Raw genomic sequence first — 42,648 nt, 5'->3', positions numbered from 1 at the left:
CGGCGGTCGATGCCCGCCGCCCCCGTTCCCTTCGACATCGCGTCAGGGACCTCGACGCAGCTTCGAGGAACTTCGAGCTCTTCCTTCCCGCCCGGCGGTCGATGCCCGCCGCCCCCGTTCCCTTCGACATCGCGTCAGGGACCTCGACGCAGCTTCGAGGAACTTCGAGCTCTTCCTTCCCGCCCGGCGGTCGATGCCCGCCGCCCCCGTTCCCTTCGATATCGCGTCAGGGACCTCGAAGCAGCTTCGAGGAACTTCGAGCGCTTCCTTCCTGCCCGGCGGTCGATGCCCGCCGCCCCCGTTCCCTTCGATATCGCGTCAGGGACCTCGAAGCAGCTTCGAGGAACTTCGAGCGCTTCCTTCCCGCCCGGCGGTCGATGCCCGCCGCCCCCACTTCCCTTCGACATCGCGTCAGGGAGCTCGACGCAGCTTCGAGGAACTTCGAGCTCTTCCTTCCTGCCCGGCGGTCGATGCCCGCCGCCCCTTTCAGGCTCTCATCACCGAGGGCTGACCGGTGGCTTCCACTACCGAGCGCCAGAAATCGCCGTTCGGATCGACCTTCTTGCGGCCCCGGGTGACGACCTTCATTGGCAGGTGGACGAAGCGCTGGTGCCACCGAGCCACCACCATCCCGGTCTTGCCCGCCATCCCGGCATGCACCGCGTGGCGGGCCAGGTTGAGACAGAATACCCGGTCCTCCGGCGCCGCGGGACCACTGCGAATGGTGTAGCTCGGATCGATGTATTTCAGCGTCGCCTCCTTGCCCTGATTCTTGAAGTAGGCGTTGATGCGGTCCTTCAAAAACACGCCGATGTCCTCGTGGAGCTTGTTGCCCGAAGCATCGAGCCGGGCATCCGAGACCGGTATGAGGTCCTGACCCGCGCCCTCGGCGACCACGATCACCGCATGGCCGCGTTGTTCAAGCCGGCGGTCGAGCGCCGCCAGAAAGCCGTGCTCGCCATCGAGTTCGAACTCCACTTCGGGCACCAGCACGAAGTTCACCTCGCCGGTGGCCAGGGCCGAGGAGCAGGCGATGAAGCCCGAGTCGCGGCCCATCAGCTTCACCAGGCCGATCCCGTTCCGCGCCCCGCGCGCCTCGGCATGAGCCCCGGTGACCGCATGGCAGGCCGCGGCGAAGGCGGTCTGGTAGCCAAAGCTGCGGTCCATGAACATCAGGTCGTTGTCGATCGTCTTCGGCACGCCGATCACCGAGATCCCGTTGCCGCGCGACTGGCACTCCTCGTAGAGATCGGTCGCGCCGCGCTGCGAGCCATCCCCGCCGATCACAAACAGGATGTTCACGCCCAGCGCCTCGAGGCGGTTGACCATCACCTTGGTGTCCTTCCGCCCGCGCGAGGAACCAAGGAAAGTGCCGCCGAAGTAGGGCAGGTTCATCACCATTTCCGGCGTCAGCTCCAGCGGCCGATGACCAAAGGCGGGATCCAAGCCCTCGTAACCATACTGGATGCCCAAGATACGGCGGACACCGTAGGCATAGTAGGACTGCATCACGATGGTGCGGATCACGTCGTTCAGCCCCGGGCAAAGGCCGCCGCAGGTCACCACCGCCACGCAGGTCTGCGAGGGATTGAAAAAGATCTCCTTGCGCGGGCCCGCCAGCTCGATGGACGGCAGCGGCTCGCCGGCCGCGATCGCCTTTTCCACGATGGTGGTGTGGTCGCAGAGCAGAATGCGGTCGCCATCCGTGTGCCAACCGGTGCCCTCCGGGGAAAAGTTCCGCTGCCAGCCCGGGGAGGGAAAGCGCTTCTCGCCGAGGTTGTCGATCTGCAGTTCTTGGTGGGAAATGTTGTGGTAGCTCATGGGAAAATCGCCGTGTCGGTCACCGACGCTCGGACGCTAGCAGGCGTTCATCACATGGGAATCCCGCCGGTTGCGCAATGCCCCGCGGATTCTGATTTCATCCAACCCGCCCGCGGCGGCCATGGATTTCCCGATGGACGCCCGCCCGCGATGCCCGAAGTTGGGGGCGCGCCATGCCGGACAAGCCCCGCCCCCAGATCCCCGATCCTTCCACGGCAGACGTGCGGCGGCTCCCGGCCAGGAGGGCGAGCTTCGTCGAAACCTTCTCCGCCTTCGGCCACCGCAACTACCGCATTTTCTTCATCGGCCAGGTCATCTCGCTGATCGGGACCTGGCTCCAATCGACCGCCGAAGGCTGGCTGGTCTATCAGCTCAGCGGCTCCTCGGTCGCGCTGGGTTTCATCCGTTTTGCCAACATGCTGCCCTTCGCCCTGCTCGCCTTGTGGGGCGGCACGGTGGCCGACCGCCACCCGAAGCGCTCGATCCTGCTCTGCACGCAGGTGGCCTCGATGCTGCTCGCCCTCCTGCTCGCGCTGCTGGTGGGGATCGGGGTGATCCAGGTCTGGCACGTGGCGGCCATCGGTTTCCTGCTCGGCACCGTGAATGCCTTCGACGTCCCCGCCCGGCAGGCCTTCGTGGTCGATCTCGTCGGCCGCGACGATCTGGACAACGGCATCGCGCTGAACTCGTCGATGTTCAACCTCGCCCGCGTCGTCGGCCCGGCGGTCGCCGGCGTGCTGATCGGCATCCTGGGGATGGCCGGTTGTTTCCTGCTCAACGGCCTCTCCTACCTGGCGGTCATCGCCGGCTACGGCATGCTGCGGCTGCCGAAGATCGAGAAACGGCACGACCACCCGCCGTTCCGGAGCGCCATCCGCGAGGCCGGCGGCTACATCCTCGGCAATGGCCCGCTGCGCGGCATCATGATGCTGGTTTCCACCTTCAGCGTCTTCGGCATCAGTTTCATCGTGCTGATGCCCGTGTTCGCCAAGGACATCCTCGGCGGTGACGCCAAGACCTTCGGCATGCTGATGTCCTTCAATGGCGGCGGCGCCCTGATCGGCGGGCTGGCGCTGGCCACCTTCGGCAAGCGTTTCCCGCGCCGCAACATCCTCTACACCGGTCTCTTCGGCTGCTGCGCCTTCAACATCGCCTTCGCCCTCTCCCGCAGCATCTGGCTGTCGTGCCCGCTGCTGCTCTGCTCGGGCTTCTTCATGATCAACTTCCTCGCCACCGCCAACACCTCCACCCAGCTCCGCTCGCCGGACGCGCTGCGCGGTCGCATCATGGGCTTCTACTCGCTGGCCTTCCTCGGGCTCAGCTCGGTCGGCAGCCTGCTCACCGGCTTCCTCGCCAGCCACCTCGGTGCCACTCGGACCGTGATCCTCGGGGCCTCGGTCTGCGCCATCGTCGGCACCCTGCTGCTGCGCCGCATCATCCCCCTGCCCGCCGAGCCCGCGGTCGCGGAAAAGCCGGACTGATCCCGGCCGGTCAGGCTTTCCCGTCGAGATACTTCCACTCGCCCTGATGGCGGCGGAAACGCGAGACCTCGTGGAGTTCGAAGGGCTCGCCCTGCACGAAATACTTCGCCACGAACTCGACCTTGCCGGTCTTGTCCTCTCGTCCGCCCTTGGCCACCGCCACCACCTCGAGACCCGCCCAGTTTACCTGGTGGATCATTTTTTCGATCTCCTTCCGCAGCCCCGGCGTCCGCGTGTCGGGATGCGTCGTCTCAACCAGATAACCCGTTTCCCGGAAAAAGTAGGCGCTGTAGCGGGAGCGCATCAGCTGCTCGGCGGTCGATGCCTTGGCCTTCGAGTGGTGGTAGGGCATGCAGCAGGATTCATACGATCGACCGCTGCCGCACGGACACGCGCCCTCGTAGCGGGGCCGGTAGTGTTTTTTGTCGGGCTTGCTCATGCGGCGAGCATGCTTCGCCCGCCGCCGGCTGGCGACTCCCGTTTCAGCCCTCCCGTGCCTGCATGGCCAGCAGCAGCGCTCCGCGGATCCCCGCCTGCTGGCCGTGCCGGGGCGGCACGATGAAGGAGCCCTGCTCCAGCACCGGAAAATATCCCCCCGCCCGCTCGCGGACGATCTTCTCGATCCGCTCGTGGAAGCCCTCCGCCTGCGACACGCCGCCGCCGATCACGATCCGCTTCGGGGAAACGGTGGCCAGCAGGGTCAGGGCCGCCTCCGCCAGGTAATGGGTTTCGAAATCCCAGGCCTGGTGATTTTCCGGCAGGTCTTTCGCCTCCTTGCCCCAGCGCTTGCCGATTGCCGGCCCGCTGGCCAGCCCTTCGAGGCAGTCGCCATGAAACGGGCACACGCCCGCGAAGTCATCGCCCTCCGCACGCACCGGGCGCCAGTGACCGAATTCCGGATGCAGCGCCCCGTGAACGAGCCGGCCGCCCGAGAGCACACCTCCGCCGATGCCGGTGCCGATGGTGATGTAGACGACATCCGATAGCTTCCCCGCCTCGGCCAGCGCCGCGGCGTTCACATCCGTGTCCAGCCCGAAGGCCGCGTCAGGGAAGGCATCGAGGAGGGCCTGGCGGATTGAAAATCCCTCCCAGCCCGGCTTCGGCGTCGCCAACATGCTTCCGAAGTCCTCGCGCTCCGGATCCACGCTCACCGGGCCGAAGGCGGCCACGCCGATCGCCGACGGCTCGCCTTTTTCCCGGAACCACGCAATCGCCCGCTCGAAGGTCTCCGGACCGTCGGTCGTCTCAAAACGGTGCTCTTCCTTCACCTCGCCGGCTTCCGTGCCGACCGCCACCACCGTTTTGGTGCCGCCCATCTCAATGCCGCAGATCATGCTAACAACGAAACACGGGCTCCGCGCCTGCTCCAGCGACAATTTCGAGATGAGAACGGCCGGGCTTCCCGTGACCATGCCTGCCCCCTTCCCACCACCGGCGTTCATCGGCGGGAGAATCATCCGGAGCCCCTGCGCGTCTCCTGCCGGCAAGTGCGCATTCCGCATTCCGGGTTCGACATTGCCGGCCCCCGCCGCTACCTGACGCCCGTCATGCCAGTTGCAACTCCCGCGCAATACCGCGCCATGCTCGACGCCGCCCAGAAGGGTGGCTACGCCTACCCGGCCATCAACGTCACCTCGCTGCCGACCATCAACGGCGCGCTGCGTGCCTTCGCCGAGGCCAAGTCCGACGGCATCATCCAGGTCTCCACCGGGGGCGGCCAGTTCGCCTCCGGCACCTGCGTGGCCGACGCCGCCTTTGGCGCGATCGTGCTCGCCGAGGCCACCCACCGCCTGGCGGAAAAATACGACATCCTCGTCGCCCTCCACACCGACCACTGCCACCCGGAAAAGGTCGACTCTTTCCTCAAGCCCCTCCTCGAAGCCTCCCGCCAGCGCGTCGCCGAGGGCAAGGGCCCACTTTTCCAGAGCCACATGTTCGACGGCTCCGTGGTCCCGCTCGAGGAAAACCTGAAGATCTCCAAGGAACTGCTCAAGGAGTGCGCCGAGCTCGACATCATCCTTGAAGTCGAAGCCGGCTGCGTCGGCGGCGAGGAAGACGGCCACGACACCTCCGGCCTGCCCATCGACAAGCTCTACACCACCCCCGGCGACATGGTCGACGTCTACGAGGCGCTCAACCCGATCGGCCGCTTCCTTTTCGCGGCCACCTTCGGCAACGTCCACGGCGCCTACAAGCCCGGCTCGGTGAAGCTCAAGCCGACCATCCTCCGCGACGGCCAGAAGGCGGTGACCGACAAATACGGCGCCGAAGCCGAGATGGACCTCGTCTTCCACGGCGGCTCCGGCTCCGACCTCGCCGACATCCGCGAGACCCTCGACTACGGCGTGGTGAAGATGAACATCGACACCGACACCCAGTATGCCTTCACCCGTCCGATCGTCACTCACATCTGCGAGAACATCGAAAGCGTGCTCAAGATCGACGGCGAGGTCGGCAACAAGAAGCACTACGATCCCCGTAGTTACCTCAAGAAGGCCGAGATCTCGCTGGCCAACCGCCTGAAGGAAGCCGCCGACGACCTCCGCTCGACCGGCAACACCATCTTCGGCAAAGTTTGACCCACCATCGGAGCGCTGGCTTCAGCCGGCGCGCTCCCGTCCTCTTCAAAAGCCCGGCGCACCCCGCCGGGCTTTTTTTCGTGCAGGGGGCGGCGGGCATCGACCGCCGGGCTGGACGCAGGAGTCCGCTCGTTTGAAAAGATCCTTCGAGGTCCTCCGAGCTCGTTGCAGAGAGAGCCACGGGCTGCACGGACCTCGAAGCAGCTTGAAGAGCTTCCAGCTACCCCTCCTCCTGCCCGGCGGTCGATGCCCGCCGCCCCCGGTTGAGGCCCGCCGCCCTATGGCTCACGAAGTCTGCTTGTTCGCTTCGACGCTCGAATTCTCTCCAGCTCTCCATGGAAAACTCGCCCGATGCCGGGACCTCGAAGCGACTTCACCAACCCACCGCTACCCCTCCTCCTGCCCGGCGGTCGATGCCCGCCGCCCCCGGTTGATGCCCCCCGCTCCCTTTCTCATCCGGCTTTCCGCACCAACTGGTCCATGACTTCACGCCACGGGGCGGCGAGTTGGTCGGGCCAGCGGTTCCAGAGTTCCAGGTGGAGACGGCCGATGGCGTGCCGATCGGAAAGGAGGCTCATGCGCTCGGGCTCGCTGAGGCCGGCAGGGCCGGCTCCGAGCAGGTAGGGATCCATCGCCACATTGCCCGGATCGGCGGCGTCGCCGAGGAGGGCGAGGTGGGTGGCGTTCCACACGGGGTCGGCGAGCAGCGTTTCCAAGTCGTCGGTCGCAGCGACTTCGGAACTGTCAGCGGCCAACGCGGCCACGACCTCGCGCGGGGGCGAGATTTCCTCCGGGGTGAGGAAAAGGCGGCGCGCCGAGGGCCACGCGCGACTGCTGAAGACGGAGATGGCGACGCTGGTCATCAGCCCGAGCAAAATCGGCGAGGCAAGCACGGTGGCGGGCACGCCACCGACCCGCCAGGCAAGCACCGCCAAACCCAGTCCGAGCGCGACCTGCCAGGCGTGAGTCCGCAGCGCGAGCCGCCAGGGGGTGCCTTCCGCCCCGCGGTGCTGGGCATCCCAGCCGACGGTTTTTCCGAGCAGGTTCCACAGCACGAAGCGGGTGTGGAAGGCCATGTTGATGGGCGCAATGAGGGCCGAGCCGAGCGTTTCCAGAAAGGCTCCCAAGGCGGCGCGGCCGAGACCGCCGAAGGTGCGCCGGCGGGCGGGATCAAAGGCGAGGTCGAGCACGCACAGCATCTTCGGCAGAAACAACAACAGGGCGGTGAGGCCGAGAAGCTTCCAGGCGGGGGCGGCGTCGGTGACCTCGTTCTGCGCCATGACCGGGATCCCGAGCACGACCAGCATCAGCCACAGCGGCGAGGAGACATAGCCGAGGATGCCGTTGAGGAAATGCAGCTTGGTCCGCCAGCGGAAGCCGCGGACGCCGAGCAGGATCGAGTGCTGGAGGTTGCCCTGGCACCAGCGGCGGTCGCGCGCGGCGGCATCGATGAGCGACTGCGGGCCCTCCTCGTAGCTGCCCTCCAACTCCGGTGCGAGCCGTACTTCCCAACCGGCGGAGACCAGCAGGCCGGCCTCGACGAAGTCGTGCGACAAAATCGGCCCGCCAAAGGGCTGCCTGCCGGGCAGCTCGGGCAGCGCGCACTCGCGGACGAAAGGCTCGGTGCGGATGATGGCGTTGTGGCCCCAGAAGTTTCCCCCGCCCTGTTGCCAGAAGCCGAGCCCGTCCATGAACAGCGGACCATAAAGGCGGTTGGAAAACTGTTGGAGGCGGCCGTAAAGGCTCTCGGCCCCGACCAAGCGCGGCATGGTCTGGATCAGCGCGACGTTGGGCTCGGCGAGCATCCGCCGCCTCAGCTCGCAGAGCGTGGCGCCGGTCATGACGCTGTCGGCATCGAGCACCACCATGAACTCGTAGTCGCCACCACGCTCGCGGCAGAAGTCGGCGACGTTGCCGGCCTTCTTGCCGTGGTTGCGGGAGCGGTGACGGTAGAAAACCCGGCCCTGCAGGTTCTCCCGACTCACCCAGTCGAGCCATGCCCGCTCCTCGGCCAGCCAGGCGGACGAGCGGTTCGAATCGCTGAGAATATGGAGATCGAAATGGACGCCGTCCGTTTCCTCCATGACGGAGCGCAGGATGGACCGCAGGCCGCGGAACACGCGTCCGACCGGTTCGTTGTAGACCGGCATGAGGATGGCGACGCGGCCGTTGCCCGGCCCGAGCGCCTCGCCGGGAGCGTCGGGATTCCGCCAGCCGGTCCAGCGGATCCATGCCCCCACCGCCGCGTGGCTGAAGCCGAAGGCGAGATAGAGAAACAGCGCGGCAAAGACTCCGAAGAGCAACAGCTCGGCGGGCGTCCAGCCATCGCGGGAAAGCACCTCTCCGAACAAGCCCGCTCCGGTGAGGAAGAGGGCCAGCACGAGGCCGAAGAACAGGGCTGCCTTGAGGGGACTGCGGGTCATTGGTCCGGGATCACAGGCCCATCATGGTCATCCACGCGATGGCTCCGGCCAGGCTCGTGGCAAACAGCGGCAAGGCCACCCTTTCCCACGAGCGGCGGACGAGGCGGGGCGGCCGTTGCCAGGCAAACTCGAACGGCCGCGGCTTCATCATCGCCGGCATGCCGCCCGGCGCGAGGCGCTGGCGGGCCTCGCCGCACAGCGAGCGGGCGATGTTTTCCACGGAATCCGAGTCGCAACCGGCGAGCCGCCGGTAGACTTCGAGACTGGCTTCGGAATTCATACTTCGGGGTGCCATAGGTAACTCCAGGTTTCGGTGAGGGTGCGCCCTTCGGGCAGTAGTTTGAGAAAGCAGCGGAGCTCGACCGGATCGGTATTGTGGTCGTCGGTATCGAGCTTGAAGGCGACCCGCCAACCGCCGGTGTGTTCGTTCTTGAAACAGCGGTTCTCGGTGACGAAGCCGTTGGTGCTGGAGGTGATCTCGGCAAACACCTGGCTGTGGCGGTCCAGCCCCTGCAGCGTGGGTCCGTTGAAGTCGATCGCGAACCGGCGGGTGTCGTTGAAGAACGGATCGACGCCGACATAAGTGGCCACCGCGCGCTCGGGAGAGAGCGACTCCTCGAGGTGCATCTTCGACTTGAGGATGTACGAGTAGCGTAGTGGTTCGCCGTTTCCGACCGGCACCGGGCCCGAAGGCTCGAAAAAGGCGACGACGTTGTCGTAGCTCTCGTACTTGGTCGGCAGTTCCACCAGCCGCACCGCGCCGGGACCCATGCCCTCGCGCGCCTCGACCCAGTAGCTGGGGGTGAATTGGTAGGGGTTGTCGAGGTCCTGGTAGTTGCGGAACTCGCGGTCGCGCTGGAGCAGTCCGAAGCCGCGCGGCTCATCGACGGCGAAGGCCGAGTAGCGGATGATGGTCTGATTGACGAGCGGCCGCCAAATCAATTCACCGTTCGAGGCGGCGACCAGCAGGCCATCGGAATCGTGCACCTCCGGCCGCCAGTCGTGAAAGCAGCGCTCGCGGGAGTTCTCGCCGAACAGGAACATCGAGGTCAGCGGCGCCAGGCCGAGCGACTTCACCTCCTTGCGGAAGAACAACGAGGCGGTGACGTCCATTTCCGTGCTGACCCCCGGCACCAGCCGGAAGGCGAAGGCGCCGGTGACGCTGGGGCTGTCGAGCAGCGAGAAGAACCTCAGCTCGCGGTCGCCGGGGGCGGGCTTGACCAGCCAGTGCTCGACGAATTCGGGAAACTCCTCCAAGGCCTCGGGGTGGGCGACATTGAGCGCCAGCGCGCGGGCCGAGATGCCGTAGCGCTGGTCCTGGCCGAGGATGCGGAAATAGCTGGCACCGAGGAACGAGCCGATCTCGTCCCACTGGTCGGCGCCGCCATTGAGGGGAAACTGGATGCGGAAACCCGCGTATCCGGGCAACGATGACCAATCGACCTCATCCTCGAGGACCAGCGAGGTGTAGTCGAAACGCGCCGGGTCGAAGGGCAGAGGCTTTACCTGGGACAGATCGGACGAGACCTCATGGGCAATCACCGGCCGCTTGAACAAATAGCCGGGGTGGAACATTTCGACCCGGAACGGCGTTTCCCCGTCGTCCCACAGCCGGCCGTCGGGGCTGTGCTTGATGGCGCGGTATTGGTCGTAGGTGAGGTCGAGCAGCGGCTTGGGAAGCGCTTCTTCGAGTCGCGGCTGGGCATAGGGCTCGGCGGCCAGCTCCTTGGCACGCGCCTCCACGTCGGCGAGTCCAAATGCCGCCAAGTCGGTCGGAATCGATGCAAATAGCACCACTCCCCCCACTCCAGACGTTAGAAACCTGCGAAACACGCCACCATCTTGCAGGATTCATACCACGTGAAAGAAACGCCAGCCGCCCTTCGTAAGCGCGCGCTTTTCGATTGGCCCGTCCCGCCGGGCCTGCTTGGTTCCCTGCGATCCACCCCTATGTCCGACCCGAAGACGCACCAGGAGCATCCGCTCGCGAACATTTTCGTCAACGTCCTGATCCCCGTGATGGTGCTCAGCTACATGAGCAAGGACCCGGAGCTTCAGGAGCACCTGGGAAAAGCCGTCAAACCCTGGCACATCGGCCCGTTGAAGGCGATCATCGTCGCCCTGGCCCTGCCGCTTGGATATGGCATCTGGCACTTCGTGAAGACGCGGAAGTTCAACTTCTTTTCCGGCCTCGGGCTGTTTTCGGTGCTGCTCACCGGGGGCCTCACCCTCTACCTGTGGAACAAGGACGGCACGGTCAAGGAACACGCCGGCTTGCTGTTCGGGATCAAGGAGGCCGCCATTCCGCTCGCCCTCGGGATCGGGGTGCTGCTCTCGCGGCGCTCGACCACTCCGCTGCTCAACGTTTTCCTCTACAATGACTCGCTTTTCGACATCCCGAAGATCGAGAGGGCCGTGGAGGAACGCGACGCCACCGCCGGCTACCATCAGGTGAAAACCCAGGCCACGCTCCTGTTCGCCGCCTCGTTCTTCATCAGCTGCGTGCTGAATCTGGCGCTCGCCCAGTGGTTTTTCCGCGGCTTCGACCGCACCGCCAGCGATGCGCTGGAAACCTACAACGGCATCATCGGCAAGCTCACCGGCTGGGGCTTCGCCGTGATCGGCATCCCGCTGCTGGTGTTCCTGTTTTTCACCCTCCAGCGGCTGCTGAAGGGGCTGCGGGAAATCACCGGCCTCAAGGACGAGGAGCTGCTGCTCCCGCGCTGAGACCGGATTCCCTCAGTCGACCCGGTTGTTCACCCGGTGGGCCATTTCCATGTCGGACTCGGTCAGGCCGCCGACGTCGTGGGTGGTGAGGGTGAGCGTGACCTTCGAATACTGGATCAGGATATCCGGGTGGTGCTGGGCCTCCTCGGCGATGTCGGCCAGGTCGTTGACGAAATCGATCGCTTCGCTGAAGTCCTCGAACTCAATCGTGCGGACGATGGTTTTTCCTTCCAGCTCCCATTCGGGGAGTCGCTTCAAGGCGGCCTTCAGCTCTTCTTGTTCCAACAGGTCGGTCATGCCCTACGACACGAATCATGAATCGGAAGTTTGGCAAGTGGGTTTCGCGCGCATTTGCCCGCGGGTTGCGCAGCGGCCATGGCAGCCCTAACTTCGCGCCATGAATCGCCTGCTTTTCCTGCTGCCCCTGGCCCTGATGCTGGGGGCCTGTGTTCCCTCCACACCCGAGGCCCGGATCGCCGAAAACCCCGGCGCCTTCCAGTCGCTCAGCTCGAAGGACCAGGCGCTGGTCCGGCAGGGCCGGATCGAGGAGGGCATGCACCCCAAGGCCGTGCGGCTGGCCTGGGGAAATCCCGCCCGCGAGTATGAAGGCGAGGACAGCGGAAAAAACACCCGGGTGTGGGAATACGATCGTGACCGCCCCGTCTACACGACGAATTTCTACGGCGGCTACGGCTACGGCCGATATGGCGTGCGCCACTATGCCTTCGACCTGGGTCCGGAGATCGCCTACGTGCCCTATCGCGTGGCCACCGTGTGGTTCCGCAACGACCGGGTGACGAAATGGGAACGGGTGCGCTGAGCACCGCGTCCCCGGCTGGCACTTGATCTTCGGGTTCGCGATGACATCGTCGCGGCCCGACCATGCGACTGAGCGCCCTTCTTTTCCTCCCCGTCCTCATCCTCGCCTCCTGCGGCGGCCTGCCGCCGGGCTCCGGGCTCGATGCCTACCAGGCCTACGACCGCCCCGCCAAAACCGCGCACGATCCGTCGGCCGTGCGGGTGGAGGTGTCCACCTCCCGCCAGCGCGCCTATGTGATGGAAGGCGACGAACCCCTGCTTGTGATGCCGGTGGCGGTGGGCACGCCCGCCACGCCGACGCCGACCGGTCATTTCCGCATCACCACCAAGGAGGAACGGCGCCGCAGCACGACGGAGGGTTATGCCTCCTCCGGGGACCTGACGAAGAAAGTGACCCGCAGGAACGTGCCGGCCGGCTGGAAGTTCACTGGCCGCCCCCTGCCCTATTGGTGCGGCTTTGGCGATGGCTGCGGCTTCCACACCGGCTGGATCAAGCACACGCCCTGCACCGACGGCTGCATCCGCATGCACGAGAACGTCGCGCCGAAGTTCTTCAACCTCGTGCAGGTCGGCACCCCGGTGGACGTGGCGTTCTATCAACCGGAGGACCGGCTTTACGGAAACATTCCTCTGCCGCCGGATGCGGGCCCGCTGCCGGATTACGACACTTCCGTTTACACCAGCGATGCCTACTTCGAGAGGCACCGCTAGGTCGGACGGCATTGCCAGGCCCTTGGGTCAGTCGCCCGACTTGAGCACCTTGATGAAGGCCTCCTGCGGAATGCTGACCTTGCCGAAAGCCTTCATCTTCTCCTTACCCTTCTTCTGCTTTTCGAGCAGCTTGCGCTTCCGGGTGATGTCGCCGCCGTAGCACTTGGCGGTCACGTTTTTCCGCATCGCGGAGATGCGCTCGGAAGCGATGATCTTGCCACCAATGCAGGCCTGGATGGCCACGACGAAAAGCTGCTGGGGAATCACGTCCTTGAGCTTCACGGCGAGGGCCCGGCCGTAGCTCTCAGCCTTGTCGCGGTGGACGATGGTCGAAAAAGCCTCGACCGGCTCACCGGCGATGAGCATGTCCATCTTGACCATCTTGGCCGGGCGGTAGCCGTGATGTTCGTAGTCCATCGAGCCGTAACCGCGGGTCATCGACTTCATGCGGTCGTTGAAATCGACCAGGATCTCCGAGAGCGGCACCTCGCAGGTGAGCATGACGCGGGTGTCGTCGATCGTTTCCGTGTGCGTGACCTCGCCGCGCTTCTCCATCACCAGCGCCATGATGTCGCCGATGTAGTCGCCGGGAATCATGATGTAGACCTGCACCATCGGCTCGCGGATCTCCTGGATTTCCTGCGGCTCGGGGAGGAAGGACGGGTTGTCGACAATGACCTCCTCGCCATCGGTCCGGGTCACCTGATAGATGACCGAGGGATAGGTCGAGATGACATCCATGTTGAACTCCCGCCGCAGCCGCTCCTGGATGATCTCCATGTGCAGCAGGCCGAGGAAGCCGCAGCGGAAACCGAAGCCGAGTGCGGTCGAACTCTCCGACATGTAGGAAAAGGCCGCGTCGTTGATCTGGAGCTTGGCCATCGCCGCCTTGAGGCCTTCGTAGTCGGAGCTGTCGACCGGATAGATCCCGGAAAAGACCATCGGTTGGATCTCCTTGTAGCCGGGCAGCGGGCTCGGGCACGGGTGGGTGGAGTCGGTGAGCGTGTCGCCGATCTTGGCCTCGTCGGCCGACTTCATGTTGGCGATCACGTAGCCCACGTCGCCCGCGATCAGCTCGTCGCGCGCGGTCATTTTCGGAGTGAAAACCCCGACTTCCTTCACCTCGTAGACTTTGTTGGTGGCGAAGAGCTTGATCTTCTGCCGCCTCTTGATGGTGCCGGAAAACACCCGGACGTAGGAGATCACGCCACGGTAGGCATCGTAGATCGAGTCGAAGACCGAGGCGCGCAGGAGCTTGTCCTCGTTCTCGACCGGTGGCGGGACGCGCGCGACCACGGCCTCGAGGATCTCCTCGATGCCGATGCCGTTTTTCGCCGAGGCGGGGATCGCGTCCTCGGCCGGGATGGCGAGGATGTCTTCGAGCTGGTGCTTGCACTTGTCGACGTCGGCCGCAGGCAGGTCGATCTTGTTGAGCACCGGGATGATGACCAGCTTCTGGTCCATCGCCAGGTGCAGGTTGGCCATCGTCTGGGCCTCCACGCCTTGGGCGGCATCGATCATCAGAATGGCGCCCTCGCAGGCGGCCAGCGAGCGGGCCACCTCGTAGGAGAAGTCCACGTGCCCCGGAGTATCGAGCAGGTTGAGGCGGTAGGTTTTCCCGTCCTTGGCCGTGTATTGCATCGCCACCGGGTGGCTTTTGATGGTGATGCCCTTCTCGCGCTCGAGGTCCATGGCATCGAGGAGCTGGTCCTGCTTTTCCCGCTCGGAAATCGTCTGGGTAAACTCCAGCAGGCGGTCCGACAAGGTCGTCTTGCCGTGATCGATGTGGGCGATGATCGAGAAGTTGCGTGTCAGTTCGGTGGCCATAGCGGTCGGCGGGCGCCCTGGGGGGACGGACGCCGCGGATAAGAACCATGGTTTACTCCGAAAGCACGGAAAAAGAAAGCCGGAGCCGGGCCGGCGGGGAGGAAATGCATAGCCCGGCATTGCCCCCCGCGGCCCGCTTCTGGTAGCCATCACGAGTGAGCGACCGCTATGAGATCGTCGACATCCTGAGCCAGGACGAGCACGGCGTGGTTTTCCAGGCGACCGACCGCGGAAGCGGCTCGACGGTGGTGCTGCGCCGCTTCTTTCCCTTCGGGGCCGGTGGGGGCGGATTGCATGGCGAGGAAAAGGCGGCCTACGAGGTCGCGCTCCGCCGCCTGGCCGGCGTCCACCACCCCGCCCTGCGGCGCGTTCTGGACGGCGGCACCGATCCCGTGGACGGCCTTCCTTTCCTGGTCACCGAGTGGCAGGAGGGCACGCCGCTCGCCCAGGTGCTCGACCAACTGGAGCACCCGGTGGCGACGGCGCGATTGGTGGCGGAGACCGCCCTCGATGCCAGCCTGATGCTCTCCGGGGTGTTTCAGGAAGAAGCGCTGTGGGTGGAATCGACCGCCGAATCCATCGTGCTGCCGCACGACGGCTCCATTCCCGGTGTGACCTTCTGGATCTGCCCGATCCGCTGGCTCGGCGATCCCGGCCAGCGCCAAGCCATGGGTCCGCTGCTCGATCTGATCGAGCGGGTCGCCGGCTGGCGCGGGCGGATCATTTCCGACACCGCGGGAAACGGCCTCGGCGGCTGGGTGAACACGCTGCGCCACAATCCCGGGGCCTGGACCGTCGCGCAGGCCCGCGAGGCGTTGGAGGTGAAGCCGGAGCCCGAGCCGGTCGCTGCCACCCCTCAGCCCGCGTTTGCCGGGCGCAAGGCGAGCAAGGTCGCCCGCCCGAAGGCCAACCCGTGGCCGTGGATCATCGCCATCCTCCTCGCCTCGGCCACCGGCACCTTGGTTTACCTGCAGAAACAGCGCTCCACCCGGCAAGCGGAGGTTTCCCCCCCGGCACCCGCCGCACCAGCGGCCCCGCCCGCCCCATCGACCGCTGCCAAGCCAGCCCCGAAGCCGCCACCGGCGGTCGAGGCCAGCCCACAGGATCCGGAGATCGATCGGATCAACGAACGCGCCAAGCAACTGTCCGAGAAGCAGTCCGACAGCCAGCTGTTCCTCCCCGGCACCGCCTACCCGGTGGAGGGCGAGGTCATCCGCACCGAATCCAGCAAGTCCGGCGCCACCGTCTATGCTCTCGTGCGGACCGGCAACGGGCATGAACGCTGGCTGGCCTTCCGGCGGTCCCAGGTTTCGAGCTTCGATCGGGACAGCATCGGCGATCTGCTTCACAAGAAAGTCCGGGCAACCGGTGAGTTCGGCACGGAAAGCTCGCGGCGCAGCCAGATCTTCTACGTGCGCCGGGAGTCCGACTTCGAAGAACTCGCCCCCTGACCGTGCTTTCCGCCGACACCCAGCTTGTCGAGGCGCGGCTGTTTGTGCCGAAGGAGGTGCTGTCGCTCGCCTCGGCCGGCATCCACCGTGTGCGCGATCTTCTCGACTGGCTCCCTCGCCGCTACGAGGACCGCCGCCGCTTCGACGCCTTCCCGGCCGAGCCCGGCGGCGCGCCTGTCTGCCTGCGGGGGACGGTCATCGACACCCGCAACCGCTTCGGCTCGCGCGTCCGCTTCTATGAGGCGGTGGTGGCCGATGCACGAGGCTCCGGCGTCGGTCCCGCCACGATCACCTGCCGCTGGTTCAACATGCCCTTCCTGGCCAAGGTGCTGGCCGCCGGACAGGAGATCGTGCTCCACGGCAAGCCGAAGGAATTTCAGGGCCGGATCTACATCGATCACCCGGAGTTCGAGGTCATCAACGACAGCTCCGGGCCTTCGATCCACCTCGAGCGGATCGCGCCCGTCTACCGCAACCTTTCCGGCATTTCCCAGCGCCGGCTACGGGAAATGCAGTACCAAGCCCTGGCGGAGGTGGAACCGGGATCGCTGGCCGCGCCTTTCGACGTCGATCCCACCTACCCGCGCGCCGACACCTACCGGGAGGTTCATTTCCCCGACGCTCTAGAGCAGGCCGAGGCTGCCCGGCGGCGCTTCGCGCTGGAGGAGTTTTTCGTGCTCCAGCTGAACGTCGTCTGGCGCCGCGCGCGCATCCGGCATGCGAACGGCCGGGTGCAGGGCAAGAACACCGGATTGCTGACGGCTTTTTATCACAGCCTGCCGTTCGACCTGACCGGTGCGCAGAAGCGCTCGATCAAGGAAATCCTCGGCGACCTGCGCGAGCCGCGCCCCATGAACCGGCTGCTGCAAGGCGATGTGGGGTCCGGGAAAACCTTCGTCGCCATGGCCGCCATGCTTCTGGCAGTCGATTCAGGCAGCCAGGCCGCCCTGATGGCACCCACCCAGATCCTCGCCGAGCAGCATTTCCTGACCTTCAAAAAGTGGCTCGAGCCCCTCGGCATCCGGGTCGCCCTGCGCACCGCCGACCGGCGGGAGAGCAGCCACCTGGAAATCGAGGGCGCACCCCAGATCCTGATCGGCACCCACGCGCTGCTGTTCGACGAAGCTCTTTTCTCCGATCTCGGCCTCGTGGTCATTGATGAGCAGCACAAGTTCGGCGTCATGCAGCGCGGCCGGCTCATCGAGCAGGGCATCCGGCCCGACGTGCTGGTCATGACCGCCACGCCGATTCCGCGGACCTTGACCATGACCATCTACGGCGACCTCGACGTGTCGATCCTCGACGAGCGTCCCGCCGGCCGCGGCAAGCTCGTCACCGCGCTGCGGATCAAACCGAAGCAGACCGACCTGACGCAATTCGTCAAAGACCAGCTCACCGCCGGCCGGCAGGCCTACCTCGTCTATCCGCTGGTCGAAGAGAGCGGGAAACTGAAGGCCGAGTCCGCCACCGCGGCTTGCGAAAAGTGGGTCAAGCGCCTGCCGGGTTTCGAGGTGGGGCTGCTGCACGGCAAGATGGACCCCGAGGAAAAAGAGCGCGTCATGCGGCGTTTCCGCGACCGGGAAATCCACGTTCTGGTCGCCACTTCGGTGATCGAAGTCGGGATCGATGTGCCCAACGCCAACCTGATGGTCATCCACCACGCCGAGCGCTTCGGTCTCGCCCAGCTCCACCAGCTGCGGGGCCGCATCGGCCGCGGGGAACACAAGAGCTACTGCATCCTGCTCACCGACGGCAAATCGCCCGACGCGATGGAGAAGCTCGGGGTCATGGCGAAAACCTCCGACGGCTTCGTGATCGCCGAGGAGGACCTCCGCCTGCGCGGGCCGGGCGATGTGCTGGGCACCATGCAGAGCGGGCTCGGCGACTTCCGCTTTCCCGATTTCCTGGCCGATACCGCCCTGCTCCGCGAGGCCCGCGCGCTGGCCGACCGGATCATTTCCGAGGACCCCGACCTGACAGGTTCGCACGTGGCGCTGGCCGGGCACATCGAGGACCGGCCGGACGCGCAGACGGTTTCCTGAAAAAAAACACCCGGCCGGATCGCTCCGGCCGGGTGCTTGAAATCGTTGCTGGTGGGATGATTACCAGCCGCCGTCGTCGTCAAAGCCGCCGCGCTTGCCACCGCCGCCACCACGACGTTCGCCGTAGCCGCCGCGACCTCCGCCACGCGGGCCGTCGTCGCCATAACCGCCACGACCGCCGCCGCCGCCACCACGGCGATCGCCGTAGCCACCGCGACCTCCGCCGCCGCCACCACCACCACCGCCGCGGCGGTCGCCATAGCCGCCCCGGCCTCCGCCACCGCCACCGCCGCCACCGCGACGCTCGCCACCGCCGAAGCCACCGCTCCGGGGTTCGCGGGCCTCGGCCGCATTGATGCGCAGGGCGCGGCCACCGAAGTCCTGCCCATTGAGGGCCTCGACGGCTTCATTCACCTTGGCCGCGTCGGCGAGCGTCACGAAGCCGAAGCCCCGGGGACGACCCGTCTCGCGGTCGGTGATCAGTTTGACACGCTCCACCGGTCCAAAAGCGGCGAAGAGCTCGGCCACTTCTTCTTCAGTGGCGGTGAAGGGCAGGTTGCCCACGTAGATGTCCATTGGTCGTTGGTCTGAAACGCGCCATGTGGAGAAAAACTTCTCCCCGGCACGGCGCGACCAGAAAGCAGCTTGGCCGGCCGCGCACACGCTCCGGTTATCCGCTCGCTACATCGCCCGTCACGGAGTGGCAAGCACGGAAACCGCGCACCTCTACTCCCTGCCGTAGCGGGTCGGCCCCTCGGAGGGACGTGGAATGCGCCTCATCTGCTCGAAATCCCCTTCCTCGCAGCACCGAACGAAACCTTCCGCATAACTTTTCAGTTTGTTCCACCGCTCGCGGATCGCCTTCGCCTCGTCCGCGGTGATCGAGTCGTCCGCGGCCGATTCGGCGATCCGCTGCAGCAGGCCGGAAAACTGACCGACGATCTCATTGGTCGCCGGCAGCACCTCATAGCCCTTTTCCCGGAAACTCCGCGGATTGTAGACGAAATAGCCGCCGTTTTCGTGGCACAGCCACTCGACGATCCCGGCGTCGCCGCTCAGCTCGACGATCTTCTGCAAGCGGTCCAGTGGGTTGCGGCTGCCCGATCCGTCCTCCGACTGCTTTTCCGCCCACTTGTAGACCAGTGAAAGGGAGACGCCCAGATCCGCGGCGATCGCCTTGGGACTGGTCTTCGCGAATGCCTTGCGCAGCACCTCATGGCTTTCCATGGCCCGCAGGCTAGCAGGTCGCCTCCCAGAGCAAAGCAATTCCAACCGTCGGATTGATCTCGGGAAACCCTGCGAACAACCCGAACGCCGAGCTCCGATCGTCCGCGAACCTTGACCGCCCGTCACAGAAGGCCGAGCCGCTCCGGCGTGGCCTCGCGCGGCCGCGCGGTCAGCAGCTCCGGCTCGCCCTCGGTCACCAGCACGGTGTGTTCGAAGTGGGCGGACATCCGGCGGTCACCGGTGATCACCGTCCACCCATCCTCCAGGATCCGCACCGAGGCGGTGCCGGCGTTCACCATCGGCTCGATCGCCAGCACCATGCCCGGCTCGAGGATCGGGGTTTTTCCCGTGGGCCGGTAGTTGGGAACCTGCGGCTCCTCGTGAAGCTCGCGGCCCACCCCGTGACCGACGAATTCCCGGACCACCGAAAAACCCCGCGGCCTCACGTGCGCCTCCACCGCCCCGCAGACGTCGGCCAGCCGATTGCCCGCGTGCACGTGGGAGATGGCTTCGAAGAGCGATTGCTCGGTCGCCATCAGGAGCTGCTTGGTCGCCTCATCGATCTCCCCCACCGGTACGGTGGTGGCGTTGTCACCGATCCAGCCGTCCTTCACGATGCCGACGTCGATCTTGATGATGTCGCCCATCTGCAGCACCCGTGGTCCGCCGATGCCGTGCACGACCTCCTCGTTCACCGAGAGACAGGTGTATCCGGGAAATCCTCGATAGCCGAGGAAGGCGCTCTTGCAGTTCCGCTCCTTCATGCGCGCGGCGGCCAGCTCGTCGATCGCGCGGGTGGTCATCCCCGGCTCCACGGCGGCGGCCATTTCACACAGGATCTCGCTGGCGATCGCACCAGCCACGCGCATGCGCTCGATCTCCTCCCCGGTCTTGATCCGGATTCGTTTACGCCTCTTGGCCATGGCTGCTCAATGAATCGATGTAGCGGGCCAGCCGATCGGCCACCGTGCCGATGTCATCCGTCGCGTCGCAACGGATCAGCTTTTCCCGCCGCGCGTATCTTTCGATGACCGGCAGGGCATGCAAGGCGAACTCGTCGAAACGACGCAGGAAATTCTCGCGGCCATCATCGGCCCGCGGTCCGGCCACGGCCCCACATTTCGGACAATGCCCGCCGTCGGTCTCGGATTTCTGACCCGACCACCGACATTGCGGGCACTCCACCCGGCGTTCAATCCGGCCGAGCAACTCGCTTTGAGGCACTTCCAAGGCCACCGCCGCATCCACCGACTGACCTCGCTCATCAAGCCATCGCCCGAGGAAGTCATCCTGGGCAGCGGTCCGGGGAAAACCGTCCAACACCCAGCCGGCGGACTCGTGGGATGCCAGCCACGGTTCCATGATGCGACACATCGTGTCGTCCGCCACGTAGCCGCCGCGGGCCAGCACCGGGCGGATCTCCTCGGCGATCGGGCCCTCGTTTTCCAGCTCCTCGCGCAGCAATGCGCCGGTGCTGAGATACGCCAGTCCCTCGCGCTCCGCGATCCTCCGCCCCTGCGTGCCTTTGCCGGACGCAGGGGGACCCAGGAGAACCAACCTCAGCGGCATCGCTTCAGGCACCCTTGGCGAACCAAGCCACCGCGCCGACGATCAGCAGCAGGCCGATGAAGGTCCACAGGAACACCAGCGCGGTGCTGGAACTCGTGGAGTTGCCGCCCTGCGACATCCGGTCGTAGCGGCCCTTCAGCTTGCCCTTGCGCAGGAAGCCATCGTAGTGGCGCTGCAGCAGGTGGGTTTCCACCTGGCGCATGGTGTCGAGGACCACGCCCACGAGAATCAGCAGCGAGGTGCCGCCGAAGAACTGGAGCACCATGGAGCCCGGCGGCAGACCGACGAACTTGGCGATCATCGCCGGCAGCAGGAAGATGGCGGTCAGGAAAATGGCACCCGCGAAGGTCAGGCGGGTCATCGTGAAGTCGAGGAACTCGGCCGTCGGCTTGCCGGGGCGAACGCCCGGGATGTAGCCGCCGTTGCGCTTGAGGTCCTCCGAGATTTGCGAAGGCTGGAACATCGTCGCGACCCAGAAGTAGGAGAAGAAGAAGATGAAGATGGCACCGAGAATGTAATACCAGTAGCCCCCCGCAAGCGCCTGCTGGAGCTTGTGGGCCCATGCCGCGCTCGGGAACACCTGAGCGAGGATCACCGCCGGCAGCGAAAGCACCGCACTGGCGAAAATGATCGGCATCACACCGGCATAGTTGACCTTGAGCGGCAGATACTGCGTCTGCCCGCCGAATTGCTTCCGGCCGACCACCCGCTTCGCATACTGGATCGCGATCCGGCGCTGCGCCTGGGTGATTGCGATCGTGCCGGCGATCACCACCAGCAGCATGGCGATCATCACGACCAGCCAGATCACGTCGGTCGCATTCGCGTCCTCACGGGCCACGAAATACTGCCACGTTTGGAACAGCGCACCCGGAAGGGCGGCGATGATGTTCACCGTGATGATGATCGACGTGCCGTTGCCGATGCCACGATCCGTCATCTGGTCACCGATCCACATCAGCAGCAGCGTGCCGGTCACCACCGTCAGCACCGTGAGCGCCTGCCACGCCACGGTGGGATGCGCCACCAACCGCCGGCCGAGATCGTTCATGACCTCGCCAATACCCTGCATGTACTGGATGTTCTCCGGGTGAACCAACGACCGAGCCACGAAGATTCCCTGCACCAGCGCGATGCCGATGGTCAGGTAGCGGGTGAACTGGGTGATCTTCTGGCGCCCCCCGTCCTCACGCGAAAGGCGGGACAGCTTCGGCACCACCGCCGTCATGAGCTGCATCATGATCGAGGCGGAGATGTAGGGCATGATCCCCAGGGCGAAGATCCCCGCCTTTTGCAAAGCGCCACCCGAGAAAATCCCGAGGATGGCCTGAAGGCCGCCCGCCTGGGTGGCGTCGCGGCTTTCCTTCGAATGCTCGACCCACGCGTCGATCACCGTGGCGTCGACACCGGGAAGGGTCACGTGCACGCCGAGGCGCACGATGACGATCATGGCGAGGGTGAAAAGAATGCGGTCGCGGAGTTCAGGAACCTTCCAGGTGTTCGCGAATGCGGAGATCATGGTGCGTGGGTGGAAATTCGGGGGCGCTCTTTTAAACGCGTCGAGGAAGCGGGCAAGCGCTTCCTCGACAAATGGACATCATCTGTGACGTGGAAGGCTCATCAACCTTCCACGGAACCGCCGGCCGCCTCGATCTTCTCCTTGGCGGAGGCGCTGACCGCACAGCCGGCGACCGTCAGCTTCTTGCTGAGCTGGCCCTGGCCGAGGATCTTCACCACGTCGCACTTGCGGTTGACGAGGTTCTTTTCGCGCAGCGATTCCTCATTGACGGTGGCACCGTCCTCGAAGCCCTTCTCGAGTTGGGCGAGGTTGACGACGGAGACCTTCGTCTTGAAGTCGAAGTTGTTGAAGCCCTTCTTCGGAAGGCGACGGTGAAGGGGCATCTGGCCCCCTTCGAAACCCGGCCGGACCGAACCACCCGAGCGGGCCTTCTGGCCCTTGTTGCCCTTGCAGGAGGTCTTGCCGTGACCGGAGCTTTCGCCGCAACCGAGGCGCTTGACCCGGTGCTTGGCTCCCTTGTTCGGCTTGAGAGTGTGAAGTTTCATGGTTGGAAAGACTCAAGACTTGAAGACACAAGACGCAAGACCTGAGAGTTTGAATGGATGAAGTGTTTTGGTTGGGGTGGAAACGGAAGACCAAAGGCCAGATCCCTGATCTCATGTCTTGAGTCTTGCCGTCTCGTGTCTCGCTTAGATCGACTCCTTCTTCTTTTTGCCGCGCGCGCCCAGGATCTGGTCGCGGGTGCGGAGTTGGGAGAGAGCCTTGAGCGTCGCCTTGACCACGTTGGCGTGGTTGGCCGAACCAAGGGACTTGGCCAGCACGTCGCGGATGCCGACGGCCTCGCACACGGCGCGGACGCCACCACCGGCGATGATGCCGGTACCTGCGGAGGCGGGCTTGAGGAGGACCTTGCCCCCGCCGTATTCGGCATAGGTTTCGTGCGGAATCGTGCCTTCCTCGCCGATGTTCATCGGAACGAGCGACTTGCGACCGGCTTCGCTGGCCTTGCGGATGGCGTCGGCCACTTCGTTGGCCTTGCCGAAGCCCAGGCCGACCTTGCCCTCCTTGTCGCCGATGACGACGAGCGCGGAGAAGCTGAAGCGACGGCCGCCTTTGACGACCTTGGCGCAGCGATTGATGAAGACGACCTTCTCGGTCACTTCCTTGCCATCGACCTCGATCGGTTGACGCTCCTCGCGACGCGGGCCGCGTCCACGTCCGTCGCGCTGGTCGCGCTGCGGGCGGTTCTGGGAGGCGGGCGGATTATCGTTGGTAGTCACCATGACTTGGTTTCGCGGAGGAGATTAGAATTGGAGACCGGCTTCCCGGGCAGCTTCAGCAAGAGCTTTGATCTTGCCGTGATACAGGTGGCCGCCACGGTCGAAGACCACGGCGCTGACGTTCGCTTCCTTGGCGCGCTCGGCGATGAGCTTGCCCACGGTGGCGGCGCAATCGACGTTCGAGGCGCTCTTTTCGACACCCTTGTCCATCGTCGAGGCGGAGGCCAGCGTGCGGCCGGCGGCGTCGTCGATGATCTGGGCGTAGACGTGCTGGTTCGAATAGTGCACGGCCAGACGCGGACGATCGGCGGTTCCGGCAACCTTGCGGCGGATCCGGGCGTGAATCCGGCGGCGCACTTCCTTGCGTTTCAGTAGACTCATTTCTTTGGGACGGTTGCGGATTACTTGCCGACGCTCTTGCCTTCCTTGCGGCGGACGCGCTCACCGGCGTAGCGCACGCCCTTGCCCTTGTAGGGTTCCGGCGGGTAGTAGCTGCGGACTTCCGCGGCGAACTGCCCGACCTTCTGCTTGTCGATGCCTTCCACCTTGATCTTGGTGTTCTCGTTGACGCTGACGGTCAGGTCCGAGGGAATCGGGTGCAGGATCGGGTGCGACTTGCCGAGCGAGAGGTCGAGGTCCTGGCCCTTGACCGCGGCACGCATGCCGACGCCCTGGATTTCCAGTTCCTTGACGAATCCCTGGCTGACGCCGGTGATCATGTTGTTAACGATGCTGCGGACGGTGCCGTGGAGCGCGCGGTGCTCGCGCTGCTCGGTGGCGCGGGAGACGACGATGGCGCCGTCCTCCTCCTTGACCTTGATGCCCTTCGGCAGCGAGAAGTCGAGCTTGCCCTTCGGGCCCTCGACCTGAACGGTTTCGCCGGAAACGCTCACCTTCACCTTTTCGGGAAGGGAGATCGGCTTCAATCCAACTCGTGACATGGTTCTGTTTCCTTTCTCGGGTTGGGGTTACCAGACGTTGGCGAGGATTTCGCCGCCCAGCTTCGAGCGCTTGGCGGTGGCGCCGGACATCACCCCTTTCGAGGTGGAAACGATCGCGATGCCGAGACCGTTGAGGACGCGCGGGATGTCATCGGAGCCGGCGTAAACGCGGCGGCCCGGCTTGGAGACGCGCTTGAGGTCGGTCAGCACGGGGCGACCATCGACGTAGCGGGCCTTGACCTTGATTTCGGGAAACGAGCCTTCGGTGACGACCTCGTAGTTCCAGATGTAGCCTTCCTCCTGGAGGATCTTGGCGATGTCGGCCTTGATCCGGGAGTAGGGAGCGGTGAATTCCTCGTTGCCGGCCCGGCAGCAGTTCTTGAAGCGGGTCAGGAAGTCGGAAATGGGATCGGAAAGAACAGCCATGGTATTGCTTTCGTTATAGGGGTCTTCGTTTTAGGCGGCAGCCCCTTCTTCGGCGGCCTTGGCGGTGTCACGGAACGGCATGCCCAGCTCGGCGAGCAGCGACTTGCCTTCCTCGTTGGTCTTCGCGGTGGTCACGAAGATCAGGTCGAAGCCGATCTGGCGCTTGATCTGGTCGAGCTCGATCTCCGGGAAAATCGACTGGTCGGCGAATCCGACGGCGTAGTTGCCACGGCCGTCGAAGCCCTTCGGGCTGATGCCGCGGAAGTCGCGGATGTTCGGCGCGGTGACGTTGATGAAACGGTAGAGGAACTCCCACATGCGCTCGCCGCGCAGCGTGACGCGGGCGCCGAGGGGTTCACCGGCGCGCAGCTTGAAGTTCGCGACGGCCTTCTTCGAGAAGGTGATGGACGGCTTCTGCCCGGTGATCTTGGAGATCTCCGAAACGGCGTCATCGACGGCGACCTTGCGGTCGGGGGCCTTGCCCATGCACGAGGTCACAACGATCTTCTCGAGCTGGGGCACCTGGTGCGGATTGGTGTAGCCGTGCTTCTCCTTGAGAGCCGGCACCACCTTGTCCTTGTAGTGTTGTAGCAGGATTGGGGTGCTCATTTTGGTTTAAGCGGGTCAGCGCTGTTGATGGTTTGCGCTTAAGCGCGGGCGGACGTCCCTGACGGGAGATCAGCCCAGTTTTTTCACATTGGAAATATGGACGGGACCGTCCTGCTCGAGGAGTCCCCCATCGGGATTCTGCTCGGAGCGGCGGGTCGCCTTCTTGATCTTGCGGGCGCCTTCGACGATCACCTGTTGCTTGGCGGCATTGACGGCGAGGACCTTGCCTTGCTTGCCCTTGTGGTTGCCGGCGATGATTTCAACCTCATCACCCTTTTTGACGTGAGTCTTCATGGAAAACGGTGGCGGCTTGGGGTTCAGAGGACCTCCGGGGCCAGGGACACGATCTTCATGAACTGTTTTTCACGAAGCTCGCGGGCCACGGGACCGAAAATGCGGGTGCCCTTGGGGTTGTTGTCCTTGTCGATGACGACGATGGCGTTGTTGTCGAAGCGCAGCACCGAACCGTCGGAGCGGCGGATCGGAGCGGCGGTGCGCACCACCACGGCCTTGACGACCGAACCCTTCTTGACCGAGGCGGTCGGGATCGAGTCGCGCACGTGCGCAGTGATGATGTCGCCGACGTTGGCGATGCGCGAGCGGGTGCCGAGCACACCGATCATCTTGGCGGAACGGGCACCGGTATTGTCGGCGACCGAGACGAGGGATTCCATTTGGATCATGGCAGGAGTGGTAAAAGCTGAAATGCTGAGAACCTGAAATGCTGAAATTGAGAGTGGGTGCCGAGCTGCCGGGTTTCAGCTTTTCAGCATTTCCGCGTTTCAGTCTTTATTCGATCAGTGGCTCAGGACCTCGGCGAGAGCCCAGCACTTGGTCTTGGACATCGGACGGGTCTCGACGATGCGGACCTTGTCACCGATCTTGGCGGCGCCTTCCTCGTCGTGGACGTAGTACTTCTTGGACCGCTTGACGATCTTCTTGAACTGCGGGTGCGGAACGCGGGCGACGTGCTCGACGACGATGGTTTTGTTCATCTTGTCGGACACGACCACGCCGACGCGGGTCTTGCGGAGGTGCGGACGGGAGTCCTCTTGAGTCTCGCTCATGGCTGAAAAAATTTAGAGGTCAGGGAATTCAGCCCTCCTGGCGGGCATTGAGGTAGGTCATGGCCCGGGCGATGTCCCGGCGAACCGTGCGGATGCGAGCGGTGTTCTCGAGCTGACCGGTGGTCTGCTGGAGCTTCAGCGCGAAGCCTTCCTCCTTGAGCTCGCCGATCTTGGCGGTCAGCTCCTTGGCGGTCAGCTCGGCGAAAGGATGTTTCTTGGTCGAGGCCATGATGTGGATCAGGAATGGGGATTGCGGACGACGAAACGGGTGGGCACGCCGAGCTTGTAGGAGGCGAGGCGCATGGCTTCGCGGGCCTGGCTTTCCGGCACGCCGGCAACCTCGAAGAGCATGTTGCCGGGGCGCACGACGGCCACCCAGGCTTCGACGGCACCCTTACCTTTACCCATCCGGGTTTCCGGCGGGCGGGAGGTGATCGACTTGTGCGGGAAGATGCGGATCCAGACCTTACCCTTACGCTTGAGGTAACGGTTGATCGCGATCCGGCAGGCTTCGATCTGGCGGTTGGTCATCCAGCCGCGACCGAGGCATTGGAGTCCGAAGTCACCGAAGGCGACGGTGGTGCCGCGCTGCGCGTTGCCGGCGCGGCTGCCACGGTGGCTCTTGCGGAACTTCGTGCGTTTGGGCATCAAAGGCATGACGGGGTCCTCCTAAAATCAGTTTGAGTTTCGTGTTCGGGCTCAGGCTTGCGGAGCGGGAGCGTTGTTGCGGGGACGACGCGGGCCGCGGTCGCGGCGCTCGCCACCGGGCGGCGGGGTGCGGTCGGCGTCCTCCTTCTTGTTGATCCAGCACTTGATGCCGATCACGCCGTAAACCGTGCGGGCTTCGGCAAAACCGTAGTCGAGCGGCACGCGCAGCGTCTGGAGCGGCACCTTGCCCTGGCGATACCATTCGGCACGGGCGATGTCGGCACCACCGAGACGGCCGGCGCAGCGGATCCGGATGCCGTCGGCACCGAAGTCCATGGTAGTCTGCACGGCGCGCTTCATGGCGCGGCGGAAGGAGATCCGGCGCTCGAGCTGGATGGCGACCTGCTCGGCGACGAGCTGGGCGTCGAGCTCCGGCTTGCGGATTTCAACGATGTCGATCTTGACGTTGTTGTTGTTGCAGATCTTGGCGAGGTCGTTGGTCATGCGCTCGATCTCCGAACCCTTGCGGCCGATGATCAGGCCCGGACGGGAGGTGTGGAGCGTGACGCGGACGCTGGCCCAGGCGCGCTCGATGACGACCTTCGAGAGGGCGGCGAACTGCAGGCGGTCCTTGATGTACTTCCGGATCTTGAGGTCCTCGTGAAGTTTCTCGGTGTAGTCCTTGCCGGACGCATACCACTTGGAGCGCCAGTCCTTGTTGACGGCGAGACGGAATCCGATTGGGTTGACTTTCTGGCCCATAATGAAAAGTGCGTTGCGGGGTTTCGTGGGTTCAGGCTTCGGCCTTGGCGGACACGTGGACCCGCTTCTTCTTCGAGGTTTCCTCCGGAGCTTCCGCGAGGGTGATGAAAATGTGGCTGGTGCGCTTGAGGATGCCGCCGGCGGATCCGCGGGCACGCGGCTGGAAGCGCTTGAGCACCGGACCGGCACCGACCACCGCTTCCTTGACGACGAGCTCGTCGGCATTCAGCGCGAAGTTGTTCTCCGCGTCGGCGACGGCCGTCTTGAGGGTCTTGTTGATCAGGAACGCCGCCTTCTTGGGAGTGAAGGCGAGGATATCGAGGGCGGCGGAAACAGGAAGACCCTGGATTTCGCGCGCCACGTCACGTGCCTTCTTCGGCGAGACGCGGACGAATTTGCTGGTGCTCTTGACTTCCATCGGAATTGAAGGTGAAGGGTTGGCTGGGCCTGGACGGTTATTCGGTTTCGAGAATGGCAAGGTCGCCGACACGCACCGGTCCCTGGCCGGGATCGAGCGTTTCGACGAAGGCACCGGCCACCGACGATCGGACGTCGGCGATGATGGCGGTGCCGTAAGGTTGGTCGCCCCGGTAGAGGCGGTAGGTGGAGCCGATCCGGGTTTGCTGCCGCTCGCCGACATTGAAGACGAGGAGGCCGCTTTCGGAATCGATGCTCATGACGTTGGCACGGCTGGCCGTGCCGGACGCCTGAGCGGCGGGGGCGGGCTTGTGGCGCAGTCCGAGGACGACGTCAAGCTCTCTCATGGCGGATTCGACACGAAGTCTCGCATCGGGATCCGCGGCCACCGCCTGGCGGAGATAATCGGTCACCGCGGCGGTCAGGTTGCCGGCGGCGGACTCGACCTTGGCGGTGCGCTCTTCGAGCAGGACCCGGTCGGAAACGGCGTCGACCAGGCGGTCGTCGCCGCCTTCAAGCAGGCTGCCTCCGAGGGCGTTGAGGCGGACCCGGATTTCGGCCAGCTGCTCGGACGCTTCCTTTTCCGCACGGTTGGCGGAGGCGAGCGCGTCCTTGAGCGACTGGTTCTCCGATTGCAGGTCGGCGATGACGCCCTGCAGCCGCTCGCTATCCACCCCCTGCCCCACGGCGGCGCCCGTCTGCAGTCCGAGGACGGCAGCAGCGATGGCGATGGCACGCGGGGTGTTCATGGGAGCGGAAACGGAGAGCGGGATGGATTACTTCTTACCGATGCCGCCGTGGGCACGGAAGATGCGGGTCGGGGCGAATTCGCCGAGCTTGTGGCCGACCATGTTTTCGGTGACGTACACCGGCACGAAGGTCTTGCCGTTGTGGACGGAGAAGTTGAGGCCGACGAAGTCGGGCGTGATCATCGACTTGCGGCTCCAGGTCTTGATCGGCTTCTTGTCGTTGGTCTCGACGGCCTTGTCGATTTTCGCGAGGAGCTTCTGATCGACGAACGGGCCTTTCTTGAGGGAACGTGACATGATTTTCGAGAGTAGGAGTTAGGCTCAGCGCTTCTTGTTTTTGCGGCGCTCGACGATGAAGGTACTGGACGGCTTCTTCGGATTGCGGGTCTTCTCGCCCTTCGCGTGGCCCCAGGGGCTGAGAAGGTGCTGGCGGCCACCACCGGACTTCGACTTGCCCTCACCACCACCGTTCGGGTGGTCGACGGGGTTCATGCACATGCCGCGGACGGTCGGGCGGGTGCCCTGCCAGCGGGTGCGGCCGGCCTTGCCTGAAACTTCGTTCATGTGGTCGCGGTTGCCGACCTGGCCGACGGTGCAGTAGCACCGGGCGTTGAAGCGGCGGATCTCACCGGAGGGCATCTTGACCAGCGCGAAGTCACCATCGCGGTTGGAAAGGATGGCCTGCTGACCGGCGGCGCGGGCCACCTTGCCACCGGAGCCGGGAATCAGCTCGATGTTGTGGATGGCGGTGCCGAGCGGCACTTCCGAGAGCGGCAGCGCGTTGCCGGGCTTCGGGGCGGCCTTTTCACCGGCCATCACCTTGGCGCCGACTTCGAGACCGACCGGAGCGAGGATGTAGCTCTTCTGGCCGTCCTCATACTGGATGAGGGCGATGCGGCAGGTGCGGTTCGGATCGTACTCGATGCCAAGGACTTCGGCGGCGACGTCGTGCTTGCGGCGCTTGAAGTCCACCATGCGGTAGTGGCGCTTGTGGCCACCGCCGATGTGGCGGGTGGTGATCCGTCCGGTGTTGTTGCGGCCGCCGCTCTTCTTGAGCGGGCTGAGCAGGGACTTCTCCGGGGTCTTCTTCGTGATTTCGTCGAAGCCGGGAAGCACCTTGTAGCGCTGGGGCGGCGTGAGGGGTCTGAACTCCTTGAGAGGCATGGCTCGTTAGGGTGTTAGGCTTTGGAAAAGCAGGTGAAAGTTGGTGTTTTAGACGAGATCGAGGTTTTCGCCCTCCTTGAGGCGGACGATGGCCTTCTTCCAGTGGGCGGTGCGGCCGGAGTCGGCGCGACGCTGGCGCTTGAGCTTGCCGGTCTGATTGAGGGTGCGGACGGCCGCCACCTTCTTGCCCAGCAGGCTTTCGACGGCCTTGGCGATCTCGATCTTGTTGGCCCGGCGATCCACCTCGAGGACAACCTCGTTGTTCAGCTCGTTGAGCATGGTGGCCTTCTCCGAGACACGGACGTTTTTGATGACTTGATAAAGGTCTTTCATGGCGCGTTTCAGCGGATGGGCTTCAGGCGGTGCGGTTGGCGAGGGTTTCAAGCGCGTCCTCGACGAGGAGCACGGTGTTGGCGTGAAGGAGTTCCTCGACGTTGACGCTGTCGGCGGTGACCAGGGTGGCCCAGCCCACGTTGCGGGCGGCCAGGTAGGTCGTGTCGTCGAAGCTCTTGGCGACGACCAGCACCTTCTTCGGATCCGCCTCGGCGGAGACCGTGGAAATGAAGGACTTGGTCTTGCCGTCGGCGATCGAGAACGAGTCAATGGTCTTCAGGTTTCCGGCATCGATGATATCGGCCAGCACACGGCGCAGCGCGAGGCGGCGGGTGTTCTTGGTGACCTTCTTCGAGTAGTCGCGCGGACGCGGACCGAAGACGACGCCGCCGCCCACGAAGATCGGGGCGCGCTTGTCGCCGTGGCGGGCGTTGCCGGTGCCCTTCTGGCGGTAGATCTTCTTGTTGTTGCCGCGGACTTCGCCACGGGTCTTGGTGTTCGCGGAACCGGTGCGGCGGTTGGCACGGTAGGCGGTCACGAGGTCGTGGACGGCCTGGGAGCCCTTGCCTTCCTCGGCCAGCGTGATCTTGGCGGCCTTGGCGTCGTCAGCAGTGAAAACTTTGGCGGACATGGTGATTCAGGATGGTTGGCGCCGGGTCGGAACTCAGGCGGTCTTCTTCTTGGCGGGGCGGACGGTGACGTAGCCACCCTTGTGGCCGGGGACGTTACCGGAAACGAGGATCACATTGTCCTCCGGACGAACGGCCACGATCTTGAGGTTCTGCGTGGTGCGGCGGTCGGTGCCCATGTGACCGGGCATCTTCTGGTTCTTCCACACGCGGCCGGGGGTCGAGCCCGCGGCGATGGCGCCGGTCCGGCGGTGCATCATGGAACCGTGGGTCTGCTTGAGGCCCCCGAAGTTGTAGCGTTTGTAAACACCCTGGAAGCCGCGGCCCTTGGTGGTGCCGATGACATCGACCCACTGGCCGGCCTCAAAGAGCTCGGCGCCCGGGTGTTCGGTCGGGACTTCCTCGCCTTCGGCGAAACGGAACTCCTGCACCTTGTATTTCGGGCCGGCCCCGTGCTTCTTGAAGTGACCGAGGGCGGGCTTGCCGACGCGGAATTCCTTCTTGTCGTCGTAGCCGACCTGGACCGCGCTGTAGCCGTCCTTCTCGACGGTCTTGGTTTGCACGATCTGGTTGCCGCCGACTTCGATCACGGTGACGGGGATCATCGACTGGCTTTCCTCGTCAAACAGACGGGTCATGCCGAGTTTCTTTCCGAGTAGTCCGAGAGACATGGCTTCTTGGATTTGAGATTTGAAATTTGAGATTTGAAATTCGTCGCGTGGCGACGGCTCAGATGCGGATGGCGATGTCGACGCCGGCGGGCAGGTTGAGCTTCTTGAGCTCGTCCACCGTGCGGGCGGTCGGGTCGACGATGTCGAGCACGCGCTTGTGGGTGCGGACTTCGAATTGTTCGGCCGACTTCTTGTTCACGTGCACGGAACGGTTCACCGAGAACTTCTCGATGTGGGTCGGAAGCGGAATCGGACCAGCCACCTTGGCGCCGGTGCGCTTGGCGGTCTCGACGATCTCCAGGGCGGAACGATCGATGGCGCGGTGATCGAAAGCCCGGAGGCGGATGCGGATCTTCTGGTTTTCCATGGTGTCGGAACGGTGGCGGTTGATTCTTTGAGGATGGTTTGGATCAGCGATCGTTGACGATCTCGTCGACGATGTTCTGGGGGACCTGCTCGAAGTGCGAGGGGGTCATGGAGTAAGAGGCGCGTCCGGAGGACAGAGTGCGGACGGCGGTCGAGTAGCCGAACATTTCCTTCAGCGGCACGGCGGCGTGGATGATGGCGAGGTTGCCCTTGGTTTCCATCTGGCCGATGTGGCCGCGGCGGCGGGAAAGGTCACCCATCACGTCGCCCTGGTAGTCGTCCGGAGTGGAAACCTCGACGCCCATGATGGGCTCGAGGAGCACCGGCGAGGCTTTCTTGAAGCCGTCGCGCATGGCGAAGATGGCCGCCATGGTGAAGGCGTTCTCGTTCGAGTCGACTTCGTGGAACGAGCCGCCGAGGACATCGACGTGCACATCGACCACGGGATAGCCGGCGACGATGCCGTTGCTCATGGACTGCTGCACGCCCTTGATCACGGCGTTGTGGAAATCCTTGGGAATCTCGCCACCGACAATCAGGTTCTCGATGGTCAGGCCCTTGCCCTTTTCGTTGGGCTTCATCCGCAGACGGACGTGGCCGTATTGGCCGCGGCCGCCGGATTGCTTGACCAGCTTGCCCTCGCCATCGGCACCGGCAGTGATGGTCTCGCGGTAGGCGATCTGCGGGGCGCCGGTGTTGGCCTCCACCTTGAACTCGCGACGCAGGCGGTCGACGATGATCTCGAGGTGCAGCTCGCCCATGCCGGAAATGATGGTCTGGCCGGTGTCCTCGTCGGTTTTCACCACGAAGGTCGGATCTTCCTCGGACAGACGAACCAGCGCGTTGGCGAGCTTTTCCTGGTCGGCCTTGGTCTTCGGCTCGACGGCCATGGAAATGACCGGCTCGGGGAAACTCGGAGGCTCGAGGACGACCTCGTAGCCGGGAGCGGCAAGCGTGTCACCGGTCTGGACGTTCTTGAGGCCCACCATCGCGGCGATGTCGCCGGCGTGGCAGACATCGATGTCCTGGTGGGAGTCCGACTGGATCTGGATCAGACGGCCGACGCGCTCGCTCTTGCGGGTGCGCGGGTTGTAGATCGTGTCGCCCTTGCGGACCACGCCGGAATAGACGCGGAAGAAGACCAGCTTTCCGACGAACTTGTCGGCCCAGAGCTTGAAGGCGAGGGCGCAGAACTTGCCGCTGTCGGTCGTCGGGACCGTGATCGCCTCGTCTTCGTCGTCGGGGTTCATGCCGACCGCGGACGGGATGTCGAGCGGGCTGGGAAGGTAGTCGAGAACGGCATCCAGCAGGTATTGGACGCCCTTGTTCTTGAAAGCGGAGCCACCGGCGACGGGAATCAGCTGGTTGGCGATGGTGCAGCGGCGCAGGGCCTGCTTCACGTCCTCGAGGGTGATTTCCTCTTCGAGGAGGAACTTTTCGCCGAGGGCTTCGTCGTGATCGGCCACGGCGGAAACGAGTTCCTCGTAGGCTTCCTCGGCGATCGCCGCCTGGTCGGCGTCGAGGTCCTTGATTTCGTAGGTCGATCCGAGGACTTCGCTGTCCGAGTAGAGGACGGCCTTGCGGTTGATGACGTCGATCTGGCCGCGGAGGCTGTCTTCGGAGCCGATCGGGATCAGGATGCGGACCGGGGTGGCGTTGAGCTTCTCGCGGATCTCATCGACCACGCTTTGGAAGTTCGCGCCGACGCGGTCCATTTTGTTCACGAAGACCACGCGCGGGACCTTGTATTTGGTCGCCTGGCGCCAGACGGTCTCGGTTTGCGGCTGGACGCCGGCCACGCCGCAGAAGACGACGATGGCTCCGTCCAGGACGCGGAGGGAACGCTCGACCTCGGCGGTAAAGTCGACGTGCCCAGGGGTATCGATGATGTTGACGCGGTGCTTGACCCCGTCGAACAGCTTGAACATCCCCTCCTCCTCGTGCTGCCACCAATCGGCGGTGACGGCGGCGGAGGTGATGGTGATGCCGCGCTCGCGCTCCTGCTCCATCCAGTCGGTGGTGGCAGCGCCGTCGTGGACCTCGCCGATCTTGTGGATCATCCCCGTGTAGAAGAGGATCCGCTCGGTCAGCGTGGTCTTGCCGGCGTCGATGTGCGCCGCAATCCCGATGTTCCGAGTCCGCTCAAGCGGAAACGGGCGATCAGGACTATGGACGGCGGAGCTCATCGGTGGGGTGCGAAAAATCGGCGGCTAGGGCGGATTACCAGCGGAAGTGGGCGAAGGCGCGGTTGGCCTGGGCCATCTTGTGAACGTCGTCACGCTTGCGGACCGAACTGCCCTGGTTGTTGGCGGCGTCCTTGATTTCGTTGGCGAGGGCGACGTGCATCGGGGTGCCCTTGCGGTTGCGGGCGTAGCCCACGATCCAGCGGAGGGCGAGCGACTCGGACCGGTCGGCGGCGACTTCGAGCGGCACCTGGTAGGTGGCACCACCGACGCGGCGGCTCTTGACCTCGACGCGCGGCTTGGCGTTCTCGATGGCGCGGGTGACGACTTCGAGCGGATCGACGGTGTCGACCCCTTCGTTGGCCTTGTCGATGGCAGCGTAAACAATACGCTCGGCGAGCGAGCGCTTGCCGTCACGCATCACCTTGCAGATGAGGTGGCCGACGAGTGGGCTGTCGTAGCGGGAATCGCGACGATCGGGCTTGGTGAAGATTCGCTTGCGGCGGGACATGATGAAATCGTGTTGGTCGTTTCAGGAAATTACTTCTTGTCCGCCTTCGGGCGCTTGGCGCCGTACTTCGAGCGGCCCTGGCGACGCTTGTCGACGCCGAGGGTATCGAGAGCACCGCGGACGATGTGGTAGCGGACACCCGGAAGGTCCTTCACCCGGCCACCCCGCACGAGGACGATGGAGTGCTCCTGGAGATTGTGGCCTTCACCGCCGATGTAGGCGATGACTTCGTATCCGTTGGTGAGGCGCACCTTGGCGACTTTCCGGAGAGCCGAGTTCGGCTTCTTGGGCGTCCGGGTCATGACCTGGAGACAGACGCCGCGACGCTGCGGGCAATTGGCCATGGCCGGGGACTTCGATTTCTCGACCGGCACGTGACGGCCCTTGCGGACAAGCTGATTGATGGTCGGCATAGATTCCTGCGGGGTTTGCGATGTTTGCTTTTGGAACGTGACTTCCGGAGCGCACCGACCACCGGCGAGATTTCCCTCGCAGGAGCCTTTTTTCCGGTGCTGCACCCGATAGTTTTGGAGATTCTTAGGCACCCTGACGTGCAGGGTGCGGATGTGGGGGCGCAGAGACTACCCGGGAAGCTCCACCTGACAAGCCCTGATTTGGAAATTTTTTGGTCATGCCGAATCCCTTGGGTTTTCAGGAAATCACGGCACTTTGGAGGGCTTCCGGCGGAGCGATTTTTCGCGCTCGAGTCCCTCGCAGAAAGATTGCGCGCACGGAAGCGCCGTGGATACTCCACGCCACCACCCCATCGATCCATGAAATTGCTTCGTTTCCTCGCCATCCCTGCCGCCGCCGCGGCCGGCCTGATCCTCAGCTCCTGCAGCACGGTGAATACCGGCACACCCGGAACCTCGTTTTCCTTCGACCCGAAGGTGACCAAGCCGACCAACACCTCGGCGACGAAGGTCTACCTCAGCACCGGCGCCCAGAAAATCTACGTCGTCGAGGGCGATAAGGTCCTGCTCGCCAGCCCGGCCTGCGTCGGCACCGCCGCCACCCCCACCCCGAAGGGCACCTTTCCGATCCGTAACAAGGTCAAATACCGCCGCCGCGCGAGCAGTCCGGGGGCGGGTTATCCGATGACCTATTGGATGGAGTTCTCCAGTCCCGCCTACGGCATGCACTGGGGCTTCGTGAAGCCCTACCCCGCCACCCACGGCTGCGTCCGCCTGCCGCTCAACACCGCCCGCAAGATGTTCGACATGGTGCAGGTCGGCACCAGGGTGAACGTCGCCTCCAGCCAGCCGTGGGACAACACGGTGGGCAAAAGCCTGCCCCGCCTCGACGACGGCCCGCTGCCGAACCCGCCGAATTCCTACCTCAACGGACCGCAGGTTTTCAAAGACCAGGACCAGGGCAAGATGTGGAATTTCTGAGCGGGTCGGACATTTCGATCCAAGCTTCTAAAAGAGAGGCGCTGCGGGTTCGCAGCGCCTCTTTTGCGGGATGTGAACCGGATTTCCCGCAGGGACCCAGAGGAACGGCAGGAGGTCGCAGAGGTTCGATGGAGCAGAGATCGAACATTTCCACCCCCCCGAGCGTTATCCGCTTCTTCGAGGCCATCGAAGCCTTTGGACCGCTCGGGAAAACAAATCCCATCCGTTTCTCGATGACCTCCTGCCCCTCCTCTGCGGCTCTGCGGCTCTGCGGCTCTGCGGCTCTGCGGCTCTGCGGCTCTGCGGCTCTGCGGCTCTGCGGCTCTGCGGCTCTGCGGCTCTGCGGCTCTGCGGCTCTGCGGCTCTGCGGTAAATGAAGCCGCTTACCCACCCACAAAAAAAGCCCCGCGTTTCCGCGGAGCCTTGGTTTGAACGAGGCGATCTTCCCGATCAGGCCGGCAGCGGAGTCAGCTGACCGAGGGCGGCCACCAACTCGCGGGCTTCGCGGCGCCAGCGGTTGAGCGCCTTGCCGGACATGTCGGCTTTTTCCGCGATCGCATGCTCCAGCTCGTGGTAGGCCGCGGAAAGCTTCTCTTGCAGATCATGAACCGTCGCCAGCGCCTTGTCACAGACCGAAACCCCGTTTTCCTGGATGTGCGCGAGGCGCTCCTCCGCACGGCGGCGGGCTTCGGCAATTTCGGCCAGGGCGATCTTTTCCTCGGGCACCATGCGCAGGTCGGAAACCAGGCCGAGCTTCGAAAGCAGCCAGATCGCCCATTTGGTCGGATCCCAGTTCCAGGCCTTCACGCCGTTGCGGTAGTCGTGCTGGAAGGCGTGGTGAAAGTTGTGGTAGCCCTCGCCAAAGGTGAAGAGCGCCATGATCGCGCTGTCGCGGGCGCTGTTCTTCGAGGAATAGGGCTGGCGGCCGATGGTGTGGCAGAGGCTGTTGATGAAGAAGGTGCACTGCTGGACCACGAACACCCGCAGCGCGCCGGCGATCAGGAACCCCCCGAGGGCACCCAGCGGACCGCCATGGAGGTAACCGAGCGCGGCGGGCAGCGCGAGCCCCACGCCGAGGGCGATCAGCTTGTCATAGCGGTGCTGCCACATGACGAGCTTGTCCTTGCGGAGGTCGGCCACGTTGTCGAGCGGAGGCTCCGGCAGGACCTTGAACAGGATCCACCCGATGTGGGCCCAGAAGAAGCCGTTCTGAATGTTGTAGGGATCGTCGTCGTGATCGACGTGCTTGTGGTGCCGGCGGTGATCCGACGCCCAGTTGAGCACGGAATTTTCGAAGGCACAGGCACCGAACACCAGCGTGAACAGGCGGACCGGCCACTTCGCCTTGAAGGAAAGGTGGGAAAACAGGCGATGATACCCGAGCGTGATGCTCATCCCCGTTGCCAGAGAATAAAAAGTGAACATCCCGATCTGGAAACCGTTGACGCCGTGTTTCCAGATGAAAATCGGCGCCGCGATAATCGCAACGAGGGTGACAATAAGAAGGAAAGCCGTGTTGATCCAATCAACGCGCTTGTAGGGAACTCGAAGGGCCATGAACTTGAAGGTAAAAAAGAATGCCAGATCAAAAGCTGACGCGGCGGAAACCTACAGGCCGAAACCGCCTTTGCTAGCACCAACTTCATTCTTCTGCTGAAATTGAGTCGCGATTGACGCAAGCGAAGAGGGCGTCGCCGGAACCGATGCTCCCCGCTTCGCCTGAAAACGTCACCTCCTTCACCACTCAAGACCGCCGCTTTACCCCATCGGGGCATCACCGCCGGCACCTCCGCCACTGTGGGAACTTCCGAGTCCCAAGAAACGGAGAATCCAACATCCGTCAACCTTCACGCACCACTCCAGCAATTCAAGGAATGCTGGCGGACAGGGAGGGATTCGAACCCTCGGTACTCTTTCGAGCACACACGCTTTCCAGGCGAGCCCATTCGACCACTCTGGCACCTGCCCTGCGGAAGGGCGCGCACCCTAGGGGCCGCTGCCAGCCTTGGCAAGAGAATCTGTCGACTTTGAAAAACCGCCCGCGCAGGTCGTCGCAGCGCGACAGCTTGTCCGCCGCAGGGCGCGCCAAAATGGCACTTCTGGAACCGCCACGAAACCCCGGATTTCCGCATGACACAGGCGCAAACCGCTGCGGCTGTGATGCTTGAGCCCCCCTCTCCCAGCCATGGCATAGCGCCTGCGAAAAGTGCGCCCAATCGATGGTGCCCGCCACCGGGCCGTCACTTACGCAATCCCAACCGCAGAATTTCTCATGTCCAAGATCCTCGGAATCGACCTCGGCACCACCAACTCCTGCATGGCCGTCATGGAAGGCGGCGAGCCGGTGGTCCTCGAAAACTCGGAAGGCGCCCGCACCACCCCGTCGGTGGTCGCCTTCACCAAGTCGGGCGAACGCCTCGTCGGCCAGGCCGCCAAACGCCAGGCCGTCACCAATCCCAAGAACACCATTTTCTCCGCCAAGCGCCTGATCGGCCGCAAGTTCTCGGAGCTGTCCGAGGCCGACAAGAAGATGCCCTACAAGATCGTCGCCGCCGCCAATGGCGACGCCCATATCGAGGTCGAAGTCGGCGGCGAAACCAAGACCTACTCGCCGCAGGAAATCGCCGCCATGGTTCTCGGCAAGCTCAAGGCCGATGCCGAAGCCAAGCTCGGCGAGACCATCACCTCCGCGGTGATCACCGTGCCGGCCTACTTCAACGACTCCCAGCGCAACGCCACCAAGGCCGCCGGTGAAATCGCCGGCCTTGAGGTGAAGCGGATCATCAACGAGCCCACCGCGGCCGCCCTCGCCTACGGGCTCGACAAGAAGTCCGACGAAAAGATCGCCGTCTATGACCTCGGCGGCGGCACCTTCGACATCTCCGTCCTCGAAATCGGCGACGGCGTGTTCGAGGTCATGGCCACCGATGGGGACACCCAGCTCGGTGGCGACGACTGGGACAACACGCTGATCCAGTGGATCGTCGACGAGTTCAAGAAGGACCAGGGCATCGACCTCTCCAACCAGCCGGACGCCCTCCAGCGGATCAAGGAGGAGGCGGAAAAGGCCAAGATCGCCCTTTCCTCCAGCCAGTCCTACGACATCAACCTGCCCTTCATCACCGCCGACCAGAACGGCCCGAAGCACATCCAGCTCAGCCTTTCCCGCTCGAAGCTCGAGCAGCTCACCGACGCCCTCTTCGAGCGCACCAAGAAGCCGGTGACCGACTGCCTCAAGGAAGCCGGCGTTTCCTCGTCGGACATCGATGAGCTGGTGCTCGTCGGCGGCATGACCCGCATGCCCAAGGTCATCGAGACCGCCAAGCAGCTCGCCGGCAAGGAACCCCACCGCGGCGTGAACCCGGACGAAGTCGTCGCCATCGGCGCCTCGATCCAGGGCGGCGTGCTCCAGGGCGACGTGAAGGACGTGCTCCTGCTCGACGTGACTCCGCTCACGCTTTCCATCGAAACGGAGGGCTCGCGCGCCACGCCGATGATCGAGCGCAACACCACCATCCCCGCCAAGAAGTCGCAGATCTTCTCCACCGCCTCCGACAACCAGCCGGCCGTGGACATCCGCATCTGCCAGGGCGAGCGCCCGATGTTCTCCGACAACAAGCTGCTCGGAAACTTCAAGCTCGACGGCATCGCTCCGGCCCGCCGCGGCGAGCCGCAGATCGAGGTCACCTTCGACATCGACGCCAACGGCATCCTCCACGTCTCCGCCAAGGACAAGCAGTCCGGCAAGGAACAAAAGATCTCCATCCAGGGCTCGTCCGGTCTTTCCGATGACGAAATCGAGAAGGCCAAGAAGGACGCCGAGTCCCACGCCGAAGAGGACAAGAAGCGCGTCGAAGCCGTCGACACCAAGAACAAGGCCGAGCACCTCGTCTTCCAGGTCGAAAAGCAACTCGCCGAACTCCCGGCCGAAGCGCCCGCCGAACTCAAGAGCGGCATCCAGGCCAAGGTCGATGCGGTGAAGGATGCGCTCAAGAACGACGACCTCGACGCCATCAAAACCGCCACCAGCACCCTTGAGGAGGCCCTGACCGAGCTCTACAACGCCGCCCAGCAGGCCCAGGCCGCCGCCGGTGCCGGTGCCGCCCAGCCGGACATGAATCCGGGCGGAAACGAAGGCCCCTCCGACGAACCCAAGCCCGCCAAGGGCAAGGTCGTCGATGCCGAGGTGGTCGATAACGACTGAACGTGACGGTGGCTTCCAGTCGCGGAACCGCCAGCCCACCAAGATGACCCTCGCCTCCAAACACGAGCGCCTTTCCGGGCTTCGCCCGCTGTCGCCGGCAGCGGTGCGCAGCCTCGCGGAGGCGTGGGAGGTGAGGATGATCTACGAGTCGAACTCGATCGAGGGCAACTCGCTCACGCTGCGCGAAACGGAGATCGTCCTCAGCAAGGGCGTCACCGTTTCCGGCAAGCCGCTCAAGGACCACCTCGAAGCGGTCAACCTCTCCAAGGCCTGGGAGCGCCTGAAAGCCCTCGCCCTCCCCGCCACGGAGCTCACCGAGCGCGACCTGCTCGACCTCCACGAGATCATCATGGGCGGCATCGACGAGTCCGGTGCCGGCAGCTACCGCACCTCCGCCGTCCGCATCGCCGGCTCGAACCACGTGCCGCCGAACGCGGTCAAGGTGCCCGACCTGATGGCGGACCTCTTCGCCGACTTGTCCGCCGATCCGGTCGAGCGCGCCGCCCGTCTTCACCACGGCGTTTCCGCCATTCACCCCTTCAACGATGGCAACGGTCGCGCCGCGCGGCTGGCGATGAACTTCGTGTTGATCGCGGCCGGCTACCCGCCCGTCTCCATTTCGCCCGAGATCCGCGGCGAATACTACGCGGCGCTCGAAGCGGCCGACGCCGGCGACTTCGCCACCTGGCAGGCCTTCATTTCCCGGCATGTCGAAGCCGAACTCGATATCTGGCTCGACGCCCTCACTGAAAACTAGACGCTTTCCGCCCCGCATCAGCGTGCGGGGCGGCTTTCAACCAACAACCAAACCAACAGAAACCAACAACATGGCTAGCATCCAACCCCTCGGTCAACGCGTGCTCGTGAAGCGCCTTGCGGCTGACGAAGTGTCCGCCGGCGGCATCGTGCTCCCCGACACCGCGAAGGAAAAACCGCAGGAGGCCGAAGTCACCGCGCTCGGCACCGGCGGCAAGGACGACAACGGCAACGACTTCGTGTTCACCGTCAAGGTGGGCGACAAGGTCCTCATCTCCAAGTACGGCGGCACCGAAGTGAAGATCGACGGCGAGGAACTTCTGATCCTCTCCGAGTCCGACATCCTCGGCATCGTTTCCTGAGCGACAACCACCTAACATTCACCATCTACCATCTTTAGAGATATGGCCAAACAACTGCAATTCGACGAAGACGCCCGCCACAATCTGCTGCGCGGCGTTGAGAAGCTCGCCAAGGCCGTCAAGGCCACCCTCGGCCCGGCGGGCCGCAACGTGATCCTCGACAAGAAGTTCGGTTCCCCGACCATCACCAAGGACGGTGTCTCGGTCGCCAAGGAGATCGAACTCGACGATCCCTACGAAAACATGGGCGCCCAGCTCATCCGCGAAGTCTCGAGCAAGACCTCGGACATCGCCGGTGACGGCACCACCACCGCGACCGTACTCGCCGAGGCCATCTACAAGGAAGGCCTCCGCAACGTGACCGCCGGTGCCAACCCGATCAGCCTCCAGCGCGGCATCATGAAGGCCACCGAGGCCATCGTCGGCAAGCTGCGCGAGATCTCCAAGGAAGTCTCCGACACCAAGGAAATCGCCCAGGTCGCCACCGTTTCCGCCAACTGGGACACCGAGATCGGCAACATCATCGCCGAGGCGATGGACAAGGTCGGCAAGGACGGCACCATCACCGTGGAGGAAGCCAAGGGCATCGAAACCACCCTCGACGTGGTGGAAGGCATGCAGTTCGACAAGGGCTACCTTTCCCCGTACTTCGTGACCGATGCGGAGACGATGGAAGCCAACCTCGAGAACGCCTACATCCTCATCCACGAGAAGAAGATCTCGAGCCTCAAGGACATGCTCCCGCTGCTCGAAAAGGTGGCCAAGACCGGCCGCCCGCTGCTCGTGATCGCGGAAGACGTCGAAGGCGAGGCCCTTGCCACCCTGGTGGTGAACAAGCTGCGCGGCATCCTCAACATCGCGGCCGTCAAGGCCCCGGGCTTCGGCGACCGCCGCAAGGCCATGCTTGAAGACATCGCCATCCTCACCGGTGGCAAGGTCATCACCGAAGACCTCGGCATCAAGCTCGACTCCGTGGGCCT

49 protein-coding genes and 1 tRNA gene (1 of these 50 cut by a window edge) are annotated in these 42,648 nt (G+C 64.4%); 12 read left to right on the top strand and 38 right to left on the bottom strand.

The annotated features are described in order from the left end of the window. Positions 1-486: 486 nt before the first annotated feature. Entirely contained in the window at positions 487-1,821 is a 1,335-nt protein-coding gene (locus ABXH26_RS08060; protein WP_353566538.1) for an ATP-dependent 6-phosphofructokinase, read from the bottom strand. A 173-nt stretch (positions 1,822-1,994) separates the two neighbouring features. Between ABXH26_RS08060 and ABXH26_RS08055 the strand changes: the two genes are divergently transcribed. Then, positions 1,995-3,302 (top strand): MFS transporter, encoded by a 1,308-nt coding sequence (locus ABXH26_RS08055; protein ID WP_353566537.1) that lies wholly within the window; start codon positions 1,995-1,997, stop codon positions 3,300-3,302. Positions 3,303-3,312: 10 nt separating this feature from the next. On the opposite strand, the gene ABXH26_RS08050 is transcribed toward ABXH26_RS08055, so the two are convergent. After that, positions 3,313-3,741: a YchJ family protein gene (locus ABXH26_RS08050; RefSeq protein WP_353566536.1), complete on the bottom strand. Its 429-nt coding sequence runs from the start codon at positions 3,739-3,741 to the stop codon at positions 3,313-3,315. A 43-nt stretch (positions 3,742-3,784) separates the two neighbouring features. Then, complete coding sequence (locus tag ABXH26_RS08045; protein ID WP_353566535.1) at positions 3,785-4,636, bottom strand: ROK family protein; 852 nt, start codon at positions 4,634-4,636, stop codon at positions 3,785-3,787. Between the two features lie 213 nt (positions 4,637-4,849). Here ABXH26_RS08045 and fbaA point away from each other — a divergent pair, with 213 nt between their 5' ends. After that, positions 4,850-5,881 carry a class II fructose-bisphosphate aldolase gene (gene fbaA / locus ABXH26_RS08040; RefSeq protein ID WP_353566534.1) on the top strand — a complete coding sequence of 344 codons (1,032 nt, stop codon included), beginning with the start codon at positions 4,850-4,852 and terminating at the stop codon, positions 5,879-5,881. Positions 5,882-6,333: 452 nt separating this feature from the next. On the opposite strand, the gene mdoH is transcribed toward fbaA, so the two are convergent. Genes mdoH through ABXH26_RS08025 form a run of 3 tightly spaced genes read right to left on the bottom strand, consistent with a single transcriptional unit; the run spans position 6,334 to position 10,071 of the window. Beyond that, entirely contained in the window at positions 6,334-8,304 is a 1,971-nt protein-coding gene (mdoH, locus tag ABXH26_RS08035) for a glucans biosynthesis glucosyltransferase MdoH (RefSeq protein WP_353566533.1), read from the bottom strand. Positions 8,305-8,314: 10 nt separating this feature from the next. Next, the gene (locus tag ABXH26_RS08030; protein WP_353566532.1) at positions 8,315-8,584 is read right to left on the bottom strand and encodes a hypothetical protein; all 270 of its coding nucleotides are present in this window, start codon (positions 8,582-8,584) and stop codon (positions 8,315-8,317) included. Next, positions 8,581-10,071 (bottom strand): OpgD/OpgG family glucan biosynthesis protein, encoded by a 1,491-nt coding sequence (locus ABXH26_RS08025; protein ID WP_353566531.1) that lies wholly within the window; start codon positions 10,069-10,071, stop codon positions 8,581-8,583. Before ABXH26_RS08025 ends, ABXH26_RS08030 begins: the two co-directional genes overlap by 4 nt. Before the next feature lie 183 nt (positions 10,072-10,254). On the opposite strand from ABXH26_RS08025, the gene ABXH26_RS08020 reads away from it, so the two are divergent. Further along, positions 10,255-11,031, top strand: coding sequence for a VC0807 family protein (locus ABXH26_RS08020; RefSeq protein ID WP_353566530.1), 777 nt, complete (start codon positions 10,255-10,257; stop codon positions 11,029-11,031). 12 nt (positions 11,032-11,043) lie between these two features. On the opposite strand, the gene ABXH26_RS08015 is transcribed toward ABXH26_RS08020, so the two are convergent. Next, positions 11,044-11,328, bottom strand: coding sequence for a 4a-hydroxytetrahydrobiopterin dehydratase (locus tag ABXH26_RS08015; RefSeq protein WP_353566529.1), 285 nt, complete (start codon positions 11,326-11,328; stop codon positions 11,044-11,046). 100 nt (positions 11,329-11,428) lie between these two features. On the opposite strand from ABXH26_RS08015, the gene ABXH26_RS08010 reads away from it, so the two are divergent. Next, positions 11,429-11,851 (top strand): hypothetical protein, encoded by a 423-nt coding sequence (locus ABXH26_RS08010; RefSeq protein WP_353566528.1) that lies wholly within the window; start codon positions 11,429-11,431, stop codon positions 11,849-11,851. Between the two features lie 62 nt (positions 11,852-11,913). Continuing rightward, the gene (locus tag ABXH26_RS08005) at positions 11,914-12,561 is read left to right on the top strand and encodes a L,D-transpeptidase (protein ID WP_353566527.1); all 648 of its coding nucleotides are present in this window, start codon (positions 11,914-11,916) and stop codon (positions 12,559-12,561) included. 27 nt (positions 12,562-12,588) lie between these two features. On the opposite strand, the gene lepA is transcribed toward ABXH26_RS08005, so the two are convergent. Continuing rightward, positions 12,589-14,388, bottom strand: a complete 1,800-nt coding sequence (gene lepA / locus ABXH26_RS08000) for a translation elongation factor 4 (RefSeq protein ID WP_353566526.1) — start codon at positions 14,386-14,388, stop codon at positions 12,589-12,591. Between the two features lie 155 nt (positions 14,389-14,543). On the opposite strand from lepA, the gene ABXH26_RS07995 reads away from it, so the two are divergent. Next, complete coding sequence (locus ABXH26_RS07995) at positions 14,544-15,839, top strand: serine/threonine-protein kinase (RefSeq protein WP_353566525.1); 1,296 nt, start codon at positions 14,544-14,546, stop codon at positions 15,837-15,839. Positions 15,840-15,841: 2 nt separating this feature from the next. Further along, positions 15,842-17,881: an ATP-dependent DNA helicase RecG gene (recG, locus tag ABXH26_RS07990; RefSeq protein WP_353566524.1), complete on the top strand. Its 2,040-nt coding sequence runs from the start codon at positions 15,842-15,844 to the stop codon at positions 17,879-17,881. Between the two features lie 60 nt (positions 17,882-17,941). On the opposite strand, the gene ABXH26_RS07985 is transcribed toward recG, so the two are convergent. From ABXH26_RS07985 to rpsL, 28 genes are all read right to left on the bottom strand, one after another. After that, positions 17,942-18,457 carry an RNA recognition motif domain-containing protein gene (locus tag ABXH26_RS07985; RefSeq protein WP_353566523.1) on the bottom strand — a complete coding sequence of 172 codons (516 nt, stop codon included), beginning with the start codon at positions 18,455-18,457 and terminating at the stop codon, positions 17,942-17,944. Positions 18,458-18,607: 150 nt separating this feature from the next. Further along, on the bottom strand, positions 18,608-19,108 hold the full coding sequence (locus ABXH26_RS07980; RefSeq protein WP_353566522.1) for a phage regulatory CII family protein: 501 nt from the start codon (positions 19,106-19,108) through the stop codon (positions 18,608-18,610). A gap of 122 nt (positions 19,109-19,230) precedes the next feature. Then, complete coding sequence (map, locus tag ABXH26_RS07975; RefSeq protein WP_353566521.1) at positions 19,231-20,031, bottom strand: type I methionyl aminopeptidase; 801 nt, start codon at positions 20,029-20,031, stop codon at positions 19,231-19,233. Further along, positions 20,015-20,689: an adenylate kinase family protein gene (locus tag ABXH26_RS07970; protein WP_353566520.1), complete on the bottom strand. Its 675-nt coding sequence runs from the start codon at positions 20,687-20,689 to the stop codon at positions 20,015-20,017. The genes map and ABXH26_RS07970 overlap by 17 nt, the downstream gene beginning before the upstream one ends. After that, positions 20,682-22,196, bottom strand: a complete 1,515-nt coding sequence (secY, locus tag ABXH26_RS07965; protein ID WP_353566519.1) for a preprotein translocase subunit SecY — start codon at positions 22,194-22,196, stop codon at positions 20,682-20,684. The genes ABXH26_RS07970 and secY overlap by 8 nt, the downstream gene beginning before the upstream one ends. A 101-nt stretch (positions 22,197-22,297) precedes the next feature. Beyond that, positions 22,298-22,741, bottom strand: coding sequence for a 50S ribosomal protein L15 (rplO, locus tag ABXH26_RS07960; RefSeq protein ID WP_353566518.1), 444 nt, complete (start codon positions 22,739-22,741; stop codon positions 22,298-22,300). Positions 22,742-22,885: 144 nt separating this feature from the next. Beyond that, on the bottom strand, positions 22,886-23,479 hold the full coding sequence (gene rpsE / locus ABXH26_RS07955; RefSeq protein WP_353566517.1) for a 30S ribosomal protein S5: 594 nt from the start codon (positions 23,477-23,479) through the stop codon (positions 22,886-22,888). Between the two features lie 21 nt (positions 23,480-23,500). Then, positions 23,501-23,857 (bottom strand): 50S ribosomal protein L18, encoded by a 357-nt coding sequence (rplR, locus tag ABXH26_RS07950; RefSeq protein ID WP_353566516.1) that lies wholly within the window; start codon positions 23,855-23,857, stop codon positions 23,501-23,503. 20 nt (positions 23,858-23,877) lie between these two features. Then, positions 23,878-24,417 (bottom strand): 50S ribosomal protein L6, encoded by a 540-nt coding sequence (rplF, locus tag ABXH26_RS07945; RefSeq protein ID WP_353566515.1) that lies wholly within the window; start codon positions 24,415-24,417, stop codon positions 23,878-23,880. A 27-nt stretch (positions 24,418-24,444) separates the two neighbouring features. Beyond that, the gene (gene rpsH, locus ABXH26_RS07940; protein ID WP_353566514.1) at positions 24,445-24,843 is read right to left on the bottom strand and encodes a 30S ribosomal protein S8; all 399 of its coding nucleotides are present in this window, start codon (positions 24,841-24,843) and stop codon (positions 24,445-24,447) included. 30 nt (positions 24,844-24,873) lie between these two features. Then, positions 24,874-25,452 (bottom strand): 50S ribosomal protein L5, encoded by a 579-nt coding sequence (rplE, locus tag ABXH26_RS07935; protein ID WP_353566513.1) that lies wholly within the window; start codon positions 25,450-25,452, stop codon positions 24,874-24,876. Positions 25,453-25,521: 69 nt separating this feature from the next. After that, a complete protein-coding gene (rplX, locus tag ABXH26_RS07930) occupies positions 25,522-25,746 on the bottom strand; it encodes a 50S ribosomal protein L24 (RefSeq protein WP_353566512.1) in 225 nt (74 codons plus the stop codon). Between the two features lie 23 nt (positions 25,747-25,769). After that, positions 25,770-26,135, bottom strand: coding sequence for a 50S ribosomal protein L14 (gene rplN, locus ABXH26_RS07925; protein WP_353566511.1), 366 nt, complete (start codon positions 26,133-26,135; stop codon positions 25,770-25,772). A 114-nt stretch (positions 26,136-26,249) separates the two neighbouring features. After that, entirely contained in the window at positions 26,250-26,519 is a 270-nt protein-coding gene (gene rpsQ / locus ABXH26_RS07920) for a 30S ribosomal protein S17 (RefSeq protein ID WP_353566510.1), read from the bottom strand. Between the two features lie 28 nt (positions 26,520-26,547). Beyond that, positions 26,548-26,748, bottom strand: a complete 201-nt coding sequence (gene rpmC, locus ABXH26_RS07915) for a 50S ribosomal protein L29 (RefSeq protein WP_353566509.1) — start codon at positions 26,746-26,748, stop codon at positions 26,548-26,550. Between the two features lie 8 nt (positions 26,749-26,756). Beyond that, a complete protein-coding gene (gene rplP, locus ABXH26_RS07910; RefSeq protein WP_353566508.1) occupies positions 26,757-27,176 on the bottom strand; it encodes a 50S ribosomal protein L16 in 420 nt (139 codons plus the stop codon). Positions 27,177-27,218: 42 nt separating this feature from the next. Next, positions 27,219-27,929 carry a 30S ribosomal protein S3 gene (gene rpsC / locus ABXH26_RS07905; RefSeq protein ID WP_353566507.1) on the bottom strand — a complete coding sequence of 237 codons (711 nt, stop codon included), beginning with the start codon at positions 27,927-27,929 and terminating at the stop codon, positions 27,219-27,221. A 31-nt stretch (positions 27,930-27,960) separates the two neighbouring features. Then, positions 27,961-28,347 (bottom strand): 50S ribosomal protein L22, encoded by a 387-nt coding sequence (rplV, locus tag ABXH26_RS07900; RefSeq protein WP_353566506.1) that lies wholly within the window; start codon positions 28,345-28,347, stop codon positions 27,961-27,963. 37 nt (positions 28,348-28,384) lie between these two features. After that, entirely contained in the window at positions 28,385-29,095 is a 711-nt protein-coding gene (locus tag ABXH26_RS07895) for a hypothetical protein (protein WP_353566505.1), read from the bottom strand. 27 nt (positions 29,096-29,122) lie between these two features. Beyond that, entirely contained in the window at positions 29,123-29,392 is a 270-nt protein-coding gene (gene rpsS / locus ABXH26_RS07890) for a 30S ribosomal protein S19 (protein WP_353566504.1), read from the bottom strand. A 24-nt stretch (positions 29,393-29,416) separates the two neighbouring features. Next, positions 29,417-30,259, bottom strand: a complete 843-nt coding sequence (gene rplB / locus ABXH26_RS07885) for a 50S ribosomal protein L2 (protein ID WP_353566503.1) — start codon at positions 30,257-30,259, stop codon at positions 29,417-29,419. 48 nt (positions 30,260-30,307) lie between these two features. Next, positions 30,308-30,592, bottom strand: coding sequence for a 50S ribosomal protein L23 (gene rplW / locus ABXH26_RS07880; protein ID WP_353566502.1), 285 nt, complete (start codon positions 30,590-30,592; stop codon positions 30,308-30,310). A gap of 22 nt (positions 30,593-30,614) precedes the next feature. After that, positions 30,615-31,223 carry a 50S ribosomal protein L4 gene (gene rplD / locus ABXH26_RS07875; protein ID WP_353566501.1) on the bottom strand — a complete coding sequence of 203 codons (609 nt, stop codon included), beginning with the start codon at positions 31,221-31,223 and terminating at the stop codon, positions 30,615-30,617. A gap of 33 nt (positions 31,224-31,256) precedes the next feature. Next, on the bottom strand, positions 31,257-31,892 hold the full coding sequence (rplC, locus tag ABXH26_RS07870) for a 50S ribosomal protein L3 (RefSeq protein ID WP_353566500.1): 636 nt from the start codon (positions 31,890-31,892) through the stop codon (positions 31,257-31,259). 58 nt (positions 31,893-31,950) lie between these two features. Continuing rightward, complete coding sequence (gene rpsJ, locus ABXH26_RS07865; protein WP_353566499.1) at positions 31,951-32,259, bottom strand: 30S ribosomal protein S10; 309 nt, start codon at positions 32,257-32,259, stop codon at positions 31,951-31,953. 43 nt (positions 32,260-32,302) lie between these two features. Next, the gene (gene fusA, locus ABXH26_RS07860; RefSeq protein WP_353566498.1) at positions 32,303-34,444 is read right to left on the bottom strand and encodes an elongation factor G; all 2,142 of its coding nucleotides are present in this window, start codon (positions 34,442-34,444) and stop codon (positions 32,303-32,305) included. A gap of 34 nt (positions 34,445-34,478) precedes the next feature. After that, the gene (gene rpsG, locus ABXH26_RS07855) at positions 34,479-34,952 is read right to left on the bottom strand and encodes a 30S ribosomal protein S7 (protein WP_353566497.1); all 474 of its coding nucleotides are present in this window, start codon (positions 34,950-34,952) and stop codon (positions 34,479-34,481) included. 29 nt (positions 34,953-34,981) lie between these two features. Next, complete coding sequence (gene rpsL, locus ABXH26_RS07850; protein WP_353566496.1) at positions 34,982-35,365, bottom strand: 30S ribosomal protein S12; 384 nt, start codon at positions 35,363-35,365, stop codon at positions 34,982-34,984. A 360-nt stretch (positions 35,366-35,725) separates the two neighbouring features. On the opposite strand from rpsL, the gene ABXH26_RS07845 reads away from it, so the two are divergent. After that, positions 35,726-36,346, top strand: a complete 621-nt coding sequence (locus ABXH26_RS07845) for a L,D-transpeptidase (protein WP_353566495.1) — start codon at positions 35,726-35,728, stop codon at positions 36,344-36,346. Between the two features lie 450 nt (positions 36,347-36,796). On the opposite strand, the gene ABXH26_RS07840 is transcribed toward ABXH26_RS07845, so the two are convergent. Both ABXH26_RS07840 and ABXH26_RS07835 read right to left on the bottom strand, forming a co-directional pair. Next, a complete protein-coding gene (locus ABXH26_RS07840; RefSeq protein ID WP_353566494.1) occupies positions 36,797-37,903 on the bottom strand; it encodes an acyl-CoA desaturase in 1,107 nt (368 codons plus the stop codon). Positions 37,904-38,224: 321 nt separating this feature from the next. Continuing rightward, positions 38,225-38,314: transfer RNA gene (locus ABXH26_RS07835), tRNA-Ser, on the bottom strand. A 304-nt stretch (positions 38,315-38,618) separates the two neighbouring features. Here ABXH26_RS07835 and dnaK point away from each other — a divergent pair. The 4 genes from dnaK to groL form a co-directional block, all read left to right on the top strand. Beyond that, positions 38,619-40,550 carry a molecular chaperone DnaK gene (gene dnaK, locus ABXH26_RS07830; protein WP_353566493.1) on the top strand — a complete coding sequence of 644 codons (1,932 nt, stop codon included), beginning with the start codon at positions 38,619-38,621 and terminating at the stop codon, positions 40,548-40,550. A 43-nt stretch (positions 40,551-40,593) separates the two neighbouring features. Then, positions 40,594-41,307, top strand: a complete 714-nt coding sequence (locus ABXH26_RS07825; RefSeq protein WP_353566492.1) for a Fic family protein — start codon at positions 40,594-40,596, stop codon at positions 41,305-41,307. A gap of 70 nt (positions 41,308-41,377) precedes the next feature. After that, positions 41,378-41,668 carry a co-chaperone GroES gene (locus ABXH26_RS07820; protein WP_353566491.1) on the top strand — a complete coding sequence of 97 codons (291 nt, stop codon included), beginning with the start codon at positions 41,378-41,380 and terminating at the stop codon, positions 41,666-41,668. Between the two features lie 42 nt (positions 41,669-41,710). Beyond that, positions 41,711-42,648, top strand: the 5' portion of a protein-coding gene (gene groL / locus ABXH26_RS07815) for a chaperonin GroEL (RefSeq protein WP_353566490.1). It continues 697 nt past the right edge of the window; the window shows 938 of its 1,635 coding nt (coding positions 1-938); it begins with the start codon at positions 41,711-41,713; its stop codon lies beyond the right edge, outside the window.

This window comes from Haloferula sargassicola (assembly GCF_040362925.1).
GTDB lineage: Bacteria > Verrucomicrobiota > Verrucomicrobiia > Verrucomicrobiales > Akkermansiaceae > Haloferula > Haloferula sargassicola.
Note: the sequence above shows the minus strand (reverse complement) of the source record. Positions and strands in the feature narration are given on the sequence as shown.

Coding starts and splice junctions, on each gene's coding strand:
- rpsL (WP_353566496.1), bottom strand. CDS start 35,365: ATGCCGACCATCAATCAGCTTGTCCGCAAGGGCCGTCACGTGCCGGTC.
- rpsS (WP_353566504.1), bottom strand. CDS start 29,392: ATGTCACGTTCCCTCAAGAAAGGCCCGTTCGTCGATCAGAAGCTCCTC.
- rplW (WP_353566502.1), bottom strand. CDS start 30,592: ATGAAAGACCTTTATCAAGTCATCAAAAACGTCCGTGTCTCGGAGAAG.
- ABXH26_RS07825 (WP_353566492.1), top strand. CDS start 40,594: ATGACCCTCGCCTCCAAACACGAGCGCCTTTCCGGGCTTCGCCCGCTG.
- ABXH26_RS07840 (WP_353566494.1), bottom strand. CDS start 37,903: ATGGCCCTTCGAGTTCCCTACAAGCGCGTTGATTGGATCAACACGGCT.
- ABXH26_RS08005 (WP_353566527.1), top strand. CDS start 11,914: ATGCGACTGAGCGCCCTTCTTTTCCTCCCCGTCCTCATCCTCGCCTCC.
- rpsG (WP_353566497.1), bottom strand. CDS start 34,952: ATGTCCCGCCGCAAGCGAATCTTCACCAAGCCCGATCGTCGCGATTCC.
- rpsC (WP_353566507.1), bottom strand. CDS start 27,929: ATGGGCCAGAAAGTCAACCCAATCGGATTCCGTCTCGCCGTCAACAAG.
- rpsJ (WP_353566499.1), bottom strand. CDS start 32,259: ATGGAAAACCAGAAGATCCGCATCCGCCTCCGGGCTTTCGATCACCGC.
- rplE (WP_353566513.1), bottom strand. CDS start 25,452: ATGAGCACCCCAATCCTGCTACAACACTACAAGGACAAGGTGGTGCCG.
- rplB (WP_353566503.1), bottom strand. CDS start 30,259: ATGCCTCTCAAGGAGTTCAGACCCCTCACGCCGCCCCAGCGCTACAAG.
- ABXH26_RS08015 (WP_353566529.1), bottom strand. CDS start 11,328: ATGACCGACCTGTTGGAACAAGAAGAGCTGAAGGCCGCCTTGAAGCGA.
- rpmC (WP_353566509.1), bottom strand. CDS start 26,748: ATGGCCTCGACCAAGAAACATCCTTTCGCCGAGCTGACCGCCAAGGAG.
- ABXH26_RS07895 (WP_353566505.1), bottom strand. CDS start 29,095: ATGAACACCCCGCGTGCCATCGCCATCGCTGCTGCCGTCCTCGGACTG.
- rpsH (WP_353566514.1), bottom strand. CDS start 24,843: ATGGCTGTTCTTTCCGATCCCATTTCCGACTTCCTGACCCGCTTCAAG.
- map (WP_353566521.1), bottom strand. CDS start 20,031: ATGGCCAAGAGGCGTAAACGAATCCGGATCAAGACCGGGGAGGAGATC.
- rplV (WP_353566506.1), bottom strand. CDS start 28,347: ATGGAAGTCAAGAGCACCAGCAAATTCGTCCGCGTCTCGCCGAAGAAG.
- rplP (WP_353566508.1), bottom strand. CDS start 27,176: ATGCCTTTGATGCCCAAACGCACGAAGTTCCGCAAGAGCCACCGTGGC.
- ABXH26_RS07980 (WP_353566522.1), bottom strand. CDS start 19,108: ATGGAAAGCCATGAGGTGCTGCGCAAGGCATTCGCGAAGACCAGTCCC.
- secY (WP_353566519.1), bottom strand. CDS start 22,196: ATGATCTCCGCATTCGCGAACACCTGGAAGGTTCCTGAACTCCGCGAC.
- ABXH26_RS08020 (WP_353566530.1), top strand. CDS start 10,255: ATGTCCGACCCGAAGACGCACCAGGAGCATCCGCTCGCGAACATTTTC.
- ABXH26_RS08050 (WP_353566536.1), bottom strand. CDS start 3,741: ATGAGCAAGCCCGACAAAAAACACTACCGGCCCCGCTACGAGGGCGCG.
- dnaK (WP_353566493.1), top strand. CDS start 38,619: ATGTCCAAGATCCTCGGAATCGACCTCGGCACCACCAACTCCTGCATG.
- rplD (WP_353566501.1), bottom strand. CDS start 31,223: ATGTCCGCCAAAGTTTTCACTGCTGACGACGCCAAGGCCGCCAAGATC.
- rplX (WP_353566512.1), bottom strand. CDS start 25,746: ATGAAGACTCACGTCAAAAAGGGTGATGAGGTTGAAATCATCGCCGGC.
- mdoH (WP_353566533.1), bottom strand. CDS start 8,304: ATGACCCGCAGTCCCCTCAAGGCAGCCCTGTTCTTCGGCCTCGTGCTG.
- rpsQ (WP_353566510.1), bottom strand. CDS start 26,519: ATGAGCGAGACTCAAGAGGACTCCCGTCCGCACCTCCGCAAGACCCGC.
- ABXH26_RS08045 (WP_353566535.1), bottom strand. CDS start 4,636: ATGATCTGCGGCATTGAGATGGGCGGCACCAAAACGGTGGTGGCGGTC.
- fusA (WP_353566498.1), bottom strand. CDS start 34,444: ATGAGCTCCGCCGTCCATAGTCCTGATCGCCCGTTTCCGCTTGAGCGG.
- rpsE (WP_353566517.1), bottom strand. CDS start 23,479: ATGGTGACTACCAACGATAATCCGCCCGCCTCCCAGAACCGCCCGCAG.
- ABXH26_RS08060 (WP_353566538.1), bottom strand. CDS start 1,821: ATGAGCTACCACAACATTTCCCACCAAGAACTGCAGATCGACAACCTC.
- rplO (WP_353566518.1), bottom strand. CDS start 22,741: ATGAAACTTCACACTCTCAAGCCGAACAAGGGAGCCAAGCACCGGGTC.
- rplR (WP_353566516.1), bottom strand. CDS start 23,857: ATGAGTCTACTGAAACGCAAGGAAGTGCGCCGCCGGATTCACGCCCGG.
- lepA (WP_353566526.1), bottom strand. CDS start 14,388: ATGGCCACCGAACTGACACGCAACTTCTCGATCATCGCCCACATCGAT.
- ABXH26_RS07820 (WP_353566491.1), top strand. CDS start 41,378: ATGGCTAGCATCCAACCCCTCGGTCAACGCGTGCTCGTGAAGCGCCTT.
- ABXH26_RS08010 (WP_353566528.1), top strand. CDS start 11,429: ATGAATCGCCTGCTTTTCCTGCTGCCCCTGGCCCTGATGCTGGGGGCC.
- rplC (WP_353566500.1), bottom strand. CDS start 31,892: ATGTCTCTCGGACTACTCGGAAAGAAACTCGGCATGACCCGTCTGTTT.
- fbaA (WP_353566534.1), top strand. CDS start 4,850: ATGCCAGTTGCAACTCCCGCGCAATACCGCGCCATGCTCGACGCCGCC.
- ABXH26_RS07985 (WP_353566523.1), bottom strand. CDS start 18,457: ATGGACATCTACGTGGGCAACCTGCCCTTCACCGCCACTGAAGAAGAA.
- ABXH26_RS08055 (WP_353566537.1), top strand. CDS start 1,995: ATGCCGGACAAGCCCCGCCCCCAGATCCCCGATCCTTCCACGGCAGAC.
- rplN (WP_353566511.1), bottom strand. CDS start 26,135: ATGATCCAAATGGAATCCCTCGTCTCGGTCGCCGACAATACCGGTGCC.
- ABXH26_RS08030 (WP_353566532.1), bottom strand. CDS start 8,584: ATGAATTCCGAAGCCAGTCTCGAAGTCTACCGGCGGCTCGCCGGTTGC.
- rplF (WP_353566515.1), bottom strand. CDS start 24,417: ATGTCACGAGTTGGATTGAAGCCGATCTCCCTTCCCGAAAAGGTGAAG.
- ABXH26_RS07845 (WP_353566495.1), top strand. CDS start 35,726: ATGAAATTGCTTCGTTTCCTCGCCATCCCTGCCGCCGCCGCGGCCGGC.